Annotated in this window: 37 protein-coding genes; 5 read left to right on the forward strand and 32 right to left on the reverse strand. The window is 73.5% G+C overall.

Annotated features, from left to right (window positions below; all coding sequences use genetic code 11):
* Positions 1 to 61 precede the first annotated feature (61 nt).
* Genes ABZ098_RS43610 through ABZ098_RS43625 form a run of 4 tightly spaced genes read left to right on the forward strand, consistent with a single transcriptional unit; the run spans position 62 to position 6,183 of the window.
* Complete coding sequence (locus ABZ098_RS43610; RefSeq protein WP_356600481.1) at positions 62 to 1,438, forward strand: nitrate/nitrite transporter; 1,377 nt, start codon at positions 62 to 64, stop codon at positions 1,436 to 1,438.
* Positions 1,428 to 3,566 carry a molybdopterin oxidoreductase family protein gene (locus ABZ098_RS43615; protein ID WP_356600413.1) on the forward strand — a complete coding sequence of 713 codons (2,139 nt, stop codon included), beginning with the start codon at positions 1,428 to 1,430 and terminating at the stop codon, positions 3,564 to 3,566. The genes ABZ098_RS43610 and ABZ098_RS43615 overlap by 11 nt, the downstream gene beginning before the upstream one ends.
* The gene (locus tag ABZ098_RS43620; protein WP_356600415.1) at positions 3,563 to 4,960 is read left to right on the forward strand and encodes an FAD-dependent oxidoreductase; all 1,398 of its coding nucleotides are present in this window, start codon (positions 3,563 to 3,565) and stop codon (positions 4,958 to 4,960) included. Before ABZ098_RS43615 ends, ABZ098_RS43620 begins: the two co-directional genes overlap by 4 nt.
* Complete coding sequence (locus ABZ098_RS43625; protein WP_356600417.1) at positions 4,957 to 6,183, forward strand: FAD-dependent oxidoreductase; 1,227 nt, start codon at positions 4,957 to 4,959, stop codon at positions 6,181 to 6,183. Before ABZ098_RS43620 ends, ABZ098_RS43625 begins: the two co-directional genes overlap by 4 nt.
* Before the next feature lie 427 nt (positions 6,184 to 6,610).
* On the opposite strand, the gene ABZ098_RS43630 is transcribed toward ABZ098_RS43625, so the two are convergent.
* The 18 genes from ABZ098_RS43630 to ABZ098_RS43715 form a co-directional block, all read right to left on the reverse strand.
* Complete coding sequence (locus ABZ098_RS43630) at positions 6,611 to 7,195, reverse strand: NAD(P)H-dependent oxidoreductase (protein ID WP_356600419.1); 585 nt, start codon at positions 7,193 to 7,195, stop codon at positions 6,611 to 6,613.
* A gap of 162 nt (positions 7,196 to 7,357) precedes the next feature.
* Positions 7,358 to 7,522 (reverse strand): hypothetical protein, encoded by a 165-nt coding sequence (locus ABZ098_RS43635; protein WP_356600421.1) that lies wholly within the window; start codon positions 7,520 to 7,522, stop codon positions 7,358 to 7,360.
* A gap of 44 nt (positions 7,523 to 7,566) precedes the next feature.
* A complete protein-coding gene (locus tag ABZ098_RS43640; protein ID WP_356600423.1) occupies positions 7,567 to 9,195 on the reverse strand; it encodes an AMP-binding protein in 1,629 nt (542 codons plus the stop codon).
* Positions 9,196 to 9,369: 174 nt separating this feature from the next.
* The gene (locus tag ABZ098_RS43645; protein ID WP_356600425.1) at positions 9,370 to 10,017 is read right to left on the reverse strand and encodes an NAD(P)H-dependent oxidoreductase; all 648 of its coding nucleotides are present in this window, start codon (positions 10,015 to 10,017) and stop codon (positions 9,370 to 9,372) included.
* Positions 10,018 to 10,204: 187 nt separating this feature from the next.
* Positions 10,205 to 10,588, reverse strand: a complete 384-nt coding sequence (locus ABZ098_RS43650; protein ID WP_356600427.1) for a DUF4440 domain-containing protein — start codon at positions 10,586 to 10,588, stop codon at positions 10,205 to 10,207.
* Positions 10,589 to 10,607: 19 nt separating this feature from the next.
* Complete coding sequence (locus tag ABZ098_RS43655; RefSeq protein ID WP_356600429.1) at positions 10,608 to 11,222, reverse strand: NAD(P)H-dependent oxidoreductase; 615 nt, start codon at positions 11,220 to 11,222, stop codon at positions 10,608 to 10,610.
* Between the two features lie 117 nt (positions 11,223 to 11,339).
* Positions 11,340 to 12,521 carry an MFS transporter gene (locus ABZ098_RS43660; RefSeq protein ID WP_356600431.1) on the reverse strand — a complete coding sequence of 394 codons (1,182 nt, stop codon included), beginning with the start codon at positions 12,519 to 12,521 and terminating at the stop codon, positions 11,340 to 11,342.
* Between the two features lie 200 nt (positions 12,522 to 12,721).
* Positions 12,722 to 14,206, reverse strand: coding sequence for an MFS transporter (locus tag ABZ098_RS43665; protein WP_356600433.1), 1,485 nt, complete (start codon positions 14,204 to 14,206; stop codon positions 12,722 to 12,724).
* 103 nt (positions 14,207 to 14,309) lie between these two features.
* Positions 14,310 to 14,795 (reverse strand): Rrf2 family transcriptional regulator, encoded by a 486-nt coding sequence (locus ABZ098_RS43670; RefSeq protein ID WP_356600435.1) that lies wholly within the window; start codon positions 14,793 to 14,795, stop codon positions 14,310 to 14,312.
* An 80-nt stretch (positions 14,796 to 14,875) separates the two neighbouring features.
* Complete coding sequence (locus tag ABZ098_RS43675) at positions 14,876 to 16,459, reverse strand: FAD-dependent oxidoreductase (protein ID WP_356600437.1); 1,584 nt, start codon at positions 16,457 to 16,459, stop codon at positions 14,876 to 14,878.
* 5 nt (positions 16,460 to 16,464) lie between these two features.
* Complete coding sequence (locus ABZ098_RS43680) at positions 16,465 to 17,268, reverse strand: arylamine N-acetyltransferase (RefSeq protein ID WP_356600439.1); 804 nt, start codon at positions 17,266 to 17,268, stop codon at positions 16,465 to 16,467.
* Between the two features lie 10 nt (positions 17,269 to 17,278).
* On the reverse strand, positions 17,279 to 18,334 hold the full coding sequence (locus ABZ098_RS43685) for a ketoacyl-ACP synthase III (RefSeq protein WP_356600441.1): 1,056 nt from the start codon (positions 18,332 to 18,334) through the stop codon (positions 17,279 to 17,281).
* A 163-nt stretch (positions 18,335 to 18,497) separates the two neighbouring features.
* Positions 18,498 to 20,420: an anthranilate synthase family protein gene (locus tag ABZ098_RS43690; RefSeq protein ID WP_356600442.1), complete on the reverse strand. Its 1,923-nt coding sequence runs from the start codon at positions 20,418 to 20,420 to the stop codon at positions 18,498 to 18,500.
* Positions 20,417 to 21,040: an isochorismatase family protein gene (locus tag ABZ098_RS43695; RefSeq protein ID WP_356600443.1), complete on the reverse strand. Its 624-nt coding sequence runs from the start codon at positions 21,038 to 21,040 to the stop codon at positions 20,417 to 20,419. The genes ABZ098_RS43690 and ABZ098_RS43695 overlap by 4 nt, the downstream gene beginning before the upstream one ends.
* Before the next feature lie 74 nt (positions 21,041 to 21,114).
* Positions 21,115 to 21,897, reverse strand: coding sequence for a 2,3-dihydro-2,3-dihydroxybenzoate dehydrogenase (locus ABZ098_RS43700; protein ID WP_356600445.1), 783 nt, complete (start codon positions 21,895 to 21,897; stop codon positions 21,115 to 21,117).
* 55 nt (positions 21,898 to 21,952) lie between these two features.
* Positions 21,953 to 23,122 carry a 3-deoxy-7-phosphoheptulonate synthase gene (locus ABZ098_RS43705; RefSeq protein WP_356600447.1) on the reverse strand — a complete coding sequence of 390 codons (1,170 nt, stop codon included), beginning with the start codon at positions 23,120 to 23,122 and terminating at the stop codon, positions 21,953 to 21,955.
* A 128-nt stretch (positions 23,123 to 23,250) separates the two neighbouring features.
* A complete protein-coding gene (locus ABZ098_RS43710) occupies positions 23,251 to 24,891 on the reverse strand; it encodes a carboxylesterase family protein (RefSeq protein WP_356600449.1) in 1,641 nt (546 codons plus the stop codon).
* A 206-nt stretch (positions 24,892 to 25,097) separates the two neighbouring features.
* Entirely contained in the window at positions 25,098 to 26,324 is a 1,227-nt protein-coding gene (locus ABZ098_RS43715; RefSeq protein ID WP_356600451.1) for a transposase, read from the reverse strand.
* Between the two features lie 283 nt (positions 26,325 to 26,607).
* Between ABZ098_RS43715 and ABZ098_RS43720 the strand changes: the two genes are divergently transcribed.
* Positions 26,608 to 27,609: an LLM class oxidoreductase gene (locus ABZ098_RS43720; protein WP_356600453.1), complete on the forward strand. Its 1,002-nt coding sequence runs from the start codon at positions 26,608 to 26,610 to the stop codon at positions 27,607 to 27,609.
* 39 nt (positions 27,610 to 27,648) lie between these two features.
* Here the strand turns inward: ABZ098_RS43720 and ABZ098_RS43725 are convergent, their stop codons facing one another.
* The 14 genes from ABZ098_RS43725 to ABZ098_RS43790 form a co-directional block, all read right to left on the reverse strand.
* Positions 27,649 to 27,873 (reverse strand): hypothetical protein, encoded by a 225-nt coding sequence (locus ABZ098_RS43725; protein ID WP_356600455.1) that lies wholly within the window; start codon positions 27,871 to 27,873, stop codon positions 27,649 to 27,651.
* 160 nt (positions 27,874 to 28,033) lie between these two features.
* Complete coding sequence (locus ABZ098_RS43730; protein WP_356600457.1) at positions 28,034 to 31,789, reverse strand: AMP-binding protein; 3,756 nt, start codon at positions 31,787 to 31,789, stop codon at positions 28,034 to 28,036.
* Complete coding sequence (locus tag ABZ098_RS43735) at positions 31,786 to 32,724, reverse strand: helix-turn-helix domain-containing protein (RefSeq protein WP_356600459.1); 939 nt, start codon at positions 32,722 to 32,724, stop codon at positions 31,786 to 31,788. Before ABZ098_RS43735 ends, ABZ098_RS43730 begins: the two co-directional genes overlap by 4 nt.
* 230 nt (positions 32,725 to 32,954) lie before the next feature.
* Positions 32,955 to 33,905, reverse strand: coding sequence for a transaldolase family protein (locus ABZ098_RS43740; RefSeq protein WP_356600461.1), 951 nt, complete (start codon positions 33,903 to 33,905; stop codon positions 32,955 to 32,957).
* On the reverse strand, positions 33,902 to 34,468 hold the full coding sequence (locus ABZ098_RS43745) for a hypothetical protein (protein ID WP_356600463.1): 567 nt from the start codon (positions 34,466 to 34,468) through the stop codon (positions 33,902 to 33,904). Before ABZ098_RS43745 ends, ABZ098_RS43740 begins: the two co-directional genes overlap by 4 nt.
* 27 nt (positions 34,469 to 34,495) lie before the next feature.
* On the reverse strand, positions 34,496 to 35,770 hold the full coding sequence (locus tag ABZ098_RS43750; RefSeq protein ID WP_356600465.1) for a transposase: 1,275 nt from the start codon (positions 35,768 to 35,770) through the stop codon (positions 34,496 to 34,498).
* Entirely contained in the window at positions 35,767 to 36,867 is a 1,101-nt protein-coding gene (locus ABZ098_RS43755) for a 3-dehydroquinate synthase family protein (protein WP_356600467.1), read from the reverse strand. Before ABZ098_RS43755 ends, ABZ098_RS43750 begins: the two co-directional genes overlap by 4 nt.
* An 8-nt stretch (positions 36,868 to 36,875) precedes the next feature.
* Positions 36,876 to 38,060, reverse strand: a complete 1,185-nt coding sequence (aroC, locus tag ABZ098_RS43760) for a chorismate synthase (protein WP_356600469.1) — start codon at positions 38,058 to 38,060, stop codon at positions 36,876 to 36,878.
* A 187-nt stretch (positions 38,061 to 38,247) separates the two neighbouring features.
* Entirely contained in the window at positions 38,248 to 39,414 is a 1,167-nt protein-coding gene (locus ABZ098_RS43765; protein ID WP_356600483.1) for a prephenate dehydrogenase, read from the reverse strand.
* Entirely contained in the window at positions 39,414 to 39,794 is a 381-nt protein-coding gene (aroH, locus tag ABZ098_RS43770; protein ID WP_356600471.1) for a chorismate mutase, read from the reverse strand. Before aroH ends, ABZ098_RS43765 begins: the two co-directional genes overlap by 1 nt.
* A gap of 54 nt (positions 39,795 to 39,848) precedes the next feature.
* Positions 39,849 to 41,240 carry a class II 3-deoxy-7-phosphoheptulonate synthase gene (locus tag ABZ098_RS43775; protein ID WP_356600473.1) on the reverse strand — a complete coding sequence of 464 codons (1,392 nt, stop codon included), beginning with the start codon at positions 41,238 to 41,240 and terminating at the stop codon, positions 39,849 to 39,851.
* Between the two features lie 122 nt (positions 41,241 to 41,362).
* Positions 41,363 to 42,175: a class II aldolase/adducin family protein gene (locus ABZ098_RS43780; RefSeq protein WP_356600475.1), complete on the reverse strand. Its 813-nt coding sequence runs from the start codon at positions 42,173 to 42,175 to the stop codon at positions 41,363 to 41,365.
* A 50-nt stretch (positions 42,176 to 42,225) separates the two neighbouring features.
* Entirely contained in the window at positions 42,226 to 43,764 is a 1,539-nt protein-coding gene (locus ABZ098_RS43785) for an FAD/NAD(P)-binding protein (protein ID WP_356600477.1), read from the reverse strand.
* Positions 43,765 to 43,859: 95 nt separating this feature from the next.
* On the reverse strand, positions 43,860 to 44,402 hold the full coding sequence (locus ABZ098_RS43790) for a flavin reductase family protein (RefSeq protein WP_356600479.1): 543 nt from the start codon (positions 44,400 to 44,402) through the stop codon (positions 43,860 to 43,862).
* Positions 44,403 to 44,770 lie beyond the last annotated feature (368 nt).

Raw genomic sequence — 44,770 nt, forward strand, 5'->3', positions numbered from 1 at the left:
CCCGCGGCCGGCGGCGCCGGCCGCCCCGCCCCCCCACGACCCGGAGAAAGCCGAGGAGAAGATGGCCAGCGCACGAGCCGCCCGAGGGCGGTGGATCGAGAACTGGAACCCCGAGGACGAGGAGTCGTGGGAGCGCCACGGCAAGCACATCGCCCGGCGCAACCTGGTGCTGTCGGTGCTCTCCGAGCACGTCGGCTTCTCCGTGTGGAGCATGTGGTCGGTCCTGGTGCTGTTCATGTCGCCGAGGATCGGACTGGACTTCGCGCCCGACGAGAAGTTCCTGATGGTGGTGGTGCCCACCTTGGTGGGCGCGCTGCTGAGGCTGCCCTACAGCTATGCGGTGACCCGGTTCGGGGGCCGCAACTGGACCGTGTTCGCCTCGCTGGTGCTGCTGGTGCCGGCGGCGGCGACGACGTACTTCGTGCAGCGGCCGGGCACCCCGCTGTGGGTGTTCCTGCTGATCGGCGCGGCGGCCGGGGCGGGCGGCGGCAACTTCGCCTCCTCGATGACGAACATCACCGCCTTCTACCCGCAGCGCCACCAGGGCTGGGCGCTCGGCCTGAACGCGGGCGGCGGCAACCTGGGCGTCGCCGCCGTCCAGTTGCTCGGCCTGCTGGTGATCTCCGTCGCCGGGGACACCCACCCTGCGTACGTCGCCGGGTTCTATCTGCCGCTGATCGCGCTGGTGTCGGTGCTGGCCGCGCTGCGCATGGACAACGTGGCCGTGCTGCGCGCCGAGCGGGGCGTGCAGCGCGAGGCCGCCGCGAACGCCCACACATGGTGGATCTCGCTGCTGTACATCGGCACGTTCGGCTCCTTCATCGGCTTCGGGTTCGCCTTCGGGCTGGTGCTGCAGAGCCAGTTCGGGTCCACGCCGCTGCAGGCCGCCTCGTTCACCTTCCTCGGGCCGCTGCTCGGCTCGGTGGCCCGCCCGCTCGGCGGACGGATCGCCGACCGGTTCGGCGGGGCGCAGGTGACGCTGTGGGCGTTCGCCGGGATGGCGGGCGCGATCGGCGTCCTGCTGTGGGCGACCGAAAGCGGTTCGTTCTCGCTGTTCGTGGCCGGGTTCACCGCCCTGTTCGTGATGAGCGGCGTCGGCAACGGCTCCACGTACAAGATGATCCCGGCGGTCTTCGCCCGGCAGACGGAGGTCGCCGTCACCTCCGGCCACGACGCCGCGGCCGCCTTCGCCCGCTCCCGCCGCCTGTCCGGAGCCGTCATCGGCATCGCCGGCGCGGTGGGCGCGCTCGGCGGTGTCGCCATCAACCTCGCCTTCCGGTCGGCGTACGGCCAACTGGGCAGCGGCGAGAGCGCGTTCTACGCCTTCCTCGCGTTCTACGGACTGTGCGCGGTGGTGCTGTGGGCGGTGTACCTGCGCGGTGAGCGCAAGGGCGGTCCGCTGTCCGCCGCCGAACGGGTGCGTGCCCATGTCCGCTGAGGAGAGGACCGGGCAGGAGAGCACCGGACGGGAGAGCACCGGACGGGAGAGCACGACCCACTGCCCGTACTGTGCGCTGCAGTGCTCCACCGTGCTGTCGGGTGAGCGCGACGGTGTGCGGGTGCGGCCCTCGGCCGACTTCCCGGTCAACCGGGGCGGGCTGTGCCAGAAAGGGTGGACGGCGCCCGCCGTGCTCGGTGCCCCCGACCGGTTGCTGACTCCACTGGTGCGCGGGGCCGACGGTGAGCTCGCGCCGACCGGGTGGGACGCGGCGCTGGACCTGATCGCCGGGCGGCTGCGCGAGATCCGCGCGCGGCACGGCGCCGACGCGGTCGCGGTGTTCGGTGGCGGCGGACTGACCAACGAGAAGGCGTACACGCTCGGCAAGTTCGCGCGCGTGGCCCTGGGCACCAGCCAGATCGACTACAACGGCCGGTTCTGCATGTCGTCGGCGGCCGCGGCGACCACCGCGGCCTTCGGCCTCGACCGCGGACTGCCGTTCCCGGTCACCGACCTGGACGAGGCCGACGTGATCCTGCTGGCCGGGGCCAACCCGGCGGAGACGATGCCGCCGCTCATGCGCCACCTGGAGGGGGCGCAGCTCGTGGTCGTCGACCCGCGCCGTACCCGCACCGCCGAGCGGGCCGCGCTGCACCTGCAGCCGGCGCCCGGCACCGATCTCGCCCTGGCCCTGGGGCTGCTGCATCTGGCGGTCACCGAGGGCATGGTCGACAAGGAGTACGTGGACGCCCGTACCGTCGGCTTCGACGCGGCCTGGGAGAGCTGCCTGCAGTGGTGGCCGGAGCGGGTGGAGGAGACCACCGGGGTGGCGGCGGACGACCTGCGCGCGGCGGTGCGGATGCTCGGCGGCGCCCGCCGGGGCTACGTCCTGACGGGCCGGGGCTCCGAGCAGCACAGCAAGGGCTCCGACACGGTCGCGGCGTTCGTCAACCTGGCGCTCGCGCTGGGCCTGCCGGGGCGGGCGGGCAGCGGTTTCGGCACGCTGACCGGCCAGGGCAACGGACAGGGCGGCCGCGAGATGGGCCAGAAGGCGGACCAGCTGCCCGGCTACCGCTCGCTCACCGACCCGGCGGACCGCGCGCACGTGGCCGCCGTGTGGGGTGTGGACGCGGACACCCTGCCGGGGCCGGGCCGCAGCGCGTACGAGCTGCTGGACGCCCTCGGCGGGGCCGAGGGGCCGCGAGCGCTGCTGGTGTTCGGCGCGAACCCGGTCGTCTCGGCGCCCAGGGCCGCCCATGTCACCGAGCGGCTCAAGGCGCTGGACCTGCTGGTGGTGGCCGACTTCGTGCCGTCCGAGACGGCCGCGCTCGCCGACGTGGTGCTGCCGGTGGCCCAGTGGGCCGAGGAGGAGGGCACCTTGACCAGTCTGGAGGGGAGGGTGCTGCGCCGCCGCGCCCATCTGAGCCCGCCACCCGGTGTCCGCACCGACCTGGAGGTTCTGCACGCGCTCGCCCTGCGGCTCGGGCAGAGCGCCGACCGCTTCCCCGTGCGGCCCGAAGAGGTCTTCGACGAGCTGCGCCGGGCCTCGGCCGGCGGCCGCGCGGACTACTCGGGCATCAGCTACGCGCGTCTGGACGCCGGCGAGGCGCTGCACTGGCCCTGCCCGGCCGACGGCGACGGCAGCGGTGACGGTGGCCATCCGGGGACGCCTCGGCCGTTCCTGGACGGGTTCGCGCATCCGGACGGGCGCGCGCGGTTCGCGGCGGTGGAGCACCGGCCGGCCGCCCACGAGCCCGACGAGGCCTTCCCGCTGTACGGGACGACCGGGCGGGTGCTGGCCCAGTACCAGTCGGGCGCGCAGACCCGCCGGGTGCCCGAGCTGGTCGCGGCCGCGCCGGAGGCGGTCGTCGAGATGCACCCGGACACCGCACACCGCTTCGGCCTGGCCGACGGCCAGTTGGCCGAGATCGGTTCGGTGCACGGCACCGCCCGGGCGCGGGTGCGGCTGACCCGCACGATGCGCGCCGACACCGTGTTCGTGCCGTTCCACTTCCCGGGCGCCGCGCGCGCCAACCTGTTCACCGGCGACGCGCTCGACCCGCGCAGCCGGATGCCCGAGTTCAAGGTGAGCGCGGTGCGCGTGCGGCCGGCGGGTGAGGGGCCGTGAGCGGCGTCGTCGTCGCGGGCGGCGGCCCGGCGGCGCACCGGCTGGCCGCGCTGCTGGTGCGGTACGGGTACCCGGGTGAGGTGAGCGTCGTCGGCGCCGAGCCGCAGCCCGCCTACAACCGGGCTCTGCTCCCCTCGGTCCTGGACGGCACGCTGGGCGCCGACCGGCTGTCGCTGCCCGCGCTGCCGGCGGCGGTTAGGCAGCTGACGGGTGTGCGGGTGACCGCCGTCGACCGGGTCCGCCGCACGGCGCGCACGAGCGACGGCCGCGAACTGCCCTACGGCGTCCTCGTGCTGGCCACCGGCGCCCGGCCGCGGGTGCCGCCGGTGCCGGGGCTGACGACCGCGCCGGGACGGCTCGCCGAGGGGGTACGCGCGGTGCGCACCGCGGGCGACTGCCGTCCGCTGTCCGAAGGGCCCGTCGTGGTCCTCGGCGGCGGGGTCCGCGGCGTGGAGTCGGCCTGGGCGCTGCGCCGGGCCGGGCACGAGGTGGCGCTCGTCCATCCCGCCGACCGGCTGATGGAGCGTCACCTGGATGGGGCGGGCTCCGCGGTGGTGGCCGAGTGGCTCGCCGACCAGGGCGTCACGCTGCACTGCGGCCGCCGCGCCGGTGAGTACGTGCCGGGCAAGGTGGTCCTCGACGACGGCCAGGTGCTGGCGGCGGGCACCGTGCTGCTGTGCACGGGCACGGTGGCGGAGACCGCGCTGGCGCGCGCGAGCGGCCTCGACGTGGGCGAGGGGGTGGTCGTCGACGCCCGGCTGCGCACCGGCGACCCGTACATCCACGCGATCGGTGACTGCGCCGAGCACGCGGGGGCGGTGGGCACGACGGTGCTTCAGGCCTGGGAGCAGGCGCAGGCGCTCGCCCGGATCCTCACCGGCCGGGCGCAGTCGTACGAGCCCGGGCGGCGCGTGCTGCGGCCGCGCACCCCGGGCAAGGACATGGTCGTCCTGCCGCCGTCCGGGCCCGGGGCGGACACCGACGAGACGGTGTCGCTGCTGGACAGGGCGCGGGGCCGCCATGCCCGTCTCGTGCTGCGCGGCGGGCGCATCCACGAGGGAGCCGTCATCGGCTCGCCCTCGGCCGTCGCCGCCGTCAGCCGGCTGTACACCCGCGGCGAGCCGGTGCCCTCCGACCTGCTCGCGCTGCTGACCGGCGCCGACGGCGAGTACGCGGGCGACGGGGCGCTGCCGGACGAGGCCGTGGTGTGCCACTGCAACAACGTCAGCAGGAAGGCGCTGAAGGACGCCTGGCAGTGCGGCGCGCACGACGTGGCGGCGCTGGCCCGGGCGACCCGGGCGACGACGGGGTGCGGCAGCTGTACCTCGGTCGTACGGCAGCTGTGCACGGCACTCGCCGGCGAGGACACCACCGCGGAAGGAGCGACGCCGTGACGCGCACATTGGTCGTGGCCGGCCATGGCATGGCGGGCCACCGGCTGGTCGAGGAGATGCTCGCCCGTGACGCCGGCCGGCAGTGGCGCATCGTCGTGCTCGGTGAGGAGCCGCGCCCCGCCTACGACCGGGTGGCGCTGTCGTCCCTGCTCGACGGGGCCACGCCCGACGACCTGGCTCTGGCCGGGCCCGACGTCCTCGGTGACCGCCGCCTCAGGCTGATCCTGGGCACCACGGTGACCGGCGTCGACCGCCGGGACAGGACGGTGACCTGCGGTGACGGCACACAGGTCGGCTATGACGCGCTGGTGCTCGCCACCGGGTCGCGGCCGTTCGTGCCGCCCGTGCCCGGGCACGATCTGCCGGGGTGTTTCGTGTACCGGACGGTGGAGGACGTCGCGGCGATCCGCGCGGCCGCCCGGCCGGGCCGGGACGCGGTGGTGGTCGGGGGCGGGCTGCTCGGCCTGGAGGCCGCGAACGGCCTGAGGCTGCTGGGCATGCGGCCCCATGTGGTGGAGATGGCACCGTGGCTGATGGCCCAGCAGATCGACGAGGGCGGCGGGCGGGTGCTGGCCGGGGCGGTCGAACGGCTCGGGGTGGGTGTGCGCTGCTCCACCGCGCTGCACGCGGTCGGGGCGGGCGCGGACGGCCGCGCGGAGCGGGTCGAACTGGCCGACGGCACGGTGCTGGACGCCGCACTCGTCGTCTTCGCCGCCGGAGTGCGCCCGCGCGACGAACTCGCCGGCCCCCTGGGGCTCGAGCGTGGTGAGCGCGGCGGCTTCCTGGTGGACGAGTGGTGCCGGACCGCGGACGAGCACGTCTGGGCGATCGGTGAGTGCGCGGCCGTCGCCGGCCGCTGCCACGGGCTGGCGGCTCCCGGCTTCCGGATGGCCGAGACCGTGGCCCGGCAGCTGCTCGGCGTGGCAAAGGCGGGCGACGCGTTCGCCGGGGCGGACACCTCCGCCAAGCTCAAGCTCCTCGGCGTGGAGGTGGCCGGCTTCGGCGACGCGCACGCGCGCTCGCAGGGGGCGATCGAGTACGTACGGGACGACCGGCGTGCCGGCACCTACGCGAAGGTGGTCCTGGCCGCCGACGGCCGCACGGTCCTCGGCGGCGTCCTGGCCGGCGACACGCGCGCCTACCCGGTACTGCGCGCCCTGACCGGCCGCCGGCTGACCGCGTCGCCCGACGAGTTGCTGTCCCCGGCATCCCCCGCCGCCTGACGCACCGCGGCCCCGGCGACGCGGCCCGAACCGGGCTCGTCGGCGTCGCGGGGGCCGGCGTCTGCTGGTGCCGAGGGGCCGTGCGGGGAGGGGGCGCGCGGGGTCCGGCGGCCCGTCCCCTGGTGCCGGACCCCGCTGCTTCGGTGTGCCGGCGCACATGCCCTCGTTCGGTGCGCCGGCACACACGCCCCAGACCCTGCCGAGAATCCGGATGCGGAGGAGGCCGCCGGATGATCGGCAGGGTCTTCCTCGCGGGTCCGCGGCGGGGGGTGGGCGCGGGCCCGCGGGTCTGGGTGGTGGTGCTGTACCGTCCCGGCCGACGCCAGGGGTGGGGCGCGGTGCGGGAACGGTCGCAGGGAGGTCGTGGCCCGGCCGCGGCCCGGAGATGGTGGGTGCGGCGCGGTGGCGGGGTTGTCCCGGCGGGGCGTCAGTTGTCGTACGGGCGGCGGGCCTTGGCCTCCTTGGTGGCCAGCGCCCACCAGCTCAGCTTGTCCCAGAGGACCTTGGCGGCCGCCTCCGCGTTCGCGGGCTCGGTCAGGGTGCCCTCGGAGTCGAACTGCGCCCAGGGACCGTGGAAGCTGACGGCGTCGCGGACCGGGACGGCGTGCAGCTCGGTGAAGATGTGCTTCAGCTGCTGGACGGCGCGCAGGCCGCCGGCGAGACCGCCGTAGCCGACGAAGCCGACCGGCTTGGCGTGCCATTCGTTCTGGGTCCAGTCCACGGCGGCCTTCAGCGCGGCCGGGAAGCTGTGGTTGTACTCCGGCGTCACCACGACGAAGCCGTCCGCCTGGGACAGCCGTGCCGAGAACGCGCCGAGCAGTTCGGCGACCTCGGGCGTCGGCTGGTCGGTCATGGCGGTGGGCAGCGGGAAGTCCACCAGGTCCACCAGGTCGACCTCGATGTCGTCGCGCTGGTCGGCGGTGCCGACGAACCAGTTCGCAATCGTGGGGCCGAAGCGGCCTTTGCGTACGCTCGACAGGATCACGGCCACGCGGATGCGTTCACTCGACATGTCAGCCCTTTCACGGCGGTCAGTCCTCCACCAAGATAAGAACAAACCTGCATGCGGGTTTCCAAGTCGCATCGAAGATTTCGATACGACGCACCGCTGCCGGGCCCTGGGACGGGCCCGGCAGTCGATGGTCGGTGGTCGGTGGTTCGTGGTCTGCGGGGATCAGTCGATGCCCTGCAGGATGTGGGGTTCGGCGAGGTCGTCCTCGTAGCCGGCCAAGCGGATCGGGGCCGACCTCGCCCAGACCTCCAGAAAGGCCGGGTCCGGAGGTGCCGGGCCACGCCCCGTGTCCTGCGCCCACCCCACGGGTGTCTGATGCGCTGTCATCCGTAGCTCTCCCTTCGCTCGGTCGGCCTGTTCGCCGAAGTCGTTCAGCGGGCGGCGGCCCCGGTCCGTTGCGGGGTCGTGTCCTGCGGCTCGGCGGCGGCCTGCGCCGGCGCGGGCGTCTCGGCCAGCTGCCGGGCCAGTTCCAGCCGCCGGATCTTCGCGGTGGCCGTGCGCGGCAGGTCGGACAGCCGGCGCTGGACGGGTGCGCACAGCGCGGGCTGGTCGGCGACGGCAGCCTGCCAGCGCTCCTGGTCGAGGGGCTTGTCGCCACGGGTGCACACCACCGGCACCGGCCGCTTGTCCGGGCCGGGCACGATGACCAGCTCGGTCAGCTCGTCCAGCTTGTGCAGCACCGCGTCCTCGATCTCCAGGGTGGAGTCGATGCCCGGGATCACGTCGACCTCCCGGTCGAGCAGGTGCAGGCAGCCCCACTTGGTGCGGTAGCCGACGTCGCCGCCGCGCCACCACTCGCCGATGACCTGCTGGTCGAAGCGGTCCTGCTCGCCGTAGTACGTCAGCGCGCGGCCTGCCGTGGACACGTCGATGTAGCCGGGGTTCTCCTTCGACGGCTTGGCGCCGCCCCGGGACACCAGCCGGTACTTGGTCATGCCGGGCGTGGGATAGCCCTGGCAACGGCCGTCGGCCTTCAGGGCGTTGCGCCGCCGGTAGGTGCGGGCGGCCAGCGGACCGCACTCGCTCTGCCCGTACACCTGGAGGAACACCGGGCTGCGGCGGTCGGTGGCGTGCAGGAACTTGTGCATCGTGCTCGGGTGGATCGCGTCGAAGGTGCTGTTGAAGTACTTGACGTTGGAGATCGGCCGGCGCGGGTCCTCCAGCATCTCCTCCCACTCCAGGAACGAGTTGGGGTGGGTCTCCAGGACACCCGGGCGGTGACGGACCAGCATGTCGGCGACGTGCGCCGGGCTGCCGTCGTTCAGGAAGACCATCGGCATGCCGCGCATCTGCAGCACGGCCAGGCCCAGGTACATCCGCGAGTGCACGTACGACACGTGCATGGCGACCGTCTCCCGCTTGCGGATGAACGAGACGACCTTGTCCTGCCAGTTGCCGCGGGCGCCCAGCGAACGCGCCGAGTGCACCACCAGCTTGGGGATGCCGGTGGTCCCGGAGGTGTGCGTCATCAGGGCGGGCTGGTCGGGGTCGAGCAGCACGGGCGAGCGCTCCGGCGCGCCCTCGAGGTCCGCCAGCGAGACGGCGTCCGGGTGGGAGCCGGTCACGGTGACGGTCCGCACGGTCAGCTCGCGCAGCGGCAGGCCGGCCAGCGAACCGGTCAGCTTCGCCTCGTCGGTGAGCAGGGTGGGGCGCTCCAGCCGCTCCAGCAGCTTGCCGATCGTCTCCCCGTCCAGGTGCGGGGAGAGCATCGCCGGCACCGCCCCGATCCGGGCGACCGCGCAGGCCAGCACCGTGATGTCGAAGCTCGACGTCTTGTGCACGGCCACACGCTCACTGGGCCGTACGCCCGCGGCCCACAGCCGGTCGGCGGTGTCGGCCACGAGGCCGGCGAACTCGGCGACGGTCAGCTTCCGGCCCACCCCGGGGAAGGCCTCCATGTCGTGGTCGAGCGTGATCGGGGTGTCGCCGTACTTCTCGGCCGCACGCTCGGACACGACTCCGAGGTAGAGGAACTTCTTGCTCTTCGGCACCTTAAACATCAGGACTCTTCCTCTGAGAACCGACACACGAAATGAGAACTCCCCTGAAAAAATCCCATACGAAGTCGTCACCAGAAAGAAAGAGCCGGTTAATGCGTCACCTCTTCAGCAAAAGAAGAACCCGGGCCGCGTAATTCGCGCGGCCCGGGTTCTCGGGCGGAATAGCAAAAAGCGTCAGTCCTTCTTCAGCCCCTGCTTGAGCGCCTCGGCCACCCGCAGGGTGCGCACGGTCTGGTAGCCGACGGCGGCGAGGTTGTCGTCGGTGACGTTCTGCGCGAGGTGGCCCGGGATGGCCTGCAGGCCCGAGGTGGCGCTGACGCCGTAGGGGTTGCCGTTGCTCGGCGTGAGCAGGATGTCGTCGGTGACGCCGGGCGGCACGATGACGGCCCCCCAGTGGTAGAAGACGTTGCTCAGGGACAGGATCGTGGACTCCTGGCCGCCGTGCGGGGTGCCCGTCGAGGTGAACGCGGACATCGCCTTGTTCATCAGGCCGCGCCGGGCGTGCAGTTCGAAGGTCTGGTCGATGAAGTGCTTGAGCGGGCCGGCCAGCAGGCCGTAGCGGCCCGGGGTGCCCCAGACGACGGCGTCGGCCCAGTCCAGGTCGTCGATGGCGGCCACCGGCACCTCACGGGCGGTGGCCGTGTGCTCGTTGCTGGCCTCGGTCCATTCCTTGTAGTTGGGCGCGAGCGGTTCGTCCGTGATCTCAGCGACCCGGCGCAGCCGTACCTCGGCCCCTGCCTTCTCCGCCGCCTCGGCGGCGGCGACAGCCAGCTTGTGGATGTTTCCGGTGGCCGAGTAGTAAACGATGGCGACATTGGTCATGGCCGTACTGCTCCCTCATTGGATTGGGTGCTCGCGCCGCTTTCGGGCTGCTGGGTGCGTGCTCCATGATGTCGCGGGCCATGCCGGGCGGCCACTTGAATTCAATAGTCCGTCAAGTGCCTCCCTCGTCCTTCCGGGCGGGCAGTCGATTTTCGGCCGGGCAGCGCGGCGCCGGCGGACCGGCGGGTCACTCCCCGCCGATCTCGACCCCCGGCGGGTTGTCGATGATGTAGCGCCACAGCCCGTCGGAACCGCGGCGGGCCACGTCGGTGGCCGTGCCCTCGATGTGCACGTACTCGCCGTCGGGCTTGGTGCCGTCGATGACGAAGTCGCCGATCAGCAGGGCCGTGTCCTGGTAGACGTAGGTGTGCCTGAGGCTGATCTCGATCGGGACGCCCAGGGCCAGAAAGCCGCTGGTCGCCTGGCGGCGGCCGTCACCGGTGACCACCACGCCGGGCCGCAGCACCCGCACCGCCTCCGGTTCGAAGAGCCGGTCGATGGCGCCGAGATCCTTGGCGTTGAAGGCCTCGACGAAGGTCGAGGGCAACAGGGCGGGGTCGCTGACTGCCATGGTGTCTCCTCCTCAAGGATCAGGCGGCGGCCGGGGCGGGCGCGGCGGCCTTCAGGGCTGCGGCGACCTGGATGGTGCGGCGGGTCTGGTAGGCGATGGCGCCGACGTTCTCGTCGTGGATGAACCCGATGCGGCTGCCGGCCACGGTGCTCGCGCCGTACGGGTTGCCGTTGTTCTTCTCGTACAGCACCGGGTCCGCGGAGCCGGTGGCGACGATGACCGAACCCCAGTGGCAGATCGCGTTGTGCAGCGCGAGGATCGTCGTCACCTGGCCGCCGTGCTCGGCGGAGCCGGAGGCGAAGGCGGAGACGGCCTTGTTGAGCAGCTTGCCGTGGATCGACAGCGACGAGGACGTGTTGATGAACTGCATCAACTGCGGTGCGGCCAGCCCGAAGTGGACGGGCGAGCCGAGCAGGACGGCGTCGGCCCACTCCAGGTCGGCCAGCGTCGCCTCGGGTATGTCCGCCACGTCGGCGGCGTGCTCCTCGGAACCGGGTCGTCCGGTGGCGGCGAGCTCGGGCACCCGGCGCAGCCGCACCTCGGCGCCCTCCGCGACCGCGGTGTCCGCGGCGGCCTGGGCGAGTCGGTGGGTCGAGCCGGTGGACGAGTAGTAGATGACGGCGACGTTGGTCATGGTCGGGCGCTCCCTGGGCGTACGGGGGTCATGAGTACGTGGGCGGTGGAGTGTGCGGCGCTGTGCTGCATCGTGGTCCGCCCGGCGGGGCACGGCAACGAAGGGCCCGCGAGTGCGTCAGGTCGTACGGCTGCCGCGCAGGACCCCGCCGGTGGCGAGGACCAGGGCGAGTGTCAGCAGCAGCGCCAGCGGGGTGAACCGGTCGAAGAACGCGGCAAGTTGGGCTCCCGCCCCGGCTCCCAGGTTGAGCGTGAAGCCGTACAGGGCGATCGCGGTGGTCTGGGCCGCCGCCCCGGCCCGGGCACCGACCGACTGGATGAGCGCGGGGCCGAGCGTGGAGAAGCCCGCCATGAACACGAACAGGGCGGCCCCGAGCGCGACGGCGTCGTCCGCGCCGAGGGCGGCGGCCAGCATCGCGCCGGCGGTCACCACGAGCGCGCCCACGGCGCGGCGGGAGGCGGGCAGGCGGGCCAGGGCGGGAGCGAGCAGGACGGCGCCCAGCAGCGCCGGCAGGGCACTGGCGCGCAGCGCGAGCAGCGGCGCGCCGCCGCCCGCCACGTCGGCCGGCCCGTACAGCTGGACTCCGGTGTAGACGGCGGTGAGGCTGCCCGCGCCGACCAGGATGACCAGGTACAGCGAGATCAGCCGGGGGCCCAGCGCGGCCCTCACGCCGAGGGGGCCGCCCGCGCTCAGCCGCCCCTCGGGCAGCAGCACCCGCCAGGACACGGCGGCCCCCACGAGCAGCAGCGGCACGGTCCCCCAGAACACCCACACCCAGCCGAACCACGCCGTCACCAGCTGCGCCTCGACCTGGCCGAGCACGACCGTGGCCCCCATGCAGGCGGAGACCACGGTCAGGGCCGTGGAGACGCGGTGCGGGGCGATGCGGGCGTGCAGATAGGCGTACGACATGGGGATGAACGACCCGGCGAACAGGCCCTGCAGGGCGCGCAGGCCGACTCCGGCGGGCAGGGAGGTCGCCAGGGGCAGCAGGGCGGTGATGACGACCATGGCCAGGACGTTGGCCACCATGACGGTGCGCCGCCCGAAACGGGTGGACAGCGGCCCGCTGACGAGCGAGCCCAGCGCGTGGGCGAAGGCGAACGCGGTGGTCGAGGCCGCCGCCGACCCGGTCGACACGCCCCAGGCACCGGCCAGTTCGGGCATGAGCGGGATGGTGACGTACATCTGGCCGACCACGAGCACGCCCATGACGGACACGGTCGCGACGGTCGCGGCGAACGGTGCGGTCCGCGGCGCCGTCGAGGGCGGTGCCTCGACAACCGATGATTTCGACATACACCGATCCTTGTCAGGGTCCTGCGGCCGCGACAACGGGCGGCCCGGCTAAGCGTCAAGTCCCCCTCCGGAAAACGGACTTGCCGGGAGAGGGACTTGATCGGAAAGGGGCGTGACATGCCGAACCCCCGCACCCGCGGGGGATTGGTCGGTGCGAGGGCCCGGCGGCCGGCGCGCCCGGGGGCGCGCCGGAGAGCGGATCAGACCTGAGCGGTCTGCGGTTCGTCGGAGACGGTGTCCGTGGCGCCGCCCTGGGCGACGGCCCGCTGCTTGTTCGGCTTCTGCAGGCCGAGTGCGACCAGCGCGGTCAGCGCGATACCGGCCGCGGCGATGAGCACCGCGGTGCGCAGGCCGTCGTTGGTGGCGGAGCGCAGCGCCTCGCCCTGAAGGCCGTCGAGGCCGGAGTTGGCGATGGCGACCAGGATGGCGAGACCGACCGCACCGCCGACCTGCTGCGTGGTGGAGGCCCAGCCGGAGGCGATGCCCTGCTCCATCGGGTCCACACCGAGCGTGGCGGCACCGAACATCAGCGTGTAGCCGGCGCCCTGGCCGAGGCCCATGACGACCATGCCGGGGATCAGCGCGACGTAGGAGCCGTCGGTGGCCAGGGTCAGGCCCACGATGACGGTGCCGACGAGGCCCACCAGCAGGCTGGCGATCATGATGGCGCGCAGACCGTACTTCGTGGCCAGGCGGCCGGCCGTCTGGGCGCCGATGGAGATGGCGACCATCGGGACCAGGAAGGCCAGGCCCGTCTCCAGCGCGCTGTAGCCGTGCACGCCCTGGAAGTAGACGGTCAGGAAGTACAGCAGGGTGCCGAAGGTCGCCATGTAGAAGAAGGTGACCGCGGCGCCGGTGCTCAGGTTGCGGTTGCGGAACAGGCGCAGCGGCATCAGCGGGTCGCTGCTGCGCTTCTCGATGACGAGGAAGGCGGCCAGCAGCACCACGCCGAGGACGATGGCGCCGATGATCAGGCCCGAGCCCCAGCCCGACTCCGGGCCCTGGACCAGGGCGAAGACGACGGACGTGGTGCCGACGGTGGAGGTCAGCGCGCCGGCCAGGTCGAAGGAGCGGCGGCTGCCGCTCAGGGCGTCGGGGGCGATCAGCGGGAGGGCGAACAGGATCGCGAGGACGGCGAGGGGGACGTTGACGAAGAAGACGGACTCCCAGCCGAACGCCTCGGTGAGGACGCCGCCGAGCAGGGAACCGAGGATCATTCCGGAACCGCCGGCGGTGCCCCACACGGCGAAGGCGCGGTTGCGCTCCTTGCCCTCGGCGAACTTGGTGGAGACCAGGGTCAGCGTGGCCGGGAAGAGGAAGGCGCCGCCGATGCCCTGCACCGCGCGTGCCGCGATCAGTACCCCGGGGTCGGTGGCCAGGCCGCCGAGCAGCGAGGACACCCCGTACAGGGACAGGCCGAGGATGAAGATGCGCCGTGGCCCCCACAGGTCGCAGGCCCGGCCGCCGAGCAGCAGGAACCCGCCGAACGCGACGGCGTAGGCGCTGATCACCCACTGCAGGGTCTGGGCGGAGAACCCGAGCCCGTCACCGATCTCGGGGAGCGCGACGTAGACGATGTTGTAGTCGATGGAGATGATCAGCTGGGCGAACGCCAGCAGCGCCAGGAGGAGTCCAGTGCGCCGGCGCGGTGCCTCGGTGGCGGCGCCTGTGTCCGGAGACGGCATGACTGTGCCTTTCACTACGGGGTCGGAAGTTCGACAGGCGCGCAGGGCGCCACCGCCGGGGGGACGACCCCGACGCGTTCTGGGGTGCGCTCTTGGTTCTGGCTCAGGTCCGGTCGAACCAGTGGCGTACGTGGTCCGGTGCGGCGGGGTTCGCCCGCCGGACCTCGTCCGCCAGATCGGCGATCGTCTGGCTCGCCAGCCTGCGCCGCCAGGCCAGTTCCGCGTGGGAGAAGGCCTGGGCCACGGTGCAGGGGGTGCGGTGGCCGGCCGGGCCGGCGAGGCGGCCGGCCGGGCCCTGGTGGCGGATGCCCGTGCACAGGAAGGCCCGTGCCGAACCGTCTATGGCCGCCGCCACGTCCATCAAGGTGATCTCCTGCGGTTCGCGGCCGAGACGGAATCCGCCGCGAGGACCGGAGTGGGACAAGACGATGCCGACTCGTCCCAGCGCGTTCATCTGCTTGTTCAGGTAAGCCGTGGGCAGATCGTGGAACTCGGCCAGCCTGGCGGCCGGCACCGCCCTGTCAGGGTTGACCCAGGACAGGTTGATGCAGCAGTGCACTGCCCATTCCACGCCCTCTCGCAGCTTCATGTTCTGGACATTACGCATCGGGAATGTCCGCCAGAAGGGCCCGCCTCTTTTTATGTCAAGTCCCCTGGGGCACAGCCGTTCTAGCTGCTCAGAGCCTGTTTCAGCTCAGCTTCCAGACGGCCGAGATCGGCGGCGTGGCCGTGCGCCGCGACGTGCCCGTCCGGCCGCACCAGCCAGTACCCGGCGCTGCGGCAGCCGGTGGCGAAGGCGCTCTCGCGGCGCCGCAGCACGACCGTGCGCACCGCCTCGCCGTGACGGGCCGCGACGTGCCCGGCCTCGGTGCGCCAGGCGTTTGACGGCGGTGCGAGGACCAGGGTCCAGGCGTGCGGGTCGGCGTCCGGCCCGCTGATGCCGTACGCGAGGGCGTGCCGCCGCGGAAAGACGGCACCGTCCTTCAGGCCTCCCGGTATCCGGCCGCGGACCCGGCAGCCGGCGAGTCCCGAGGGCCGCTGCGTGTCGCGCACCGGCGGATAGGCCAGGCGCCGCCCGGCCATCACCGGGGTGTAGAACCGCGACACGACACCGGTGCGGTCGAGCAGTTTGAAGGCCGCGTCCCGGGCGAGCACCTTGGTTTTGCTGTTCGCCACCCAGGCACGGGTCTGCAGGTCGGTGTCGCGCACGATCTGGCGGGTGGCCTCCGAGCGCTCGGTGCCGTAACTGGCGAGCAGCGAGGCCGGCGACTCCCTGCGGATGACGGCGGCCAGCTTCCAGGCCAGGTTCTGCGCGTCCTGCAGGCCGTTGTTCATGCCCTGGCCGCCGGCCGGGCTGTGCACGTGCGCGGCGTCGCCGGCGAGGAAGACGCGCCCGACGCTGAAGTCGGAGGCGTGGCGGGCGTGCACGCGGAAGACCGCCTGCCACACCGCCTCGGTCAGCCGCACTCCGCGCGGCCCGCGCTCGTCGAGGATCTCCTGCATCATCTCCAGGGAGACCTCGCCCCGGCCCTGCGGCATGACGGACAGGAAGCGGTGGACGCCGCCGGGCATCGGCACGATGACCAGGGCGCCGCTGGGCGCCTGGTAGAACAGGCACTCGTCCGGGGGGAGTTCGCCCTCGATCCGCGCGTCGACGAGCGCGAAGGCCATCTCGTACGTGCTGCCCTGGAAGCCGATGCCGAGCTGGCCCCGCACCGCGCTGCCGGCGCCGTCGGCGCCGACCACGAAGGGCGCCCGGATGCGGTCGACGCTCCCGTCGGGCAGTTCCACGACGGCGGTGACGCCGTCGCTCGCGCCGATGCCGCCGGAGAAGTCCACGCCCTCCAGGGCCAGCAGCCGCACCCCGCGCTCCACCTTGCCGCCGAGCTCGGCGAGCCGCTCGGCGAGCAGACGCTCGGTCACATGCTGCGGCAGCACCCGGCAGGCGGTGTCCTCGGACAGGGCGAAGGAGGCGAGCGGCTTGCGTTCGGAGAAGTAGCTGAGCCGGTTGACCGGTGTGGACTCGCGCATGATGCCGTCGGCGAGTCCCGCGTCCTGGAGGATGTCGAGGGCGCGGGGCCACACGGACAGCGCCTTGGGGGTGGTCGACGGCTGCTCGGCGCGGTCGACGACCCGCACCCGTATGCCGCGGCGCATCAGTTCCACGGCGGTCAGCAGGCCGGTGGGCCCGGCGCCGACGACCAGCACGTCCAGGTCGGGCGTACCGGCCGTGTTCGCGGTGTTCTCGGCCATGGCGCTCATTCCGTCCGCACGCCGGCGGTGACGCCTCCGGCGGGCTCGTCGGGCAGCCGGTCCAGGCTGATGCCGAAGTACTTCTTGTACGCCTCCAGGGCCTCCGCCTCGCCGTCGAGGCTGAACTTGGAGCGCTCCTCGCCGGCGACCATGCTCACCTGCTTGTTGCCCTTGAGGGTGATCAGGCCGTCGGGGGTGCGCATGGAGCAGAACAGGCCCTGCAGGAACGACGAGTCTGGCGAGGTCCGGTACCACCACAGCGTGGGGGCGAAGTCGGCGATCGTCACGGGCCGGTCGGAGACCCGGTACAGGGGCTTGCCGCCGAGGTGGACGTCGATGGCGCCGTCGCCCACGTCGTGCAGCTGGTAGTCGCCGTGCGGGTCGTGCTGGACCTCGCGCGAGGCCAGGTTCAGCGGGAAGCGGCTGTTGCGGCCGAAGCCGACGTCCACCAGCCAGTCCTCGCCGTCGGCCTTGACGCGCAGCGCCAGGTGGCCGAGGAAGGGGCCGAGGACCCCGCCCGGGCGGTGCACCCAGCCCGGCAGGATGTCGACCTCGTAGCCGAGCGAGGTCAGCAGGAACGACAGGGCCGGGTTGACCTCGAAGCAGCCGCCGCCGCGGTTGCCGTGAACGATCTTCTGAAGGACGCGTTCGTCCATGAAGACGTCCTCGTCGAGGTGGTAGCCGAGGTTCTCGAAGGGGACCGTCAGCAGGTGACGCTCCATCAGGTGGCGGAGTCCTTCGAGGTCCGCGTGCTCGGGCCGGCTCGCTTCGATCCGGCGCAGGTAGTCGTCCATGATGCCGTCCAACATCACCGTCTCCTTAGACGTGCGTGGTGCTGTGTGAGGGTGGGGTGTGCTGCCAGCGCAGCAGCGACAGGCCCATCGCCATGCCGCCGCCGAAGCCGGCCAGAAGTACGAGGTCCCCGTCGGCGAGCTGCCCCGCGCGGGCCGCCCGGTCGAGGGTGACGGGGACCGAGGCGGCTCCGGTGTTGCCGAAGTCCTCGTAGGTGACGCGGGTGTGGCCGTCCGGGATGCCGAGCGTGGCCGAGAGGTCCTCCAGCATCCGCCCGTTGGCCTGGTGCGGCACGAAGTGGTCGACGGCGCCGGTGGTGAAGCCCGCCTCCTCGACGAAGGCGGTGATGGCGGGGGTGACCGTGGTGTTCACGAAGTCGCGCACTCCGCGCCCGTTCATGGTGAAGAAGTGCCGGCCCTCGGCGAGGGTCTCGGCGCTCGCGGGCAGGCGGCTGCCCCCGGCCGGCACCTCGATCAGGTCGCGTTCGGCGCCGAAGCCGGCCAGCCGTCCGGCCAGCAGGCCGCGCCCGGGCCGGGCCGGGCCGAGCACCACCGCTCCGGCACCGTCGCCGAAGAGGATGGCGGTGCGCCGGTCGGCGGGGTTGAGGATGCGCGAGTACACGTCCGCGCCGATGACCAGCGCGTACGGCGAGTCGGAGCCCGCGAGGACGTGCTGGGCGGTGTTCAGCGCGAACACGAAGCCGCTGCAGACGGCGTTGACGTCGAAGGCGGCGGTGCCGTGGCCCGCGCCCAGACCGTCGGCGACGATGCTGGCGGTGGGCGGCTGCGGCTGGTCGGGCGTCGAGGTCGCGACGACGATCAGCGAGAGGTCGGCGGCGACGATGCCGGCGGCCTCCATCGCGGCCCGGCCCGCGGCGATCGCGAGATCGGAGGTGGCCTCGTCCGGTTTGGCCCGGCGCCTGTTGCGTATCCCGGTCTTGAGCTGGATCCACTCCTCGGTGACCCCGGCGGCGGCTGCCACCTCGTCGTTGCCGACGACATGGGACGGCAGACTCGATCCCGTCCCCAGGATCGCGATGGCTGCACTCGTCCGGCCGGACCGGGCCATGCCCGTGGTGATCATTGTGTGACCCTTCCATGAGAGTTCGGGCCTCCCCGCGCAGGCCGATGCTCCCGAGGCCGCTCGGTCTCGGGCAAAGGCCGGATGCCGAACCCGTCAGGTCGCCGGGGAGTACGTCAGATGGCGGCCGGCCCGGCCGCATGGTCGCGGGCCGGCCACCGGTGGGTCATGCGGCCGACGCCAGCTCGGAGCCGTTCAGCAGGCCGCCCACCAGGTCGCCGGTGATGGCGACCCCGTTCTGGGTGAGCACGGACTCGGGGTGGAACTGCATCGACGCGAAGTAGGCGCCGCGCATCGCGTGGACCTCGCCGTTGTCGGGATCGCGGGCGATCTCGACGATTCCGGCCCCGTCCGCCTCGGTCTTGTCCTCGGCGCTCACGGCCGCGAACGTGTTGTAGAAACCGACGCGTTCGCGCCGCCCGAACAGGTCGATGTCCCGCTGGACACCCTGGTTGGGTACGGTGCGGCGCACCAGGTCCAGGCCGAGACGGCGGCTGAGCACCTGGTGGCTGAGGCAGATCGCCAGGAAGGGCCGGCGCTCCTCGATCAGCCGCCCGATGGTGGCGTCCAGGTGGGCGATCTTGGGGTGGGACAGGTCGCGCGGGTCTCCGGGGCCGGGACCCATCACCACCAGGTCGTAGTCCTCGACGCGATACGGCTCGTCGAAGCGGGTGACCGTCACCTCCAGGCCCAGGGAACGCAGTTGGTGCCCGATCATCGAGGTGAAGGTGTCCTCGGCGTCCACCACCAGGACCCGGCGGCCCGGCGGAAGGGCCGTCCGCCCGACCGGCCGCGCCCCGTTTGCGAGCCAGAACCCGGCGATGGTCGCGTTGCGGCTCTCCAGCGCCCGGCGCACCTCCGGGTGGGCCGCGAACCGGGCCGGGCTCTCGCCCTCCAGGGCGGCGAGCAGCCCCGCGGCCTTGGCATGGGTCTCGGCCACCTCGGACAGCGGGTCGGAGTGGCGCACCAGGGTGGCCCCGACGCCGATGCGCACGGTGCCCCGCGCGTCGATGTCGGCGGTGCGGATGCAGATCGCCGAGTCCAGGGCCGAGCGGCCCTCGGCGTCCCGGCCCATCAGGGCGACGACGCCGCTGTAGTAGCCGCGGCCCTCCTGCTCGTAGCGGCCGATGACCCGGCAGGCGCTCTCCAGCGGGGAGCCGGTGACCGTCGGCGCGAACAGCGTCTCGCGCAGCACCTCGCGCGGGTCGCTGGCGGTCTCGCCCTCGATGAAGTACTCGGTGTGCGCGAGCCGGGCCATCTCCTTGAGGAAGGGGCCGGTCACCCGGCCGCCCCCGGGGCAGATCCGGGCCATCATCTTCAGTTCCTCGTCGACGACCATGTACAGCTCGTCGGCCTCCTTGCGGTCGGCGAGGAAGTCCATCACCTCCGGCAGGGTGGGCCCGGAGGCCGGGTAGCGGTAGGTGCCGGAGATCGGGTTCATCACCGCGGTGCCGGCGTCCACGCTGATGTGCCGCTCGGGCGTGGCGCCGACCAGGGTGCGCTCGCCGGTGTGCACGACGAACGTCCAGTACGCGCCCTTCTCGCGCTCCAGGAGCCGTTTGAAGAAGGTCAGGGCGCTGCGCGGGGTGTAGTCGGAGATGTCGACGGTGAAGGTCCGCTTGATGACGAAGTTCGCGCCCTCGCCGGTGCCGATCTCGTCGGTGATGATCCGGCGGACGGTCTCGGCGTAGGCGTCGTCGTCGACGTCGAAGCGCGCCGAGGTGGTGCGGATGGGCTCGTCGGGCAGCCGTTGCAGTACGGCGGCCAGCGGGGCGGTCTCCTGCCGGGTGACGCTCATCGCCACCAGCGGGGTGCCGTCGTCGTGGCCGGTGAAACCCCGCTCGGCGATCTGCCGGTAGGGGACGAGGGCGAGCACCTCGTGCCGGGGCGCTCCGGTGGCTCCGGACGGCTCCGGCAGCGGGATGCCGGCCAGGGTCTTGGGGTGCGACACCTCGCCGACGAGGACGTCGAGCACGCCGGGGCCGGTGGCCTCGGGGCGGTGCAGCAGGGCGAACGGCGGCGGTGTGGGGCCGAGGATCTCGTCGAGCAGACCGCCCTCGTAGGGGCGTCCGGCGCGGGTGCCGGTCATGCGAAGACCTCCTTGGCGGTGGTGACGACCGCGCAGCGCGCGGCCGCGTACTCGACGGCCATCCGGTGGTGGCTCTCGTCGAAGTCGGCGACGGCGTCGGCGACCAGGAACGTCTCGATGTCGTGGCTGAACGCCTCCACGGCGGTGATCAGCACGCCGACGTGGGCGTAGACCCCGCAGACGATGAGCTGGTCGCGCTGGTGGAACCGCATCCGGGTGAGCAGGTCGGTGTGGTGGAAGGCGCTGTAGCGCCACTTGGTGACCAGCCAGTCCCCCTCGCGGGGGGCGAGGGCGTCGACCACGGCGCGGTCGGCGGGCGCCGGGCGCATGCCCGGGCCCCAGAAGTCCTTGAGCAGGCCCCGCTGGTGGGCGCTCATGCCGCCGGGCTGGGCGGTGTAGGCGACGGGGATGCCAAGGTCGGCGCAGCGCTCGCGCAGGTGGGCGGCGTTGTGCACGAGCTGGCCGCGCAGCGGCTCGGGGAACGGCTGGAGGAAGTAGCGCTGCATGTCGTGGACGAGCAGCACCGCGCGATCGGGGTCGGGGGTCCACGGGGCGGTGTTCGCCGGCAGTTCGGAGGAGGTCGGCAAGGGATACGACTCGATGGGCGGAAGACCGGCCATGACGGGTTCGGAGTCCTTTCTCGAGGTGGCGGGACGCACCTCGTGACGGGCGTGTTGCCGGGTACGGCCGAGCGCTACGCGCCGAGGGCGGCGCCGCCGTCGACGGTCAGGGTGTGCAAGGTGATGTGGGACGCCTGGTCGGACAGCAGGAAGGCGACGGCGTGCGCGACGTCGGCGGGCGCCGCGAGCTTGCCCAGCGGGATGCCGACCCGGAACGCCTCGAGGTTTCCGGCGAGGGTGGCGCGCGGGCCGGAGTCGTCGTGCCACATCGAGTTGAGCATCGGGGTGTCGGTGGAGCCGGGCGCGACGATGTTGCAGCGGATGCCGTGCCGGGCGACCTCCAGTCCGAGGCTCTTGGTGAACATCTCCGCGGCCGCCTTGGAGGCGGCGTAGGCGGCCATCCCCGTACGGGGGGTGGCGGCCGCGTTGGAGGCGACGGTGACGACGGCTCCGCGGCCGCGCGGCACCATGCGGCCCACCACGGCGCGCGACAGGTGGAAGACGCCGGTGGTGTTGACGGCGAAGGTGCTGTTCCAGTCGTCGTCGCTGAAGGTGCTCACCTCGCCGAGGCGCAGCACGCCGGCGGCGTTGACGAGGTAGTCGATGGGGCCGAGGCGCTGTTCGATGTCGGTGACGACGCCGTTGACCGCGGCGCTGTCGGTCACGTCGGCGGCGAACGGCGCCACCGGCAGCGAGTCCGCTCCCAGTTTCCCGGTCACCTCGTCGAGCTGTGCGGCGTCGCGGTCGACGGCGGCCACCGTGATGCCCCGTTCTCCCAGGACGCGGGCGACGGCCGCCCCGATGCCGCCGGCGGCGCCGGTGACCAGGGCCAGTTTGCTTTCGCTTGCGCTGTGCATGTCGTGCCTTCTCCTTCACATGCCGTGCGGGCAGGGACTGTCGGTCCGAGGCGGCTCACACGTGCCAGGCCGACACCACGGAGATGGCCTGGCCGGCGTTGAGCCGCGGGTCGCAGAAGCTCTCGTAGGCGTCGCCGACCAGGTCGGCCGTCCGCGCGTCGGGCACGCACTCCAGGACGGCGTCGGGTGTCGCCTCCAGGTGCAGGCCGCCGGCGACGCCTCCGTGGCGTACGACCGCCTGGTGGAAGGCGGCGACCTCGCGTTCGGCCGCCTCCACGTAGCGGGTCTTGAATCCGCCGGGGGTGGTGACGGTGTTGGCGTGCAGCGGGTCGGTGAGCCAGATCACCGGGTGTCCGGCTGCGCGCACCGCCTCGACCAGCGGCGGCAGCGCGTCGGCGACCGTGTCGGCGCCCATGCGTGCGATGAGGGTGAGCCGCCCCGGCTCGCGCCGCGGGTCCAGCTGCCGGCACAGCTCGAGCAGCTCGTCGGTGGTGATGCGCGGGCCGACCTTGCAGGCCACCGGGTTGGTCACGCCGGCCAGCAGGGCGACGTGCGCGCCCCCGGGCTGCCGGGTGCGTTCGCCGATCCACGGCCAGTGCGTCGAGGACAGCAGCATCCCGTCGTCCTCGCGCCGCAGCAGCGGGACCTCGTAGTCCAGCAGCAGCGCCTCGTGGCTGGTCCACATCGCGGGGTCGATGCGGTCCGGTCCGGACGGCCGGTTCCAGCCGAGGTGGCGCATGATGTCGTCGGCCGCCATGTAGCCGGTCAGCAGACGCAGCGGATCGGGGCGGCGGCCCTCGGGCGTGGGGTCGGGGTCGTTGACCATGTGGCCGCGGTAGACGGGCAGTTCGACGCCACCGACGTGCTCGGTGGACTGTGAGCGCGGCTTGGTGAACTGTCCCGCGATCCGGCCCACGCGGATCACCGGTTTGCCGGTGACCAGTCGCAGCGACCCGGCCAGCAGGTCGAGCAGGGCCGCCTTGCGGGCGACGTGATCGGCGGTGGACTCGTCGGGGTCCTCCGCGCAGTCCCCGGCCTGCACCACCAGGGCCTCGCCGGCCGCCACCCGGGCCAGTTGACGGCGCAGGACGCGTACGTCGTCGGCGCACACCAGCGGGGGCCGGCTCGCGAGGTCGGAGCGGACGCGGCGCACCTGGGCCGGGTCGTCCCACTCCGGCTGCTGGGGGGCGATCTTCAGTTGGATGTCGACCAGGGAATCGTCCATGGATGTCTCCAGATACGAACGGCGGGCAGCGCGGCACACGGCCACGGCCGGCGGGTACGGGCGCGGGTGGGGTGAGGGAGCCGGCCGGGGGCCGGCCCCGGGGGGCAGGGTCGTGCCGGGACGGCCGGTCAGGGGCGGGGCGCCCAGCCCACCGCGTCCCAGAAGCCGAGCTGGGCGAGCTTCGGAGTGCGGGCGACCTCGGCGACACCCGGTCCGCCGAGGACGAGCGTGCTGGGCGCGTCGGGCGTGAACGGCGGCCAGTGCGGCGTGTTGGGGGTGTGCGGAGCGGAGGTACGGGCGAAGGCGGCCACGGCGTCGATGAGGATGTCGGACAGCAGCCGCTCGAGCGGGCCGTCGCCGAAGACCGGGGCGAACTGGGGCAGCCGGTGGGTGCCGAACAGGAACGGCGAGGTCGCCTCGTGCGGGGTGCCGAAGTGCGGCGGCAGCGCCGGGTGGGCGAACTCCATCGCGTACAGCGGGGTGGTGCCGAGCCGGGCGTGGCGTTCGGCGAACCGGACGATCTGGTGCCGGAAGAACGCGTCGCCCCAGATCTCGGTCCACAGCGACCGTGGGTCGCACGGCAGGCCGGCGTCGCGGGCCGCGGCCCGGTAGGCGGCGGCGCAGGCGTCCGCGAGATCGGCACCGGCGTCCGGTGCGCCCAGCCGCAGCACGTCGTGCACGGCCCGCCTCAGCTCGGTGTCGTCGCGCGGGGCGGGGGCGGGCTGCGGGGAGGAGGGGCCGGTGTAGAAGGAGCCCTCGGTGCTGGTGTGGATCGACAGCACGGGCACCTCGGGAGGCGGCAGCAGGTGGTCGTACGCGGGCATGGTGCGCCCGTCGACGACCGGGCCGCGGTACCAGCGTCCGCTGCCGACGATCCGTTCCTCGGGGGGCGGGGCGAAGATCTCCTCCCAGGCCCTGGCGAGCGCGGCGGCCGGCACGTCGCGCAGTCCGGCGACGGTGGTGCCCAGCCGGCGGGCGACGGCCTCGTACGCGGTGCGGGAGTCCTCGGGCGTCAGGGAGGTGGCGGGCGGGACGACATGACTGGGGCTGATGGACACGATGCGCCGGATCAGGCCCCTCAGTCCGGGAAGCAGCGCCAGTTGCCAGGCCGTGGCGCCGCCGGCGGAGGTGCCGCACACGGTGATGTTCCCGGGGTCACCGCCGAAGGCGGCGGCGTTGGCGTGCACCCAGCGCAGCAGCGCCCGCTGGTCCTGGAGCCCCCAGTTGGCGAAGTGTCCGCTGTCGGGGTCGGTCAGGTCCTCGTGCAGGCCGAACCCGAAGGCGCCGAGCCGGTAGTTGAAGGTCACCACGACCAGGTCGCCGCGGTGTGCGAGCCGGGCTCCGTCGTAGGCGGGCATGCTGCCGGCCCCGGCCTGCCAGCCGCCGCCGTGGATGTAGACCAGGACCGGCCGGCTGCCGCCGGGGTCGGGTGTCCAGACGTTGGCGTACAGCGAGTCCTCGCTGCTGGGCGGTACCGGCCGGTTGGGAATGACGCTCTGGAAGGAGACGTCGGTGAAGTGCACGGCCTCGCGTACGCCGTCCCAGGGCACGGGCGGCCGCGGGGAGGAGAAGCGCAGGGCACCCAGCGGCGGGCGGGCGTAGGGCACGCCGCGGAAGACGGCGACGTGGTCGGCGCGTTCACCGGCCACCAGCCCGCCCGAGGTGCGCACCACGACCCGGGGACCGGTCGCGGCGCGGGAGCGGGGCGGGTCCGCGACGACGGCGGACGCACCCCGCCGCTTGCCTGCGGCCTGCGGCTGGCTGGCCATGGTGGACTCCTCGGGCACTCGGGCGGGCTGGTCCGCCGATCGTGTGCCGTCGGTTCGGGGGTCACCAAAGGACGCCCCGGCAATCCGTCAGCTGCCGTGCAGAGTCCGTCAGCTCACCGGCCGGGCCGTCCCCGGAGCTGACACAAGGGGCGGCGGGAGCCCTGACAGGCCCCTGCCGCGTCCGTACACTGCGCCGCCCCCGGCGCTCACGCGGTTGCCCGGGCCACCTCCGTCAGCGGTTCGGCCGTGCCGGACAGGATCGCGACGGCGTGGGCGGCCGAGGCGAGGGTGGCGTGACGGTGCCAGCCGCTGAAGGAGCGCCCGGAGAAGTCCCGTATGCCCACCCGCTCCGCGATCTGGGCGAAGTCCTGCTCCACGCGCTGGGTCAGCCGGCTCAGCCGCAGCAGCTGGGCGGGGTGCAGATCGGTGATGTCGGTCAGCCACAGCTCGCCCGGCCAGCGCCTGCCGTTCTCCCCGACGCCGAGCAGCAGCAGGTCGCGGGCCCCGGAGGGGCGGCGGGAGGCGCGCCGGGGCAGCCGCACCCGGACGGCCGCGGTCAGGCCGGCGTGCACGGCGCCGCCGCCCGGGCCCGGCTTGCGCTGGATGACCGGCTGACGCAGCGGGCGGGCCATCATCATCAGCTGGTGTGCCGTCATCTCCGTCTCGGCGGTGCTGCGGGGAAGACCCGGGTCGATCGCGGAGAGCCGCAGGTTGGCGCTGACGCGCAGCAGCATCGGCGCGCCCGCGGCCTGCATCTGGCGCACGATGCTCGTGACGTCTGCCTCGCGCGCGTCCATGACGGCGGGGCGGGTCGGCAGGCCCCAGTCGCGGGTGATGCCGAGGTAGGCCTCCACGCAGCACTGGTCCATGCTCTCGGGCGAGGCGCTCTCCGGGATCGAGGCCTGCCGGCGCCGGGTGGCGTCCTCCAGCCAGGTCTCGGGCAGGTGCAGGCGCCAGTTGACGGGAGTGCTGTGCTCCTCGGACACCGCCCACACGCCCACGGCCTGCTGCGCGTTCGTCATCTGGCCGCGGCTGGGGTCGAAGCGGCGGTCCACGCCGACCGAGCTGTCGCCGGCCTTGGGTATCACCATCGGCCGCAGCACATAGGCGCGGGCCGGGGAGATCTCCTCCAGGTGATGGGCCAGGGCGCGGCGGACGGGGCTCCAGTCCCAGGTGGAGCCGCTGATGAAGTGGTGCAGGCTCTGCTCCGCCGCCTCCCCGCCGAACAGCGAGGAGATGTTCCGTATCGACTTGCGGCCCTCGACACCGAGCAGGCCCTGTACGTACTCCATGCCCCGGCGCCGCTGGTCGCTGCGGGGCAGGGACTCGAAGAGCACCGAGCTCAGTTCCTCCAGCACGCTCTCCGGAGACGTCCCCCGCGCCGGGCGCAGCACCTCGCCTTGCATGGTGCGCCTGTGCAGCCTGATCTGCATCCCATCCCACCTCGCCACTCGGTCCCGACGCCTTGCTCAGGCAGCCTCGGACCGGGCGTCCAAGGGCAGACCAAGGCACGGGAAAGGCGCAGGCCGCAGGCGAGGAGCGGGCGGGGCCGAGGCAGTGGGGTGCGCGGAGCGGCCAGGTTCGGTGCGCGGTTGGGGCAGGCGGGGAGGCGGGCGGCGCCTACGGTGGCGGATGGAGATGGTGTCGGTGCGTTCGCTCACCGCGGCGGGGTGGATCGTGGCCCCGCCGCGGTGGGCGAACACTTTTGGAGGCCGTATGTCCTGCTTCGACTCCCGGTTCGCGTCGCGGCCCGGATACGCGCGCATGTTCCGCCCCGGTGCCCTGACCCTGGGCGTGTTCTTCCCGCTGGAGTCGTACGACGGTCCGGTGGCCCGGATGGACGTCGCGGAGCAGACCGAGCGCGCCGTCCGGGCGGAGCGCGCGGGGTTCGCGGCCCTGTGGGTGCGTGACATCCCGCTGCTGGATCCGACGTTCGGCGACGCGGGGCAGATGTACGACCCGTGGGTCTGGCTGAGCCACATCGCGGCGCACACCTCGCGCATCGCGCTGGCCACCGGCTCCACCGTGCTGCCGCTGCGCAACCCCATCGACACCGCGAAGTCCGCCGCCTCGCTGGACCTGCTCAGCGGCCGGCGGCTGGTGCTGGGCGCGGCCACCGGGGACCGGGGCGTGGAGTTCCCCGCCTACGGACTGGACCGCGACGACAGCGGGGTGCTGTTCCGTACCGCCGTCTCCACGCTTCGACGTCTGTGGACGGAGGATTTCCCGGCCGTCGACTCACGCTACGGTGCCTTCCGCGACGCGGGCGTGCTGCCCAGGCCCTCCGGCGGCACCATCCCCGTCCTGGTGACGGGGCACAGCCGGCAGAGCGTGCCGTGGATCGCCGAGCACGCCGACGGGTGGCTCATGTACCCGCGACCGCTGATCCAGCAGCGCCGGACGACGGCCGTGTGGCAGAAGGCGGTGCACGAGGCGGGAGAGCCCCGCAAGCCGTTCTCGCAGTCGCTCTACCTCGATCTCGTGGAGCGCCCCGACGCCCGCCCCAGCGCCATCCACCTCGGTTACCGCACCGGGCGGCGCTATCTGCGCAGCCATCTGGAGGGGCTGCGGGAAGCCGGCGTGCACCATGTCGTGCTGAACCTCAAGTACGGACGCAGGCCGGCCGACGAGGTGCTTCAGGAGCTCGCCGAGTACGTCCTGCCCCACTTCCCCGCGCACCAGGCACACGAGCAGGCATCGGCGGTATCCGTCGCCTGAGACACGGGGCCGGGTGACGGGGGCGGGGGCGACGGGCTCTCAGGAGCCGGAGTGCTGCTGCGTGCCGTGGTGTCGTGCTGCCCCGCCGTCGCTCTGCGGTGCGCCGCAGCGGCGGCAGAGCGCCGCGTGCCGTGCGGTGTACTCCTCTCCCGGGCGCCGCCCGGCGGGCCGAACGGCCCCGCACGGCGGGTCGAGGTCTATCTCCACTCCCGCGGGCACCATCAGCCAGCGGGCCGGTATCCCCTCGTGCTCTTCGCGCCGCATACCGCCTCCTCACCTTCGGCGATCCGTACCGGACCGCCCACGGCCAGCGTCGGCCCGGCCGGTCCAGGCGGGGTGAAGCCCCGACCAACGGCCTGGCTCCGCCGTGGAACCACCGCACCGCACAGCGCGCCCCCCACCGGGAGGCGCGCCCGCGTGACGCTCACCCCGCGGCGGTCAGCACCCCCGCGACGGAGCGGCCGCCGAGCTCGCGGTCGGCGCCGGGCAGCACGTGCAGTTCCGCGTCGTCGGGGGACGGCAGTGCCAGCCGGATCAGGTCCGGCACCCGGAACGCGAGGACGGTGGGGTCGGGTCGGTCCGCCTTGACCAGGACGTGGTGGTCGAGCAGTTGCCCCACCAGGGACTGGACGGACCAGGCGTCGCCGGCCAGCAACCGCCGGGCCCGTTCCATGTCGAAGGAGGCCGCCCCGGCCGCCGCCAGCAGGGCCAGCGCCCGGCGCAGCGGTCCGGGCAGCCGGGCGACGGCACCGGCCGCCCGGGCCAGCACGTCGCAGGCCTCGTCGTGCAGTTCCGCCGCCAGGTTGCCGTCGTCCACCAGTCCGAGAGCCAGGGCGGGAAGCGTCCACATGGGGCGGGCCGCGAACTTCTCGCCCACGGCGCGCAGGGTGAGCGGGAAGTTGCCCATCAGCTCCGTCACCTCGCCGAGCGCGCCCGGCTCGCCGGCGATGCGCTCGGGTCCGGCGACGCGCGCGAAGAAGTCGGCCGCGTCCCGGGCCGACAGCGGCCCCAGCGACAGGGGTCGGGCGCCGGGCAGGCCGGGCAGCCGGACCCGGGAGGTCACCAGCACCAGGCTCGCCTCGTCGGCCGGCAGCAGCGGCAGCACCTGGTCGGTGCTCGCGGCGTCGTCCAGAAGCACCAGCAGCGACCGCCCGGCGCTGAACGCGCGGAACATCCCGGCGAGTTCGTCGGTGTCCTCGGGCAGCGTCGCCGGCTCCTCACCGCGGTCCCGCAGCAGCGCGCGCAGCACGTCGGCCGCCGAACGGGGGCGGTCGTCGCCGTCGTGCAGCCGGGCGTGCAGCACCCCGTCCGGGAACCGCTCGGCCAGCCGGTGCGCCGCGTGCACGGCGAGCGCGGTCTTGCCCACTCCGGCCGGTCCCAGCACTACGACGACGCGCGGGCCCTCACCTTGCGCCCCGCCGTCCGCCCGTTGTCCGTCGCCGTCCTCGCCCGCGAGGGCGGTCAGCTCGGCCAGTTGCCTGGTGCGGCCGGTGAAGTCCGGGATGTCCAGGGGCAGTCGGCCGCGGACGCCTCGTCGAGGTGTCCCGGCGGGTTCACCCGTGGGGGCGGTGGTCGACCCCTGCGCGGCGGCCGGGGCCGCGGCGGGGGCGGCGGGCACCGCCACCGGCTGGGGCAGCGCCTCGTTCAGCACGTCCTGCTGCAGCTTCTGCAGTCGTTCGGACGGTTCGATGCCCAGTTCGTCGACGAGCCGGCGGCGCAGCCGTGCGAACGCCTCAAGGGCCGTGGCCCGCTGCCCGGAGCGGTGTCCGGCGAGCATCAGCTGCGCGGCGAACTCCTCGTTGAAGGGGTGGTCCGCGGTGAGCTGCTGCAGTTCCCCCACCAGTCCGCGGTGGCGGCCGAGTTGCAGGTCCGCGGTGATGCGCAGCTCCAGCGCGCCGAGCCGGGAGTCGGCGATCTGCGCGATCTGCGCGGCGAGCAGCGGTCCGGTCTCCAGCCCGGCGAAGGGGTCGCCGCGCCACAGCGCGAGCGCCTGGCGCAGCAGTGCGGCGGCGGTGCGCGGATCGCCCTCGCTCAGCGCGGTGCGGGCGCGCGTGACCTGGTGTTCGAACTCCCACAGGTCCAGTTCGCCCGGCCGCAGATGGATCCGGTAGCCGCCCGGGCCGGTCTGCACGCGGTCGCTCGGGTCCACGGGGCAGCGCAGCGCCTTGCGCATCTGGTAGACGTACGTCTGCACGGTCTTGCGGGCCAGGCGCGGCGGGTCGGACTCCCACAGCTCCTCGATCAGGGCCGAGGTGGACACCAGGCGGTTGGCGTTGAGCAGCAGCACCGCCAGCGCGCGCCGGGCCATCGGCGCGGTGGGTGTGCGGTCCTGCCCCTGCGCGCGGATCTCCAGCGGGCCGAGCACCCCGATCCGCAGCGCATCGCCGTCCGCGGCGGCCCGGGCGGTGTCGTTCATGACGTCCTCTCCTTTCCCTGCCCGCGCGGCGGGCCTTTCCCGTACGGCGGGCCCGGCGGGCGGGCCGAAACGTTTCCCGTCGGTCTGATCGGCGGACTGTCCGGGCCGCATGCGGTGGCCGGCGCCGTGGGTTCCCCGCGTTTCGTACCACTGCCGCATCCGGGATCTGCGGAGTTTGCCGATGCCCGTCCTCGGGACGTCCCCGGTGCTCACCGCGACGACACGGGCGATGTGCAGGCCGAGGCGGTCGGCGACGCGGGCCCGGATGGCGGCCTCCGCCACGCCCTGCGCGGTGCCGGGCCGCGGGTGGTAGAAGACGGCGAGCTCCTCACCGGCGGTGCCGGTGACCGGGCAGGCCACGGTGTGGGACGGGGTGACGAAGTCGAGTTCCTCCACCGCGGCCTCGATCTCGTGGCTGTGGCAGCGCACGCCGCCGCACTCGACGAGGTCGTCGGCGCGGCCGGTGACGGTGAGGAGGCCGTCCTCGACGAACGCCAGGTCGCCCGTGCGGAACCAGCCGTCCGCGGTGAAGCAGTCGCGGGTGTGCTCGGCGTCGTCGAGGTAGCCGAGGGTCACCGAGGGCCCGCTCACCTGGAGGTGTCCCACGGTGCCGGCGGGGACGAGCTCGCCGCGGTCGTCGACGCAGCGCACGACGGTGCCCGGCTGGGGGCGCCCGACGGGGACGTAGCGCCCGTCGGCGGTGTCCAGGTCGGACAGCCTGCAGTCGACGACGCCGGCCGCCGTCTCGGACATGCCCCAGCCGGGGAACATCGCGTCCCCGGGCAGGCGGAGGGGGGCGAGCAGTTCCATGAAGCGCCGGACCACCGAGGCGTGCACCGGCTCCCCGCCGTTCATGAGGTAACGCAGGCAGCTCAGGTCCCAGTCCCGGCCGGGGAGCCGGTGCGCCTGGTCGTTGACGAGGGAGAAGGCGAAGTTGGGCGCCCAGGTGGTGCAGGCCCGGTGCCGGTCGACGAGGGCGAGCCAGCGCAGCGGGTCGCCGAGGACCCAGTCCAGGCGGGCGTGCACCTGGTAGGCGCCGAGGTAGACGTCCCTCACGTGGAACAGCAGCAGTCCGCCGGCGTGGTCCAGCGGCATCCAGTTGACGGTGCGGGTCGCCTCACTGAGCCCGTTGGCGCGGGCCGTGGCCGCGCTGCGGCTGAGGATGTTGCGGTGGGTGAGCATCACGGCCTTGGGCACTCCGGTGGAGCCGGAGGTGAGCAGCAGGGCCGCCAGGTCGTCGGGGCGGGCCGGGTAGCGGTGGTGGTCGGGGTCGGCGGCGCGCAGGCGGCCCGGGTGGCCGAGCCAGGACCTGGCCCAGCTGGGGTGGGCCCGGGTGGCCGCGAGGACCGGCTGTCCCCGGCCGGTGACGACGCGGGGTCGGCCGTAGCGCTTCCACACCGCGTCGAGCAGGCCGGGTGCGGCGTCGCGGGCGGCGGGGGTGGCGCCGGTGCCGACGAGCAGTGGGACGAATCCGCCCAGCACGCATGCCCAGAACACGGCCAGCAGCTCGGATTCGTCGGCGATGTGCAGGACGACCCGTTCCCCGGGGCGCACCCCGGCCTCCCGCATTCCGGCGAGCGTGCGGGCCGCTTCCTGGAGGAGCCGCGCGTAGCTCCACCGCTTCTCGCCGCCGTCGGCGCCGACGAAGCACAGGCCCTGGCTGTCGGGGGCGAGCGCGGCCCGTATCAGCGCGTTGCCGAGCGTGCCGCACTCCGGGTCGGGGACAGGCCCGCCGTCCAGCAGTGAGAGGTCCGCGCCGGTCATGAGCCACCACGCTCCCTGCGGTAGTCGCGGGGGGTGATGCCGTAGCGGTCGCGGAAGAGGCGGCTGAAGTGGGACGCCCCGTACAGCCCGGCCCGCTCCCCGATCAGCGCGACGGGCAGGTGGTCCAGGGAGGGGTCGGCGAGTTCGGTACGGCAGCGGGACAGCCGCTCGTCACGGATCCAGCGGGCGGGGCTGATGCCGTGCTCCTGGAAGATCTTCTGCAGGTAGCGCAGCGAGATGTTGTGCCGGCGGGCGATCGTCACCGGGCTCAAAGACGGCTCGGCCAGTTGCTCGCGGACGTAGGCCTGGATGTGCAGCATCAGCGTCTGGCGGGCGACCTGCGAGTCCTCGCAGACCTCGCGCATGCGCTCCGCGAAGAGCGCCGCGGTCAGTCCCACGACGCTGCCGCCGAGCAGGTCGACCGCGGTCTCCACCTCCCTGCCGTGCCGGCCGAGCCCCTCCAGCAGGGAGGACAGCAGGGCGGCCAGTCCCTCGGCGCCGGACCACGGCCGGGCCGTCAGGGGCTCGGCCTCGGGGGCGGTCAGGCCCACCAGGTGGTGCCTGACCATGATGTCGACCAGGCGGAAGTTCTCCGGCATGACCACCTTGTAGGGGCGGGTGCTGTCGAAGCAGACGAGCTGCGGGGCGCGTACGGTCCCGTGCCTGCCGTCCTGGAACACCCAGACGGAGCCGGTCAGCGGCCGAATGACGCGCAGGCAGCCCGCCGTGGGCGCGCCGATCTGCCGGCTCGGCCGGATCAGTTCCCTGGGGCCGTCCCCCTTGACCAGGGACACCCGCACCCCGCCGAACTGGTGGGTCCTGGTGGTCCCGTCGAGCGGCTCGTCGTGCTCCCTGACGATCTGCACCCCGCCGCGGCCGACGGGAGCCGGCCCGGCCGGGGCAGGCGCCGGCTTCAGCTCGTCGAGTCGTGACACCGCATGAACCTCCATCCGTGCGTCCGGGACGGAAACCGGCCACCAGTGCGGGCGTTCCGTCACTCCGCCAGGAAAACATACCCGCATGCTGGTATCGCAGTCATATCGGAGGGTTCGATGACACGCAACGCCACACACGTTCGAACAGTCCGGGACACAGAAGGGGCGAGAACGCGACTGGCGCGTTCTCGCCCAAGGCCCTGCACGTCTGGTGCGTCACAGGCAGCCGTTCACAGGCAGCCGTTGAGGGCGGCTCCGATCCGGTGGGCGGTCCGCCGCTGGCGGCGGGCCGATCGGGCCAGGTCGGCCGCCTCCGCGGCGGCGGTCAGCTCCCGGTAGCAGATGCCGTACGAGGGCAGCGCGTCGAGGATCCGCCAGGCCCGCTCGTCGCCGTGCCCGTGCGCCCCGGGCGGGACGTCCCACAGCAACCGGTGCGGGCGGGCGCCCTGCCGGGCGAGCGCACGCCAGCGCTGTGACGCGTGGATCTCCTCGTGCATCCGGCACGCCAGATGCACGGTGGCGGCCGCCAGGCCCGCCGGACCGTCGGCGTCCGCGCCCTCTCCCGGCTCACCGGGGCGCAGGCCGGCCGTCCCGTCCAGTCCGGCGGCCGCCAGGGAGACGGCCGAGGGGACGGCGGCCGGGTCGAGGCCGGCGCCCGCGGCCCGCTCCAGCCCGGTCAGGAAGGCGTCGACGAGACCGGCGTACCGCTCCAGCGACACGACGGACACGGCGTGCACCCCGATGCCCTCGGACAAGCACGCGGTGATCGCCGCCAGGCCCCGCTCGGTGGCCGGGATGCGGATCATCAGGTTGGGCCGGCCGACGGCGCCGTGCAGGGCGCGCGCCCCCGCGACGGCGGCGGCGGGATCATGGGCCAGGGTGTCGGGGACGGCGGCGCAGACATGGCCGTCGGCGCGCCCGGAGGCCTCGTAGCGGGGGCGCAGCCGGTCCGCGGCCCGGCGCGCACCGTGGGCGACCAGTTCGGCGACCGCCTCGGCGACCGGTCGTCCACGCCGGGCCAGGCTGCGCAGATGGGCGTCGTACTCCGGATACGGCACCGCGGTGGTCTCCGTGGCGGTGCCGGCGCCGTGTGCGTGCAGCAACCCGTCGAGCGGACCGTCGGCGGCCGCGTCCCGGACGGCGTCCCGGGCGGCGGACGCGGTGAGCACAGCGGCGGTCATCGTCGGCCCCCGCGCCGGTCCTGCTCGTCGAACCACTCCAGGCACGGCAGCAAGGACCGGCTCGTCTCCCGCCGGGCCGCGCTCAGCGCCCGGTGCAGTGCCTCGGCGTCCTCGGTGCAGGTCCCGCAGGCCGTCCGGTCCACCTGCTGCACCTGACAGCCGCACGCCCGGCAGCGGACCAGGACGTCCTTCGGCACGGCGGCGGAGGGGGCGTCCTCGCTGGGGATTGGGTGGTCGTCCCGGAGCACAACCAGGTTGCCGGGCTGTCGGTGCCCTGCCGGCGAACTCGCCTCATGGCTCACCCCCTGCTGCGGGTCCCCGTCGCAGGCGAGGACCCGGATCGCGTGCCGGATCGTGTGGTCGAAGGTCTTCTCCAGGCCGGGCGTGTGCCCGTGCTCGGGGTGCGCGGGCGTGGTCCCGGGGTGACCGTGACCGGTCGCCTCCACCGCGTCGGCGGCCGGGGCGCGCGCCACGTCGACGGACCGGCGGCCGGCATCGCCGCGGGCCGTGCGGGACCGGCGGACGTCGTCGTACTCGGTGTACTCGGTGAGCGCTGCGGTCATGGTTCCTTCCTCGGACGGGACCGACGTTCAGCGGGTGGTGCCGGCCGGCGGGGGCCCGCTGCGGCCCCCGGAGCGAAGCAGGAGGGCGGCGGCATGGGCCACCGAGGCGAGCGTGATGTGGCGGTGCCAGCCGGCGAAGGTGCGGCCCTCGAAGTCGTACAGGCCGGCTTGGCGGCCGGTCACGGTCACGTCCTGGGCGAGCAGCGCCGGGGCGGCGGCCAGCCGCACCAGGGCACCGGTGGGCAGGGTGGTCAGGTCGGTGAGCCAGAAGGCGGTGTGCTGCGGGCTGAGCGGGTCCTTCTGCGCCAGCAGCAGCTGCCGGCGGCGCGGTCCGGGCGGGGTGTCGGCCGTCTGGCACGGCACCCGGGCGACCTCGCGGTGGCCCGCCCCCGAGTCGGGGGCGCGCACCCGGCTGAAGCGGCGCGGCGCCAGGCCGCCGGCCAGCTGCCGGGCGGTGACCACACGTCCGGTGCCGCGGCCGTCGGCGGCCAGGGGGGTCAGCAGCTGTGAGGCGCTGATGCGCACCAGGTAGGGGAAGCCGCCGGCGCCGAGCAGGGCGGCGACCCGGCCCGCCGGGGCCTGCCGGGCGTCCAGCACGACCGGGGGCCGGGGTGCCTCGGCGGCGGGGGCGGTGTCCAGGACCATCTCGAGACCGGCCCCGACGCCGTCCACGGCGGCCGTGTCGGCGGGAATGCCGGCCCGCTCGCGCAGGGGGGCGTCGTCCAGCCAGCGGGGGGTGAGCTGAAGGTGCCAGTCGACCGGGTAGCCGCCCCACTCCGAGGCGGCCCACAGCCCGACGGCCCGCTGGGCGTTGACGGACCGTCCGGTGTGCGGGTCGGCGAAGTAGTCGGCTCCCACGCAGCCGCGTCCGGTACGGGGCATGGTGGTGGTGTGCACGACCCAGGCCCGGGGCGGTGCGAGGCGGCCCAGGTGGTGGGCGAGGTCGCCGCGCACCGGGCTCCAGCACCACGTCGAGTCGCTGACGAAGTGGTGCAGCCGCTGGGCGTCGGCCGGCACCCCGGTGTGCGAGGCGATGTTGCGGATGGTCTTGCGCCCCGTCGCGGCGAGCAGCCCCCGGATGTACAGCTCGCCGCTGCGCCGCTGGTCGCTGCGGGTGAGGGAGCGCAGCATCCGGCGGGACAGGTCGGCGACCGGATCGGTGGCGGGAACGGCGTCGGAAGGGCCGGGAAGGCTCGTCGGCCGGTTCCCCCGGCCGGCCGGGGGAACCGGACCGGCGCCGGTGTCACCGCCCAGTCGCGCGTCCTGCCGGGGCGGGACGCGCAGGGCGACGGAGGTGCTCATGTGCCGACCCGGGCGTAGGCCGCGCTCAGCAGCTCGGGGGCGGGGTCCTGAAGCAGTCCGGGGCGGCCGGGCGCGTCCAGGACGACGAACCTGAGCCGGGTGCCGCGGGTCATCCCGTCGACGGCGAACGCGGCGCGCAGCCGCTCCCAGGCGTAGCGCGGGTAGGACGTCGGCAGCCCCAGCGAGGCGAGCACGGACCGGTGCCGCTCCACGTGCCCGGCGTTGAGCCGCCCCGCCTCGCGGGCGAGTTCGGCGGCGAACACCATGCCGATGGACACGGCGTGACCGTGCCGGATGCGGTAGTTCTCCGCGTGTTCGACGGCGTGGGCGAGCGTGTGGCCGTAGTCGAGGAACTCCCGGGCGTCCTCAGCCGGCGACTCCCCCGCGAGCACGGAGGCCTTCGCGCGCAGCGCACCCTCGATCAGCTCCCGGGCCCGCTCGTCCGCCGGGTCGGCGGCCGCCCGCGGGTCGGCCTCGATCAGGTCGAGGAGGGCGGGGTCGCCGATCAGGCCCGCCTTGACGACCTCGGCGAGACCGCTCACGTAGTCCTCGCGCGGCAGCCGGGCGAGCAGATCCAGGTCGCACACCACGCCGGCCGGCCGGTGCAGGACGCCGACCAGGTTCTTGCCCTGCGGGATGTTGAGGGCGCCGCGGCCGGCGACCGCGGCGTCGACCATGGCCGCCGGGGTGGAGGGGGCCAGGACCAGGCGGAGGCCGCCCTGCCAGGTGGCGGCGAGGACGCCGGCGAGGTCGGCGGTGGCGCCACCGCCGAGGGCGACGACGGCGTCGGAGCGGGTGAAGCCGGACTCGGCGAGCTGCGACCACAGGTAGACGAGGACGCCGGCGTCCTTGGCGCCCTCCCCGGGCGGCACCACCAGCGGCACCACATGACGGCCGTGGCGTTCGAGGTCGCCGGCGATCCGGTGGGCGGACGCGGCCAGCTTCGGCGGGTGGACGAGCGCCACCCGCAGCACCTTCTCACCGAGCATGCGCCCGACCTGCTCGTGCAGACCACTGCCGACGACGACGGGATACGGCGTGGAGCCGGCCGCGCGCACCGTGGTGGGAGTGTGAGACGAATGCGTCTGATATTTCACGTTATGCCTCATTTGACGGCCAGGTGGGTGAGATAGGCGCGGTGGTTGCGGGCGGTCTCCGGCACGCTGTCGCCGCCGAACTTCTCCAGCGCGGCATCCGCGATCACCAGGGCGGTCACGGCCTGTGCGACCACCGCGGCGGCCGGTACCGCGCACACGTCGGAGCGCTGGTGGTGTGCCACGGCGGCCTCGCCGGTGGCCACGTCGACGGTGGCCAGGGCCCGCGGCACGGTGGCGATCGGCTTCATCGCGGCGCGCACCCGCAGCAGTTCGCCCGTCGAGATACCGCCCTCGACACCGCCGGAGCGGCCGCTGGTGCGGCGTACGCCGTCGCCGGCGGGGACGATCTCGTCGTGCGCCTGGGAGCCGGGGACGTCGGCGAGCGCGAAGCCCGCCCCGAACTCGACTCCCTTGATGGCCTGGATGCCCATGAGGGCGCCGGCCAGGCGCGCGTCCAGCCGGCGGTCCCAGTGCACATGCGAGCCGAGGCCCGGCACAAGGCCGTGCACCAGGACCTCGACGACGCCGCCGAGGGTGTCCCCGGCGCGGTGCGCCCGGTCGACCTCGGCGACCATGGCCGCCGACGCCGCGGCGTCGAAGCAGCGCACGGGGTCGGCGTCGAGCCGCTCGGTGTCCTCGGGGCCGGGCAGCGCGGGCGAGGCGGAGTGCTGCCCACCGAGCGCCACGACGTGGCTGACCAGGGTGATCCCGTACGCCTGGTGCAGGAAGGCCTCGGCGATGCTGCCCAGGGCGACCCGGGCGGCGGTCTCCCGGGCGCTGGCCCGCTCCAGGACGGGCCGGGCGTCGTCGAAGCCGTACTTCTGCATGCCGGCCAGGTCGGCGTGGCCGGGGCGGGGGCGGGTGAGGGGGGCACCTCGTGCCTGGTCGGCCAGCTCGGCGGCGGAGACCTCGTCGGCGGCCATCACGGTCTCCCACTTGGGCCACTCGCTGTTGCCGACGCGGACGGCGAGGGGGCTGCCGAGGGTACGGCCGTGCCGTATCCCGCCGACGAAGGCCACCTCGTCGCGTTCGAACCTCATACGGGCACCGCGCCCGTGCCCCAGACGGCGGCGGGCGAGGGCGTCGGCGACCTGTTCGGTGGAGGTCCGCACACCGGCCGGCAGCCCCTCGAGCACGGCGGTCAGGGCCGGCCCGTGGGACTCGCCGGCGGTGAGCCATCGCAAAGCAGACAATGCAGTTCCTTCGGTGTGGTGTGCGGGGCGTTCGAACCGGCGCGGGTGCGGTGGTGCGGGCGTACCGGTGGTGCGGTGTGACGCTGCGACGGGGATGCCGGGCGCGGGACTCCGCAGCCACGTCCCGCTCGGTGGAACCCGCCACGCGGGACGTCGTCGCACCGCCCCGCGTGGCGGACGGAGGGGGTCACGCCGCTGTGCGCGTGCTCGTGCGGCGCGCGGTGGCCTGGCGCGGCCGGTCTGTCGCGCGGGCACCCGACGGGTCCGCGACCCGCTGCACCCGCCAGCCGCAGGCCTTCAGCTGCTGTGCCATCCCCAGCGCGGCGGTGGGGGCGACCATCAGCTCGACCAGACCGCTGGGTTTTCCCGGCGAGTGGTCGATGGACATGTCCTCGATGTTGACGCCGAGTTCGGAGGCGGCGCCCAGCAGCCGCGCCAGCTCGCCCGGCTGGTCCCCGATCAGGACCCGTACCGGCACGCAGGTGAGGTCGCCGGCGCTGTGCTTGCCCGCGATGGCCCCGCGGCCGGCGAGCCCGCGGCCGAGCAGGTCGGCCAGCAGGGTCGTGCCCTGGGCGCGTTCGTCGGCGTTGCAGGCGGCCAGCCCCCGCAGCGCCGCCACGGTGACGTCGAGGTCCTCGGCGAGTTCCGCCAGCACGTCGGCGACCGCCATCGCGTTGGCCTCGAGGATGTCGCCCCACAGCGTCACGTCGCCCTCGGCGATCCGGGTCACGTCCCGCAGCCCCTGGCCGGCCAGCTGTACCGCGTCGGCGGACAGGTGCTGCAGCCGGGCCGCCACCAGCGCGGCCACGACATGCGGGGCGTGGGAGACCACCGCGACCGCCCGGTCGTGTGCCTCGCTGTCCATGAGGACGGGGATCGCACCGCACAGGGCGACCAGTTCCAGCGCCTTGTTGAGGGTCTCGCGCCGGGTGTGCGGGGACGGGCTGAGCACCCAGGTCCGCTCCTCGAACAGGGTGGCGCAGGCGGCCAGCGGGCCGGAGCGTTCCCGCCCGGCCATGGGATGGCCGCCGATGAAGACCGACGGGTCCACGCCGCAGCCGGCGACCTCCCGCTCCGGTCCGCCCTTCACGCTCGCCACGTCGGTGTAGCTGCGGGCGAGCAGGCGGGCCTGCTGTTCGGCGAGGACGGCACCGATCCGGGCCGGCGGCACCGCCAGCACGGCGATGTCGGCCGGCACGGGCGGGGTGCCGACCACACCGGCGCCGAGCGCCGCGGCGGTGCGCACCGCGGACTCGTCCGCGTCGGCCAGGTACACGGTCACCCCGTGCCGGGTGAGGGCCAGCGCGATGGAGGTGCCGATCAGGCCCGTGCCCACCACTGCGGCGGTGCGGATCATCCGGCGCCCCCTCCGGCCGCGGCCAGGTCCTGGCGCAGCGCGACCGCGCCCCCGAGGTACACGTGCCGGATCTCGGGTTTGGACCGTTCGGTGTCGGCGTGCGCGAGGATCCTGACCACCCGGGGCAGCGCCCCCTGGATGTCGAGTTCCTGCGCGCACATCAACGGCACGTCGGCCAGGCCGAGTTCGCGCACGGCGACCGCGGGGAAGTCGCTGTGCAGGTCGGGGGTGGCGGTGAAGATGACACTGACCAGGTCGTCGTGGACCAGTCCGTTCGCGTCGAGCATCTGCTGGAACAGCGTTTTGACGCTGTCCCGCAGGTGGATCCGGTCGTCGCGCTCCAACTGGACCGCTCCGCGCACTGCTCGCATCGTCATGGCGCCTCTTCGGTGTGTTCGGGTGGTGCCGGTGGTGGGTGCAGGTGGTGGGCTTCAGGCCGCGGCGGCGATCGGGGCGCGGCCGTGCCGCAGGACGGTGCTGCGCTCCCGGTACAGCTCGGCCACCTGGAAGGCGAGGTCGAGCGACTGGTAGCGGTTCAGCCGCGGGTCGCAGGCCGTCTGATAGCGCTGGTGCAGGTCGCTGACGGCGATGTGGTCGCCGCCCCCGATGCACTCCGTGACGTCCTCGCCGGTCAGCTCGATGTGGATGCCGCCGGGGTGGGTGGCCAGCGCGTGGTGCACCTCGAAGAAGCCGCGGACCTCGTCCAGTACGTCGTCGAAGCGGCGGGTCTTGTGTCCGCTGGGCGCCTCGAAGGTGTTGCCGTGCATGGGGTCGCACAGCCACACGACCTGGGCGCCGGAGCCGGTGACCTTCTCGACGAGGTCGGGCAGCACGTCGCGGACCTTGTCGCGGCCCATGCGGGTGATGAAGGTCAGCCGTCCGGGCTCGCGGGCCGGGTCGAGCCGGTCGATGAGGGCCAGCGCGTCGTCGGGCGTGACGTTCGGGCCGAGCTTGACCCCGATGGGGTTGCGCACCTTGGAGGCGAACTCGACGTGTGCGCCGCCCAGTTGACGGGTCCGCTCGCCGATCCAGATCATGTGCGCGGACACGTCGTACGGCAGCGCGGTACGCGAGTCCGTGCGGGTGAGCGCCGACTCGTAGTCGAGCAGCAGGGCCTCGTGGCTGGAGTAGAACTCGGCGGAGTGGAACTCTCCGGGGTCGGCGCCGCAGGCGGCGAGGAACGTCAGCGCGTCGTCGATGGCCCGGGCCAGGTGCTCGTAACGCTCGCCGATCGGGGAGCTGGCGACGAAGTCCCGGTTCCACTCGTGGACCTGGCGCAGGTCGGCGTAGCCGCCGGTGATGAAGGCGCGGATCAGGTTGAGGGTGGCGGCGGAGGCGTGGTACATCCGCTTCAGCCGCTCGGGGTCGGGTCTGCGGGCCTCGGGGGTGAACTCCAGGCCGTTGACCGAGTCGCCCCGGTAGACGGGCAGTTCGACGCCGTCGCGCACCTCGGTGGGCTTGGAGCGGGGCTTGGAGTACTGGCCGGCGATGCGGCCGATCTTCACCACCGGCACCGAAGTGGCGTAGGTGAGGACCGCGGCCATCTGCAGCAGTGTCTTGATCTTGTCGCGGACCTTCTCGGCGGTGACCGCGCCGAAGGTCTCGGCGCAGTCGCCGCCCTGCAGGACGAACGCCTCACCGCGGGCGACCTGGGCGAGCCGGCCCCGCAACTGGTCGCACTCCCCCGCGAAGACGAGCGGCGGGTAGGCGGACAGTTCGGCGACGACCTCGCGCAGGGCGTCGGGGTCGGGCCAGTCCGGCTGTTGGGCGGCCGGCAGCCGGCTCCAGGAGTCCGGGGACGTCACGATGTGCTCAGCATGCATGCGGGTGGGCCTCAATCTCGTACGGAAGGAAGGGGCCGGCCGCCCGGCCCGGGCCGCGGCGTGGCGCCGGTTCTGCTGACCACGGGCACCGGCGCCTTCGCGGCACGGGAGCCCGTCTCGGGCTACTCCTCGAGCAGATCCGGCTGCTCGGCGACGATCTCGTTCCACAGCAGCTGGAAGCTGAACCAGCCCAGCTGCTCGTTGCCGAAGCCCTCGCGGGCGGCCAGGGCCTGCTCGTGCGTGAAGGTCTGCGGGGTGCCCGCGGCCTGCGCGAGCAACTGCACCTGGGCGCAGCTGTCGTAGGTGAAGAACCAGTGCACGGCCTCGTCCAGGGAGCCGCCCACGGTGATCAGACCGTGGTGGCGCAGCAGGATGGCCCGGTTGTCGCCGAGCTTCTCGGCGATGTCGCGGCCCTGGGCCACCGAGACGGAGGGGCCCTCGTAGTCGCCGTAGAGGACCTGGCGGCCGTAGAACGCGGCGGACTCCTGGTCGATGGGCTCCAGGAGCCGGCCCAGCGCGCCCAGGGCCCGGGAGTGGGGGGTGTGGCCGTGGGCGGCGGCGGTGGCGCCGGGGTGCAGTTCGTGGATCTGCGAGTGGATCACGAAGGCGCTGGGGTTGACCGGGTGACGGCCGCTGACGACGCGCCCGGTGGAGTCGACGCAGATCAGGTCGGCGACGCGGACCTGGTTGAAGGAGACGCCGAAGGGATTGACCCAGAAGCGGTCCTCGTGCTCGGGGTCGCGCACGGAGATGTGGCCGGATATGCCTTCGCCGAACCCGTACTTGCCGAACAGTCTCAGGGCGGCGGCCAGCCGCTGCTTGCGGTGCCGGCGGGCCTCCTCGTACGTGGCGAAGTGCGGCTCGCCGGGGATCGGCAGCCCGGTGGCGGTGTCGGCCAGGTAGGCGGGGCGGGGCTCGGTGACGGTCGTGCTCATGCGCGGGTGGTTCCTTCCTCGAGTGGCGGTGGCCCGGCGGCGGCGTGCCGTCAGGCGGCGACCGGTTCGGCCTCGCTGCGGGCGGCGTTCACGGTGGCGGAGTGCTCGAGGATCGCGGCGACGATGTCCTGGCTGCGGTCGACGAGGGAGGGGATGCCGAAGGTGAAGAACAGGGCTCCGGCGGCGATGTTGCCGAGCCCGTACAGGCGTGGGTCGGGCCGGCCGTTGCTGGTGAGCCGGCTGGTGGCGCGGGCCAGTTGCAGCCCGCCGTGCGGGTGGCGGCTGGCCGCGCGGGCCCGGATCAGCGAGGTGACCAGGGTCAGCGCGCTGGTGGGGATGCGCCCCTCGGAGGCGTTGACGGCGCTGATCACCCGGTCGGCGCGGAAGTTGGTGCCGTCGGCGGCGAGCACGTCGAAGCCGCCCTCGTCGGCGGGGGTGATGTCGAGCAGGCCGGAGAACATCTCCAGCTGCCCCGCCTCGACCAGTTCGAGCAGGACGGCGGCGCTGCTCGGCGGCATCGGGCAGCACAGGCTCATGATGGTGCGGTAGTGGGCGCGCAGCACCTGGACCTTGTCCTCCTCACGCAGCAGCGGCCATACGTCGGGGCCGGTCTCCGGCACGGCGCGCTGCAGGATGCGCAGGCCCATCTGCGGCGAGTCGACCTCGTCGATCTGGCGGCGCAGCCGGTCGACGGGGTCCTCCAGGTCGACGCGGAGGATCTCGTGGATGACGGCGTCCAGGTCGGCGCCCGCGTCGCGGAACTCGGCCCGCATCACCGCGGCGACGTCCTCGATGGCCAGCTCGCGCCGTCCCCTGACCGTGGTGCGTATCCGCTCCGGCGTCAGGTGGCGCAGTTCGAAGTGGACGGGCCGCTGCCGTACGCCCGGCAGCACACCGCGCCGCGACAGCAGGCTGATCGGGCCCTGGTGGCCCCGGGCTGCCAGGGACAGCACGATGTCGACGGCGGTCAGGCCACTGCCGATGACGGCCACGTGCTCGTCCTCGCCGATGTCCTCGAGCGTGCCGGAGACCGGGTAGGGGTCCCCGACGAAGCCGGGGATGCCGCCGAGGCCGTAGACGTCCTTGGGGCTGTCCCCGCCGACGGACAGGACGGCGTAGTCGAAGGCGCGCGAGGATCCCGGGCCGGTGCGCAGCAGCACCTGGTTGGGCAGCCGGGCGGCGGAGGTGACCGCCTCCCCGATGATGTCGACGCGCCAGCCCCTGCGCCGCAGTTCACCGAGGGCCGCGTACGCGGACTGCTCCAGGTACTCGCCGTAGACCGGGCGGGGTGTGAAGCGGGCTCCCGACATCCGGTCGATGCCCTGCGAGACGCCGGTGACGCGGTCGCGTGTCTCGAGCCAGCGCTCGAAGTGGCCCAGGTCCCCGGCGCGTACGGACATGTCGTCGGGGGTCGCGTTCACGCGCAGCGTCTCGGTGTCCACCTGGTAGGCCCGGCCGCGCCACAGGTGGGGCGACGGCTCGAACACGGTGAGGGTGCCCGGGTCGCCCTCGCTGCGGGCCAGGGCGTCGACCAGGCAGACGGCAGCCGCGCCGCCGCCGACGACGCCGATCGAGATTCCAGAGGACATGTGTCAGTCACCTATCGGTATGCGGACGGCTCGGGGCGAGGAGGCGGATGGCCTCACCAGGGGGCGTGCCTGCGGCAGGCCGGTTGCGCCGGGGGTCATGGCTGCGGGGGCTCGAAGCGGTGGAAGCTGCCCTGGAGGAAGATCAGCGGGGATCGGGTGCCGCCGTGCGCGCCGAGGGCCACGACCTCGCCGATCACCATGACGTGGTCACCGGCGACCACGTGGTCGCGGTAACGGCACTCCATCCAGCCCGCGGCGTCGAAGAGCAACGTGCCGGTGTGGATGCCGAGTTCGGCGGGCTGGGTGCGTATCGCCTCGTCGCGCTCGGCGCGCGGGCGGGCGAAGAGCCGGGCGAGGTCCTCCGAGCCGCCGTCGAGGATGGAGATGCCCCAGACCCTGGCCTCCATCAGGTCGGTGAGGAAGCCGGAGTCGCTGCGGAAACTGACCGACACCAGGGGCGGCTCGAGCGACACGGAGGTGAGGGAGTTGACGGTGACCGCGCTGTGCCGGCGACCGCCCTGTTCCTGTCGGTGCGTGCTCACGACGCACACCCCGGTCGCGAAGTGGCGCATGACGGCGCGCAGGTCGCTCGGCGCGTCGACGGCACCCGTGGTCTGGTCCGCTGGGGCCTGGCCCATGGTTGATCCTCTCCGGGACGTGAGACATGCGGCGCGGAGTCTGCGGTCGGCGTCACCGGGGACGCCCGGGCCGAGGCAGAGCGCACGGGAGACGAACGCGGATGTCCGAAAGCGAGGAAACGATCCGCTGCCAGCGACTGTAGAAACGGACCCGATCCACCATTTGCCGCCCCGCGCACGGCCCCTTGCGGAATCACGCTCCCCGGTTTCCCGCCCCGGCCTCCCCCGCGCGCACCGGGTTCGCGCGCCGGGACCCCCCACATGAGACGGCCGGTCCCCTCGGGGACCGGCCGCCACGGAGCTTACGAACGACTCGCCGAGGCCCGCCTCGAACTGGGCATCTCCCCCTACAGCGCACGCACCCTCAT

This window comes from Streptomyces sp. NPDC006335 (assembly GCF_040612795.1).
GTDB lineage: Bacteria > Actinomycetota > Actinomycetes > Streptomycetales > Streptomycetaceae > Streptomyces.

Bases quoted from the DNA above. Each gene is read 5' to 3' on its own strand.
- ABZ098_RS43610 (WP_356600481.1), top strand. From the start codon at position 62: ATGGCCAGCGCACGAGCCGCCCGAGGGCGGTGGATCGAGAACTGGAAC.
- ABZ098_RS43615 (WP_356600413.1), top strand. From the start codon at position 1,428: ATGTCCGCTGAGGAGAGGACCGGGCAGGAGAGCACCGGACGGGAGAGC.
- ABZ098_RS43630 (WP_356600419.1), bottom strand. From the start codon at position 7,195: ATGTCGAGTGAACGCATCCGCGTGGCCGTGATCCTGTCGAGCGTACGC.
- ABZ098_RS43635 (WP_356600421.1), bottom strand. From the start codon at position 7,522: ATGACAGCGCATCAGACACCCGTGGGGTGGGCGCAGGACACGGGGCGT.
- ABZ098_RS43640 (WP_356600423.1), bottom strand. From the start codon at position 9,195: ATGTTTAAGGTGCCGAAGAGCAAGAAGTTCCTCTACCTCGGAGTCGTG.
- ABZ098_RS43645 (WP_356600425.1), bottom strand. From the start codon at position 10,017: ATGACCAATGTCGCCATCGTTTACTACTCGGCCACCGGAAACATCCAC.
- ABZ098_RS43650 (WP_356600427.1), bottom strand. From the start codon at position 10,588: ATGGCAGTCAGCGACCCCGCCCTGTTGCCCTCGACCTTCGTCGAGGCC.
- ABZ098_RS43655 (WP_356600429.1), bottom strand. From the start codon at position 11,222: ATGACCAACGTCGCCGTCATCTACTACTCGTCCACCGGCTCGACCCAC.
- ABZ098_RS43660 (WP_356600431.1), bottom strand. From the start codon at position 12,521: ATGTCGAAATCATCGGTTGTCGAGGCACCGCCCTCGACGGCGCCGCGG.
- ABZ098_RS43665 (WP_356600433.1), bottom strand. From the start codon at position 14,206: ATGCCGTCTCCGGACACAGGCGCCGCCACCGAGGCACCGCGCCGGCGC.
- ABZ098_RS43670 (WP_356600435.1), bottom strand. From the start codon at position 14,795: ATGAAGCTGCGAGAGGGCGTGGAATGGGCAGTGCACTGCTGCATCAAC.
- ABZ098_RS43675 (WP_356600437.1), bottom strand. From the start codon at position 16,459: ATGGCCGAGAACACCGCGAACACGGCCGGTACGCCCGACCTGGACGTG.
- ABZ098_RS43680 (WP_356600439.1), bottom strand. From the start codon at position 17,268: ATGTTGGACGGCATCATGGACGACTACCTGCGCCGGATCGAAGCGAGC.
- ABZ098_RS43685 (WP_356600441.1), bottom strand. From the start codon at position 18,334: ATGATCACCACGGGCATGGCCCGGTCCGGCCGGACGAGTGCAGCCATC.
- ABZ098_RS43690 (WP_356600442.1), bottom strand. From the start codon at position 20,420: ATGACCGGCACCCGCGCCGGACGCCCCTACGAGGGCGGTCTGCTCGAC.
- ABZ098_RS43695 (WP_356600443.1), bottom strand. From the start codon at position 21,040: ATGGCCGGTCTTCCGCCCATCGAGTCGTATCCCTTGCCGACCTCCTCC.
- ABZ098_RS43700 (WP_356600445.1), bottom strand. From the start codon at position 21,897: ATGCACAGCGCAAGCGAAAGCAAACTGGCCCTGGTCACCGGCGCCGCC.
- ABZ098_RS43705 (WP_356600447.1), bottom strand. From the start codon at position 23,122: ATGGACGATTCCCTGGTCGACATCCAACTGAAGATCGCCCCCCAGCAG.
- ABZ098_RS43710 (WP_356600449.1), bottom strand. From the start codon at position 24,891: ATGGCCAGCCAGCCGCAGGCCGCAGGCAAGCGGCGGGGTGCGTCCGCC.
- ABZ098_RS43715 (WP_356600451.1), bottom strand. From the start codon at position 26,324: ATGCAGATCAGGCTGCACAGGCGCACCATGCAAGGCGAGGTGCTGCGC.
- ABZ098_RS43720 (WP_356600453.1), top strand. From the start codon at position 26,608: ATGTCCTGCTTCGACTCCCGGTTCGCGTCGCGGCCCGGATACGCGCGC.
- ABZ098_RS43725 (WP_356600455.1), bottom strand. From the start codon at position 27,873: ATGCGGCGCGAAGAGCACGAGGGGATACCGGCCCGCTGGCTGATGGTG.
- ABZ098_RS43730 (WP_356600457.1), bottom strand. From the start codon at position 31,789: ATGACCGGCGCGGACCTCTCACTGCTGGACGGCGGGCCTGTCCCCGAC.
- ABZ098_RS43740 (WP_356600461.1), bottom strand. From the start codon at position 33,905: ATGACCGCCGCTGTGCTCACCGCGTCCGCCGCCCGGGACGCCGTCCGG.
- ABZ098_RS43745 (WP_356600463.1), bottom strand. From the start codon at position 34,468: ATGACCGCAGCGCTCACCGAGTACACCGAGTACGACGACGTCCGCCGG.
- ABZ098_RS43750 (WP_356600465.1), bottom strand. From the start codon at position 35,770: ATGAGCACCTCCGTCGCCCTGCGCGTCCCGCCCCGGCAGGACGCGCGA.
- aroH (WP_356600471.1), bottom strand. From the start codon at position 39,794: ATGACGATGCGAGCAGTGCGCGGAGCGGTCCAGTTGGAGCGCGACGAC.
- ABZ098_RS43775 (WP_356600473.1), bottom strand. From the start codon at position 41,240: ATGCATGCTGAGCACATCGTGACGTCCCCGGACTCCTGGAGCCGGCTG.
- ABZ098_RS43780 (WP_356600475.1), bottom strand. From the start codon at position 42,175: ATGAGCACGACCGTCACCGAGCCCCGCCCCGCCTACCTGGCCGACACC.
- ABZ098_RS43785 (WP_356600477.1), bottom strand. From the start codon at position 43,764: ATGTCCTCTGGAATCTCGATCGGCGTCGTCGGCGGCGGCGCGGCTGCC.
- ABZ098_RS43790 (WP_356600479.1), bottom strand. From the start codon at position 44,402: ATGGGCCAGGCCCCAGCGGACCAGACCACGGGTGCCGTCGACGCGCCG.